Annotated in this window: 50 protein-coding genes, 1 rRNA gene and 1 pseudogene (1 of these 52 running past the window's edge); 34 read left to right on the top strand and 18 right to left on the bottom strand. The window is 44.5% G+C overall.

Features of this window, described 5'->3' with window-relative positions:
• Window positions 1-342, top strand: partial view of a 5-oxoprolinase subunit PxpA gene (gene pxpA, locus EKG38_RS21625; RefSeq protein ID WP_126523064.1) — the final stretch only. 405 nt of this gene lie to the left of the window's left edge; the window shows 342 of its 747 coding nt (coding positions 406-747); its start codon lies beyond the left edge, outside the window; the stop codon is at window positions 340-342.
• Between the two features lie 282 nt (window positions 343-624).
• On the opposite strand, the gene gyrB is transcribed toward pxpA, so the two are convergent.
• The 4 genes from gyrB to dnaA form a co-directional block, all read right to left on the bottom strand.
• Entirely contained in the window at window positions 625-3,042 is a 2,418-nt protein-coding gene (gyrB, locus tag EKG38_RS21620; RefSeq protein ID WP_126523062.1) for a DNA topoisomerase (ATP-hydrolyzing) subunit B, read from the bottom strand.
• 16 nt (window positions 3,043-3,058) lie between these two features.
• Window positions 3,059-4,141 (bottom strand): DNA replication/repair protein RecF, encoded by a 1,083-nt coding sequence (recF, locus tag EKG38_RS21615; protein WP_126523060.1) that lies wholly within the window; start codon window positions 4,139-4,141, stop codon window positions 3,059-3,061.
• Window positions 4,142-4,434: 293 nt separating this feature from the next.
• Entirely contained in the window at window positions 4,435-5,535 is a 1,101-nt protein-coding gene (gene dnaN, locus EKG38_RS21610; protein ID WP_126523058.1) for a DNA polymerase III subunit beta, read from the bottom strand.
• Between the two features lie 19 nt (window positions 5,536-5,554).
• On the bottom strand, window positions 5,555-6,943 hold the full coding sequence (dnaA, locus tag EKG38_RS21605) for a chromosomal replication initiator protein DnaA (RefSeq protein WP_126523056.1): 1,389 nt from the start codon (window positions 6,941-6,943) through the stop codon (window positions 5,555-5,557).
• Between the two features lie 444 nt (window positions 6,944-7,387).
• Between dnaA and rpmH the strand changes: the two genes are divergently transcribed.
• The 5 genes from rpmH (at window position 7,388) to mnmE (ending at window position 11,235) form a co-directional block, all read left to right on the top strand.
• Complete coding sequence (gene rpmH, locus EKG38_RS21600; RefSeq protein WP_006083827.1) at window positions 7,388-7,525, top strand: 50S ribosomal protein L34; 138 nt, start codon at window positions 7,388-7,390, stop codon at window positions 7,523-7,525.
• Between the two features lie 14 nt (window positions 7,526-7,539).
• Entirely contained in the window at window positions 7,540-7,896 is a 357-nt protein-coding gene (rnpA, locus tag EKG38_RS21595; RefSeq protein WP_086022458.1) for a ribonuclease P protein component, read from the top strand.
• On the top strand, window positions 7,863-8,120 hold the full coding sequence (yidD, locus tag EKG38_RS21590) for a membrane protein insertion efficiency factor YidD (RefSeq protein WP_126523054.1): 258 nt from the start codon (window positions 7,863-7,865) through the stop codon (window positions 8,118-8,120). Before rnpA ends, yidD begins: the two co-directional genes overlap by 34 nt.
• A 3-nt stretch (window positions 8,121-8,123) precedes the next feature.
• Window positions 8,124-9,758, top strand: a complete 1,635-nt coding sequence (yidC, locus tag EKG38_RS21585; protein WP_126523052.1) for a membrane protein insertase YidC — start codon at window positions 8,124-8,126, stop codon at window positions 9,756-9,758.
• A gap of 115 nt (window positions 9,759-9,873) precedes the next feature.
• A complete protein-coding gene (gene mnmE / locus EKG38_RS21580) occupies window positions 9,874-11,235 on the top strand; it encodes a tRNA uridine-5-carboxymethylaminomethyl(34) synthesis GTPase MnmE (protein WP_126523050.1) in 1,362 nt (453 codons plus the stop codon).
• Window positions 11,236-12,644: 1,409 nt separating this feature from the next.
• Here the strand turns inward: mnmE and EKG38_RS21575 are convergent.
• The 3 genes from EKG38_RS21575 to EKG38_RS21565 form a co-directional block, all read right to left on the bottom strand.
• A complete protein-coding gene (locus EKG38_RS21575) occupies window positions 12,645-15,275 on the bottom strand; it encodes a helicase-related protein (RefSeq protein ID WP_126523048.1) in 2,631 nt (876 codons plus the stop codon).
• A 15-nt stretch (window positions 15,276-15,290) separates the two neighbouring features.
• The gene (locus tag EKG38_RS21570) at window positions 15,291-15,974 is read right to left on the bottom strand and encodes a sulfotransferase family protein (protein WP_246033243.1); all 684 of its coding nucleotides are present in this window, start codon (window positions 15,972-15,974) and stop codon (window positions 15,291-15,293) included.
• A 512-nt stretch (window positions 15,975-16,486) separates the two neighbouring features.
• A complete protein-coding gene (locus EKG38_RS21565) occupies window positions 16,487-16,900 on the bottom strand; it encodes a hypothetical protein (protein ID WP_126523044.1) in 414 nt (137 codons plus the stop codon).
• Between the two features lie 238 nt (window positions 16,901-17,138).
• Between EKG38_RS21565 and EKG38_RS21560 the strand changes: the two genes are divergently transcribed.
• Window positions 17,139-17,894 (top strand): HNH endonuclease, encoded by a 756-nt coding sequence (locus EKG38_RS21560; protein WP_126523042.1) that lies wholly within the window; start codon window positions 17,139-17,141, stop codon window positions 17,892-17,894.
• 408 nt (window positions 17,895-18,302) lie between these two features.
• On the opposite strand, the gene EKG38_RS21555 is transcribed toward EKG38_RS21560, so the two are convergent.
• Window positions 18,303-19,232 (bottom strand): DUF1186 domain-containing protein, encoded by a 930-nt coding sequence (locus EKG38_RS21555; RefSeq protein WP_126523040.1) that lies wholly within the window; start codon window positions 19,230-19,232, stop codon window positions 18,303-18,305.
• A 195-nt stretch (window positions 19,233-19,427) separates the two neighbouring features.
• Entirely contained in the window at window positions 19,428-19,580 is a 153-nt protein-coding gene (locus EKG38_RS25010) for a hypothetical protein (protein ID WP_185826931.1), read from the bottom strand.
• A 744-nt stretch (window positions 19,581-20,324) separates the two neighbouring features.
• Here EKG38_RS25010 and EKG38_RS21550 point away from each other — a divergent pair.
• From EKG38_RS21550 to glmS, 21 genes are all read left to right on the top strand, one after another.
• Entirely contained in the window at window positions 20,325-20,969 is a 645-nt protein-coding gene (locus EKG38_RS21550) for a LysE family translocator (protein ID WP_126523038.1), read from the top strand.
• Window positions 20,970-21,639: 670 nt separating this feature from the next.
• The gene (locus EKG38_RS21545; protein WP_126523036.1) at window positions 21,640-23,043 is read left to right on the top strand and encodes a methyl-accepting chemotaxis protein; all 1,404 of its coding nucleotides are present in this window, start codon (window positions 21,640-21,642) and stop codon (window positions 23,041-23,043) included.
• Window positions 23,044-23,259: 216 nt separating this feature from the next.
• Window positions 23,260-24,057 carry a bifunctional 2-polyprenyl-6-hydroxyphenol methylase/3-demethylubiquinol 3-O-methyltransferase UbiG gene (gene ubiG, locus EKG38_RS21540; protein WP_126523034.1) on the top strand — a complete coding sequence of 266 codons (798 nt, stop codon included), beginning with the start codon at window positions 23,260-23,262 and terminating at the stop codon, window positions 24,055-24,057.
• A gap of 333 nt (window positions 24,058-24,390) precedes the next feature.
• Window positions 24,391-24,831 carry an FMN-binding protein MioC gene (gene mioC, locus EKG38_RS21535; RefSeq protein ID WP_126523032.1) on the top strand — a complete coding sequence of 147 codons (441 nt, stop codon included), beginning with the start codon at window positions 24,391-24,393 and terminating at the stop codon, window positions 24,829-24,831.
• 460 nt (window positions 24,832-25,291) lie between these two features.
• Window positions 25,292-27,190 carry a tRNA uridine-5-carboxymethylaminomethyl(34) synthesis enzyme MnmG gene (gene mnmG / locus EKG38_RS21530; protein ID WP_126523030.1) on the top strand — a complete coding sequence of 633 codons (1,899 nt, stop codon included), beginning with the start codon at window positions 25,292-25,294 and terminating at the stop codon, window positions 27,188-27,190.
• 122 nt (window positions 27,191-27,312) lie between these two features.
• Window positions 27,313-27,933, top strand: coding sequence for a 16S rRNA (guanine(527)-N(7))-methyltransferase RsmG (rsmG, locus tag EKG38_RS21525; protein WP_126523028.1), 621 nt, complete (start codon window positions 27,313-27,315; stop codon window positions 27,931-27,933).
• Window positions 27,934-28,023: 90 nt separating this feature from the next.
• Entirely contained in the window at window positions 28,024-28,812 is a 789-nt protein-coding gene (locus EKG38_RS21520) for a ParA family protein (RefSeq protein ID WP_126523026.1), read from the top strand.
• 15 nt (window positions 28,813-28,827) lie between these two features.
• Entirely contained in the window at window positions 28,828-29,712 is an 885-nt protein-coding gene (locus EKG38_RS21515; RefSeq protein ID WP_126523024.1) for a ParB/RepB/Spo0J family partition protein, read from the top strand.
• A gap of 226 nt (window positions 29,713-29,938) precedes the next feature.
• Complete coding sequence (locus EKG38_RS21510) at window positions 29,939-30,331, top strand: ATP synthase subunit I (protein ID WP_012144821.1); 393 nt, start codon at window positions 29,939-29,941, stop codon at window positions 30,329-30,331.
• Window positions 30,332-30,334: 3 nt separating this feature from the next.
• Window positions 30,335-31,129 carry a F0F1 ATP synthase subunit A gene (atpB, locus tag EKG38_RS21505; RefSeq protein WP_012144820.1) on the top strand — a complete coding sequence of 265 codons (795 nt, stop codon included), beginning with the start codon at window positions 30,335-30,337 and terminating at the stop codon, window positions 31,127-31,129.
• 66 nt (window positions 31,130-31,195) lie between these two features.
• Complete coding sequence (atpE, locus tag EKG38_RS21500) at window positions 31,196-31,447, top strand: F0F1 ATP synthase subunit C (RefSeq protein WP_011639455.1); 252 nt, start codon at window positions 31,196-31,198, stop codon at window positions 31,445-31,447.
• 37 nt (window positions 31,448-31,484) lie between these two features.
• Window positions 31,485-31,955, top strand: a complete 471-nt coding sequence (gene atpF / locus EKG38_RS21495; RefSeq protein ID WP_012144819.1) for a F0F1 ATP synthase subunit B — start codon at window positions 31,485-31,487, stop codon at window positions 31,953-31,955.
• A 16-nt stretch (window positions 31,956-31,971) separates the two neighbouring features.
• Window positions 31,972-32,505 (top strand): F0F1 ATP synthase subunit delta, encoded by a 534-nt coding sequence (gene atpH / locus EKG38_RS21490; protein WP_126523022.1) that lies wholly within the window; start codon window positions 31,972-31,974, stop codon window positions 32,503-32,505.
• A gap of 14 nt (window positions 32,506-32,519) precedes the next feature.
• A complete protein-coding gene (atpA, locus tag EKG38_RS21485; protein ID WP_126507819.1) occupies window positions 32,520-34,061 on the top strand; it encodes a F0F1 ATP synthase subunit alpha in 1,542 nt (513 codons plus the stop codon).
• A 47-nt stretch (window positions 34,062-34,108) separates the two neighbouring features.
• The gene (atpG, locus tag EKG38_RS21480) at window positions 34,109-34,969 is read left to right on the top strand and encodes a F0F1 ATP synthase subunit gamma (RefSeq protein ID WP_126523020.1); all 861 of its coding nucleotides are present in this window, start codon (window positions 34,109-34,111) and stop codon (window positions 34,967-34,969) included.
• A gap of 35 nt (window positions 34,970-35,004) precedes the next feature.
• Window positions 35,005-36,381, top strand: coding sequence for a F0F1 ATP synthase subunit beta (gene atpD / locus EKG38_RS21475; protein ID WP_126523018.1), 1,377 nt, complete (start codon window positions 35,005-35,007; stop codon window positions 36,379-36,381).
• A 46-nt stretch (window positions 36,382-36,427) separates the two neighbouring features.
• The gene (locus EKG38_RS21470) at window positions 36,428-36,856 is read left to right on the top strand and encodes a F0F1 ATP synthase subunit epsilon (RefSeq protein ID WP_126523016.1); all 429 of its coding nucleotides are present in this window, start codon (window positions 36,428-36,430) and stop codon (window positions 36,854-36,856) included.
• Window positions 36,857-37,446: 590 nt separating this feature from the next.
• Entirely contained in the window at window positions 37,447-38,814 is a 1,368-nt protein-coding gene (glmU, locus tag EKG38_RS21465) for a bifunctional UDP-N-acetylglucosamine diphosphorylase/glucosamine-1-phosphate N-acetyltransferase GlmU (protein WP_126523014.1), read from the top strand.
• A gap of 229 nt (window positions 38,815-39,043) precedes the next feature.
• The gene (locus EKG38_RS21460; protein WP_126523013.1) at window positions 39,044-41,167 is read left to right on the top strand and encodes a TonB-dependent receptor; all 2,124 of its coding nucleotides are present in this window, start codon (window positions 39,044-39,046) and stop codon (window positions 41,165-41,167) included.
• Between the two features lie 189 nt (window positions 41,168-41,356).
• On the top strand, window positions 41,357-42,127 hold the full coding sequence (locus EKG38_RS21455) for a DeoR/GlpR family DNA-binding transcription regulator (protein WP_126523011.1): 771 nt from the start codon (window positions 41,357-41,359) through the stop codon (window positions 42,125-42,127).
• Between the two features lie 74 nt (window positions 42,128-42,201).
• The gene (gene glmS / locus EKG38_RS21450) at window positions 42,202-44,031 is read left to right on the top strand and encodes a glutamine--fructose-6-phosphate transaminase (isomerizing) (RefSeq protein WP_126523009.1); all 1,830 of its coding nucleotides are present in this window, start codon (window positions 42,202-42,204) and stop codon (window positions 44,029-44,031) included.
• Between the two features lie 82 nt (window positions 44,032-44,113).
• Here the strand turns inward: glmS and EKG38_RS21445 are convergent, their stop codons facing one another.
• Complete coding sequence (locus EKG38_RS21445) at window positions 44,114-45,415, bottom strand: SLC5/6 family protein (RefSeq protein ID WP_126523007.1); 1,302 nt, start codon at window positions 45,413-45,415, stop codon at window positions 44,114-44,116.
• A gap of 258 nt (window positions 45,416-45,673) precedes the next feature.
• Here EKG38_RS21445 and EKG38_RS21440 point away from each other — a divergent pair, with 258 nt between their 5' ends.
• The 3 genes from EKG38_RS21440 (at window position 45,674) to EKG38_RS21430 (ending at window position 48,139) form a co-directional block, all read left to right on the top strand.
• Entirely contained in the window at window positions 45,674-46,060 is a 387-nt protein-coding gene (locus tag EKG38_RS21440; protein WP_126523005.1) for a Rid family detoxifying hydrolase, read from the top strand.
• A 33-nt stretch (window positions 46,061-46,093) separates the two neighbouring features.
• Complete coding sequence (locus EKG38_RS21435) at window positions 46,094-47,371, top strand: L-cysteine desulfidase family protein (RefSeq protein ID WP_126523004.1); 1,278 nt, start codon at window positions 46,094-46,096, stop codon at window positions 47,369-47,371.
• Window positions 47,372-47,470: 99 nt separating this feature from the next.
• Window positions 47,471-48,139, top strand: a complete 669-nt coding sequence (locus EKG38_RS21430; RefSeq protein WP_126523002.1) for a helix-turn-helix transcriptional regulator — start codon at window positions 47,471-47,473, stop codon at window positions 48,137-48,139.
• Between the two features lie 33 nt (window positions 48,140-48,172).
• Here the strand turns inward: EKG38_RS21430 and EKG38_RS21425 are convergent, their stop codons facing one another.
• A complete protein-coding gene (locus EKG38_RS21425; RefSeq protein WP_126523000.1) occupies window positions 48,173-49,186 on the bottom strand; it encodes a helix-turn-helix domain-containing protein in 1,014 nt (337 codons plus the stop codon).
• A 202-nt stretch (window positions 49,187-49,388) separates the two neighbouring features.
• Between EKG38_RS21425 and EKG38_RS21420 the strand changes: the two are divergent.
• A pseudogene (locus EKG38_RS21420) lies at window positions 49,389-49,583 on the top strand (helix-turn-helix domain-containing protein); the annotation flags it as partial.
• Window positions 49,584-49,652: 69 nt separating this feature from the next.
• Here the strand turns inward: EKG38_RS21420 and pstB are convergent.
• The 7 genes from pstB to EKG38_RS21385 form a co-directional block, all read right to left on the bottom strand.
• On the bottom strand, window positions 49,653-50,402 hold the full coding sequence (gene pstB, locus EKG38_RS21415; RefSeq protein WP_126522996.1) for a phosphate ABC transporter ATP-binding protein PstB: 750 nt from the start codon (window positions 50,400-50,402) through the stop codon (window positions 49,653-49,655).
• Window positions 50,403-50,417: 15 nt separating this feature from the next.
• Window positions 50,418-51,266 carry a phosphate ABC transporter permease PstA gene (gene pstA / locus EKG38_RS21410; protein WP_126522994.1) on the bottom strand — a complete coding sequence of 283 codons (849 nt, stop codon included), beginning with the start codon at window positions 51,264-51,266 and terminating at the stop codon, window positions 50,418-50,420.
• The gene (gene pstC, locus EKG38_RS21405; RefSeq protein WP_126522992.1) at window positions 51,266-52,171 is read right to left on the bottom strand and encodes a phosphate ABC transporter permease subunit PstC; all 906 of its coding nucleotides are present in this window, start codon (window positions 52,169-52,171) and stop codon (window positions 51,266-51,268) included. Before pstC ends, pstA begins: the two co-directional genes overlap by 1 nt.
• 85 nt (window positions 52,172-52,256) lie before the next feature.
• Window positions 52,257-53,069, bottom strand: coding sequence for a phosphate ABC transporter substrate-binding protein (locus tag EKG38_RS21400; protein WP_126522990.1), 813 nt, complete (start codon window positions 53,067-53,069; stop codon window positions 52,257-52,259).
• Window positions 53,070-53,550: 481 nt separating this feature from the next.
• Complete coding sequence (locus EKG38_RS21395) at window positions 53,551-53,745, bottom strand: DUF2061 domain-containing protein (RefSeq protein WP_126522988.1); 195 nt, start codon at window positions 53,743-53,745, stop codon at window positions 53,551-53,553.
• 207 nt (window positions 53,746-53,952) lie between these two features.
• Entirely contained in the window at window positions 53,953-54,858 is a 906-nt protein-coding gene (locus EKG38_RS21390; protein ID WP_126522986.1) for a 1,4-dihydroxy-2-naphthoyl-CoA synthase, read from the bottom strand.
• A gap of 123 nt (window positions 54,859-54,981) precedes the next feature.
• Window positions 54,982-55,299 carry a hypothetical protein gene (locus EKG38_RS21385; protein WP_342775869.1) on the bottom strand — a complete coding sequence of 106 codons (318 nt, stop codon included), beginning with the start codon at window positions 55,297-55,299 and terminating at the stop codon, window positions 54,982-54,984.
• Window positions 55,300-55,425: 126 nt separating this feature from the next.
• Between EKG38_RS21385 and ccoG the strand changes: the two genes are divergently transcribed.
• Window positions 55,426-56,865, top strand: a complete 1,440-nt coding sequence (gene ccoG / locus EKG38_RS21380) for a cytochrome c oxidase accessory protein CcoG (protein WP_126522982.1) — start codon at window positions 55,426-55,428, stop codon at window positions 56,863-56,865.
• A gap of 688 nt (window positions 56,866-57,553) precedes the next feature.
• Window positions 57,554-57,671 (top strand): 16S ribosomal RNA (locus EKG38_RS21375); the annotation flags it as partial.

The following is a 57,671-nucleotide window of genomic DNA, read 5'->3' as shown; positions in this document are numbered from 1 at the left end:
CGAATAGACCCCAATCTTAAGTTAATGATCTTAGCGGGGAGCCCCTTGGTTAAACAGGCCCGGCAACATGGACTCATGGTTATCGAAGAGGCGTTTGCCGATCGCACTTATCTCAGTGACGGCTCACTCGCTCCCCGCAACAGAGATGGTGCCGTGATACATGACTCTCAACTTGCATGGCAACAGGTACGACAAATTATTGGAAATAAGCCGGTGACAACCTTAGATGATACCCCTTTGATTATCCAAGCCGACACCATCTGCCTTCATGGCGATAATCAGCAGGCCCTGGCTTTCGCAAAACTGATAAGTGAAAGGCTAACCGAAGCAAGCAAGTCATAGATCCCGGCTAAATGCATGCCGGAATAACGAGACTCCAACCGTCCTGAAGACTGGGTTGTCATCATTCAGAATGACTAGGCTTACGTCATCCTGAACTTGTTTCAGGATCCAGCTTTTGCAACTCATCTTTAAATACAAACCCAGACATAAACCCCTTCATACACCATCCCTGGCGTTCAGGGATAAGTACATCCATGTACAAAAAAGCCCCGGATTTCTCCAGGGCTTCTATGTTTTTGCTCTAACCTCGCAACTCGAGACTAGAAACTCGTAGCTACTCTTCTAGACATCAAGGTTCGCTACGTTCAGCGCATTGGATTCGATAAATTCACGACGCGGCTCAACATGATCACCCATCAAACAGGTAAATAGTTGGTCCGCAGCAATTGCATCTTCAATGGTCACCACTAACATACGACGAGACTCAGGATCCATTGTAGTTTCCCACAACTGCTCAGGGTTCATCTCACCCAATCCCTTATAACGTTGAATATAAAGACCACGTTTAGAATCGTTCATTAGCCAGTTAAGCGCTTCAACGAAGGTCGTTATCTCCTTCATACGCTCACCACGCTTAACGAAACCACCCTCTTCGATGAGTCCTTCCAACGCATTGGCCAACTTAGTCATCAAATCATAATCATGAGAATGCAGGAAGTCATAAGTGAACAAGAAGTGTGTATCGATACCATGCTTACGAATCGTCACTTTAGGCAGATACACTTGACGCTCTGCATCAAGGAAAGCTTCAGCACTGTAGTGTACGCCACCTGAATCTCGTTCAGCCAGATCGGCAACATAGGCATCACACCACTGTTTTACTTTAGCTTCATCACTCAGTAATTCTTGAGTAAATGCAGGGTGATACAGCATACGCTCCGTCAGCAAGCTAGGGTAACGCTGCTCTAGACGAGCGAAGATAGCTTCAACTTCACGGTACTGATAAACCAACTTCTCTAGCGGTGCGCCAGACATAGCTGGTGCATCGGCAGATGGATGGATTTCACCACCGTCCAAAGCTAGGTTAGTTAAGTATTCGGTTAATGCAGGATCATCCTTAAGATACTGTTCTTGCCTACCTTTTTTAACTTTATATAGAGGAGGTTGAGCAATGTAAATATAACCACGTTCGATGAGCTCAGGCATTTGACGGAAGAAGAAGGTCAGTAGCAAGGTACGGATGTGCGAGCCATCGACGTCGGCATCGGTCATGATGACGATGTTATGGTAACGGGTCTTATCAGGGTCGTATTCATCACGGCCAATACCACAACCTAATGCGGTAATTAGGGTGACCACTTCCTGAGAAGACAACATCTTATCGAAACGTGCTTTCTCAACGTTTAAGATCTTACCTTTCAACGGCAGAATAGCTTGGTTCTTACGGTTACGTCCCTGCTTGGCACTACCGCCAGCAGAGTCTCCTTCCACTATGTAAATTTCAGAGTGTGCAGGATCTTTCTCTTGGCAATCGGCAAGCTTTCCAGGTAAACCACCGAGATCCAGCGCGCCTTTACGACGAGTCATCTCACGGGCTTTACGCGCCGCTTCACGAGCACGAGATGCATCGATGATCTTACCGACAATCAACTTAGCTTCGTTTGGATGTTCAATCAGGTAATCACCTAACTGCTCGCCCATTGTCTGCTCAACGGCAGTTTTCACTTCACTCGACACCAATTTGTCTTTGGTCTGTGAACTGAACTTAGGATCCGGAACCTTAACAGAGATAACAGCGGTTAAACCTTCACGGGCATCATCGCCGGTTGCACTGGTTTTACCCTTCTTGTTATAACCCTCTTTTTCCATGTAATTGTTTAGGTTACGCGTCAACGCACCACGGAAACCCGCAAGGTGAGTACCACCATCGCGCTGAGGAATATTGTTGGTAAAACAGAAGATATTTTCCTGGAAACCATCATTCCACTGCATAGCAACTTCAACGGTAATACCGTCTTCACGCTCTTGAATGAAGTGGAAAACGTCTTTGTTTACCGGAGTCTTATTAACATTCAAATAATCGACAAATGCGCTGATGCCGCCGTCATACTTGAAAAACTCATTACGATTATCGCGCTCATCGACAAGACGAACACCCACACCTGAGTTTAGGAAAGAGAGTTCACGAACACGCTTTGCCAGGATATCGAAATGGAACAAGGTGTCAGAGAAGGTATCTTCACTCGGCCAGAAGCGGATCTCTGTACCTGTGTTAGTTGCATCGCCAATCTCTTTAATGGGCTCATCTGGCACACCATGTGTGTAAAACTGCTCATAAAGCTTACCGTCACGACGGATTGTCATTTGTAGCTTGTGAGATAGCGCGTTTACAACCGAAACACCTACACCGTGAAGACCGCCAGAGACTTTATAGGAGTTATCATCGAACTTACCGCCAGCATGCAGTACCGTCATAATAACTTCAGCTGCAGATACGCCCTCTTCCGGGTGAATAGCAACAGGGATACCACGGCCATCATCTTTGACCGATACAGAACCGTCTGCATGGATAGTAATCGTAACGTCGCTACAATAGCCAGCAAGTGCTTCATCGATAGAGTTATCGACCACTTCGAATACCATGTGATGTAGACCCGTGCCATCATCGGTATCACCGATATACATACCTGGTCTCTTACGTACGGCATCAAGACCTTTTAGGACCTTGATGCTCGAAGAATCGTAACTATTCTCTGACATATTATTCTCTCGTCGGTTATTCAATTACCGTTACACGTCCCTGTTCCACATGGAACATTTTACTGGGCGGCGTGTTTAACGAATCTAGTATCGCTGCAGGCTCGATAGCGGTGACAAATACTTGTGCACCTGTGTCGATTAACTGCTGCAGCAACAACTGTCTGTGCTTTGCATCCAACTCTGCTGGAAGATCATCCACCAGATAAATACTATTCTTATCTATTTGTTGTTTTAACAACTTTCCCTGTGCAATACGCAGTGCACAGACTAACAATTTCAGTTGGCCCCGGGATAATGCATCTTGTACCGGTAAGGTACCAACACGTAATCTCAGATCGGCTTTATGGGGCCCGCTACCGGTATTTCCGCTAGCGAGATCTCTGGGATATTGCATCTCGAGTAACTGTGCGTAATCAGTTTTACTATCCCAACCTCGGGTAAAGGAAACCTTAACATCGACCTGAGGTAAAAACTCCCCAATTATACCCTTAAGTTGCTCATTTAACGAGTTTACATATCGAGTTCTGATATCGGTAACGACTTCAGAATATCGAACCAATTCTTTATCCCAAAATTGAATTTGAGAGTAACTGGTTTCATTTTTAAGTAGCTGATTTCTCTGCTTTAAAATTCGCTTAACATTGATCCAGGCCGAATGAAAACTTTTATCGCAATGAAACGCGCCCCAATCGATAAATTGACGTCTCGATTTTGGCCCTTCAAATAACAGCGCAAAACTCTCGGGAGTGATCACCTGAATGGGCAAAGACTCAGCCAAGGTCGATAGACGTTTAACTTTATCGCCATCAATTTTGACCTCAGTTTCACCACTTCGAAACCGTCTTAATCCAATTTTGCTCTCTTTATCGAGCACATTTAAATTGGCAAACAGCGTCAACTTATCATCTGAATGTTGAATCACTCGTTGTGAAAGGTGGCTACGAAAGGAGCGGCCCATACCAAGAAAATAGATCGCCTCTAAAATACTGGTTTTGCCACTGCCATTATGGCCATAAATCAGATTAATTCCCTCACCAGGACGTAGTTGAGCAGAAGCGATATTCCGAAATGTTTCAATATGAAGACGCGTCAGACTCATTAATGGCTCAGTAATCACTTATCTGGCAAGCCGACTATAAATTGCTAATCTCTAACCCGAAAGATAGAGGCAAACTAGCCAGGCGAAAAAATTAAAATAGCCAAGAAGATTAGCATATCCACAGGCCACATCAAAGCGCGATCTCACTCTGGAGCAGACCGTGAAATCATTGAAATCCTGAATCCCAAATCAACGTCTGTGATTAACCCTCTGTGGCCTTGCCGCTATAAAAGTGACATAAAAAAAGACTGTATAAACAGTCTTTTAATTTTTGTACATTTCGAATATGAGGACTAGAGCCTCATCGGCATGACCACATACATAGAATTTTCTTCTATATGGTTCTCTATCAGGGCACTCGAATTACCATCGATAAGCGTGATACGAACATCATCAGAAGGTAAGTTGTTGAGGACATCGAGCAGATAGCTGACGTTAAATCCTATCTCAAGCGGGGTGTTTTCATATTCAACATCTAAGATCTCTTCCGCTTCTTCCTGCTCTGGGTTATTGGCGGTGATCTTTATCAGATTATTTTCAAGTTGAACCCGTACACCACGGAATTTTTCATTTGAAAGAATAGATGCACGCAGCAATGCCTGTTTCAGGTGATTACGGCTCGCTATAACGATCTTATCGCCACCTTTAGGTAATACCCGACGATAATCAGGGAAGCGACCATCGACCAGCTTACTGGTGAATACAGCACTGCGAGTCGTTGCACGAATGGCATTATCGCCGATAGCGATAGTGATATCTAAATCTTCGCCTTCGAACAAGCGTTGCAGCTCGACCACACCTTTACGCGGCACAATCACCTGCTTCTCGGGCAGGGATTCTTCGATCATGCGATGACTCAATGCCAATCGGTGTCCATCGGTAGCGATAGCACGCAGCACATTAACTTCGGTCTCTAACAACAAACCGTTAAGGTAATAACGTACATCTTGATTAGCCATCGAGAACTGAGTCGCATCGATGAGTGATTTGAGTGTGCCCTGCTTTATCGTAAATTCAATATCGGCCTGGAAGGCCTCAACATTCGGATATTCTTCGGCAGGGAGTGTTGCCAGAGTAAAGCGACTACGACCAGAGCGGAGTAACAGACGATTTTCCTGTTGCTCGATTTTAAGCTCTACCTGATCGGGTAATGATTTTACAATATCGAGAAATTTTTTCGCTGGTATCGTGGTTCGTCCTTCCTGAACGTCACCTTCCAACTGAACCTGACCTACCAACTCGACTTCTAAATCGGTACCGGTCATCTTAAGTGAGTGACCACTCACTTCAACTAAGAGGTTTGCCAGTATTGGCAAGTTATGTCGTCTCTCCACCGCTCCGGTCACTAGTTGCAGCGGCTTTAATAGGGCATCCCTATCAATTGAAAATTTCATCAGTTTCAATTTCCCAGATTTATGAAGATAGCGTACGGATCAAGTTAGCATAATCTTCTTTCGTGTCATGACTTTCTTCTCTCAACTGCGCAATTTTACGACAAGCGTGCAGAACAGTTGTATGGTCTCGACCACCAAAGGCATCCCCGATTTCGGGCAAACTATGGTTAGTTAACTCTTTAGAAAGTGCCATAGCCACCTGGCGTGGTCTGGCAACACTACGCGAACGACGCTTAGAAAGCATGTCAGCCATCTTGATCTTGAAATATTCAGCGACGGTTTTCTGAATATTATCTATAGTGACCAATTTTTCCTGCAGCGCCAAGAGATCTCTTAAGGCTTCACGCACAAAGTCGATAGTAATCGGACGTCCGGTGAAGTTAGCGTTCGCAATAACACGATTCAATGCACCTTCAAGCTCTCGAACGTTAGAACGTAAACGCTTGGCAATAAAGAAGGCCACTTCATCGGGCAGATTAATGCCGCTCTCCTGAGCCTTACGCATCAAAATAGCCACTCGGGTCTCTAACTCTGGCGGCTCGATCGCAACCGTAAGGCCCCAACCGAAACGAGATTTAAGTCTGTCTTCAACGCCGTCGATCTCTTTAGGATATTTGTCCGACGTTAAGATGATCTGATGATTACCTTCCAATAGTGCATTAAAGGTATGGAAAAACTCTTCCTGGGATCTGTCTTTGTTAGCAAAGAATTGAATATCATCGATAAATAAAGCATCGACGCTACGGTAGTAACGTTTGAATTCTTCGATCGCGTTATTCTGTAATGCCTTCACCATATCTTGAACGAAGCGCTCAGAATGCATATACACGACTTTAGCATTAGGGTTGTTTTTTATAATGCCATTACCCACAGCATGTAACAGGTGGGTCTTACCTAAACCGGTACCACCATACAAGAAGAGTGGATTATAAGCGCCGCCCGGATTTTCAGCCACTTGCATCGCAGCCGCCTTACCCAGTTGGTTAGACTTACCTTCTACGAAGTTTTCAAACTGATAAGTCCGATTGATATTGCTTCTGTGATTAGCGGCCATAGCAGGCTCTGGCGTATTGACATTAAATGAAGTCTTAGCCGGCTTAGTATTTCGCTCGAACTTGGGCCTTTCTACCGCGGCAGTTGCCTGCACAGGTCGTGGCGATGCTGGGCGACTCCCGATATCGAAGCGTAATTTAGGTGCATCATTTCCCATCTGTTCAGTAAAAAACTGATTGATGATGTTGATGTACTTATCTCTTACCCAATCGAGAACGAAACGGTTTGGAGCATAGAGAACTAATGTATCTCCATCCATTTGAGCTTGTAACGGTCTAATCCACATACTGAATTGCTGAGCAGAGAGCTCATCTTGTAGTCGTCCGATACATTGCTGCCAAAGTGAAACCGCCACGTACTTATCCCCAAAAGATCACACAAAGAGAGCTATTCTATATTGAGATCACGATGATCGCTATCCTTATAATAGTTTTATCCCCAGATAGATCATCTTTCATTGTTTATATCGATCCAAAAGGATCGGCTGCGATCCAATTATTTTCAAAAAGCGGCAAATCCAGCTTTATTAAGCGATCCAGATCGATCTATAATTACTTAGTTCAGATCAGGTTTAAGATCACTGGATCCACAAGATATAGTGGTCATACACAGAGTTATCCACATTTTATGGTGCCTTTGGATAACCTGAGATAGAATTAATTGGCCAGAATTTTAGCACTTGATGCGTTTGCTTGTTGACGAGCATGGCTAAAGTGATTACAATTCGGCCTCTTTTTTGCCCTTGCCTCAATTTTCTGATGGTAAGGTTTGTTAACTAACACAAAGACGGATTGCCACAATGAGTAAACGTACTTTTCAACCAAGCAACCTAAAGCGTAAGCGTTCTCACGGATTCCGCGCTCGTATGGCTACAGTTGGAGGCCGCAAGGTCCTAGCTCGTCGTCGTGCTAAAGGTCGCGCTCGTCTTTCTGCTTAATCGTAGAAATGCAAGTGACTAGCTATACCTTTACGCGGGAGTTACGTTTGTTAACTCCCGCGCAATTCAAATCTGTATTCACAAAACCCATCAAAGCTTCTTCGGCTGAAATAACCTTACTTGCTATTCCTAACTCTGAACAACATCCTCGTTTGGGATTGACTGTTGCTAAGCGTTTTGTAAAGAAAGCCCATCAGCGAAACAGAATTAAACGTATCATCAGAGATAACTTTCGTTTGCATCAGCACGAACTGCCTCCTATCGATATAGTCGTACTCGTCAGAAATGGCGTGGTAGAGATGGAAAATACAGATCTCCATAAATTGGTAGAAAAGCTATGGCGAAAACTCAATCGCCGTTACAATGGCTAGCGACCACGTTAATTCGTGGCTACCAAATCTTCATCAGCCCCTTTTTAGGGGCTAATAAGTGCCGCTTTCATCCAACTTGTTCCACATATGCAATTGAAGCAATTCGTTTGCATGGATTTGCAAAAGGCAGTTGGCTTGCAGCAAGACGCATATTAAAATGTCACCCTTTGCATCCGGGCGGAATCGACCCCGTCCCCCAAAAAAAACACAGGTGTAATAAATAGGCTATGGAATCTCAACGCAATATATTGCTTATCGGTCTGCTTTTTGTCAGCTTTTTGCTATGGCAACAGTGGCAGGTTGATCAAGCCCCACAACCAGTAGCTACGGAATTTTCATCAACTATTCCGTCTTCGTCTACTTCAGATTCTCACAGCTCTGATGTTCCTGATGCCGACTCAGCACTTCCTGCTGCTGTTGTTGCCTCTAAAGAACTGATCACAGTTAACACAGATCAGTTAATCATTAAGATTAACCCTATCGGTGGTGATATCGTTTATTCGGCACTTGTTGAACACAAACTTGAGCAGGATAAAGACGAGCCTTTTGTTCTTTTAGAGCAAACGAAAGATATAAACTACATTGCTCAAAGTGGTCTTATCGGACGTAACGGTATCGACAGCAGCTCTAAGGGCCGCGCACACTTCGACAGTGCTTCACGTGAATACACCTTAGCCTCTGGCCAGGATATCTTAGAAGTTCCACTTACTTTCGTTGCCGACAATGGTGCGACTTACACTAAGATGTTTGTCTTCCATCGTGGTCAATTTAAAGTGGATGTCGACTATGTTATCGACAACACTACAGACCAACAGCTGCAAGTTCAGATGTACGGTCAGATTAAGCACAGCATCAAGCAAAGCGAAAGCAGCATGATGATGCCAACTTACCGTGGCGGCGCTTTCTCGACGCAAGATACTCGCTACGAGAAGTACAGCTTCGATGATATGGCTGATAAGAACCTGGACAACAAAACATTAGGTGGTTGGGCAGCAATGCTTCAACACTACTTTGTTTCTGCTTGGGTACCACCAGCCAACGATCAGAACATTATCTTCTCCAGCATCAGTGCCGGTGGACAAGCCAATATCGGTTTCCGTGGTGCAGTCTATGATGTCGCGCCAGGTGCAATTCAAACGATCAACTCTGAGTTTTATGTTGGTCCTAAGAATCAAGAAGCCCTATCGGCCATCTCTGAATCACTTAACCTGGTAGTCGATTACGGTTTCCTTTGGTGGTTAGCTGTACCTATCTACAAGTTACTGATGTTCTTCCAGTCATTAGTCACTAACTGGGGTATCGCAATTATCCTTATCACGCTAACCGTACGTGGTATGTTGTACCCGCTAACGAAAGCTCAGTACACCTCTATGGCTAAGATGCGTAATCTACAGCCTAAGCTTGCTGAGATGAAAGAGCGCTTAGGTGATGACCGTCAGAAGATGGGTCAGGCGATGATGGAGCTGTACAAGAAAGAGAAAGTAAACCCTATGGGTGGCTGTCTTCCTATCTTGCTACAGATGCCAATCTTCATCGCCCTATACTGGGTACTACTCGAAAGTGTTGAGCTACGTCACGCACCATTCATGCTTTGGATCACCGACCTTTCGGTACAAGATCCTTACTATGTGATGCCAATCCTGATGGGTATCTCGATGTTTGTGATGCAGAAGATGCAGCCAATGGCACCGACGATGGATCCAATGCAAGCTAAGATGATGCAGTGGATGCCGGTAGTATTTACCGTATTCTTCCTATGGTTCCCTGCAGGTCTGGTACTTTACTGGTTAGTCGGTAACTTAGTTGCTATTACGCAGCAGAAGATTATCTATGCCGGTCTGGCGAAGAAAGGGTTAAAATAACCCTTAGCTCCAACTAAGAAAAAGCGGTTAATACTTAGTATTGACCGCTTTTTTGTTTTATATAAGACTCAGTATTTTCGAATTTAGCTTTCCATATTCAAACTAGGACACAGTAATGACAACAGATACTATCGTGGCACAAGCAACGGCCCCCGGGCGTGGTGGTGTGGGTATCATTCGTATCTCGGGCGATCAGGCCAGCGAAGTGGCAATGGCACTCCTTGGACATATTCCAAAGACCCGCTATGCCGATTACTGTGATTTTAAAGATGGTGAAGGTGAAGTAATCGATCAGGGCATCGCCCTCTATTTTCAGGGACCTAAATCCTTTACCGGTGAAGATGTACTCGAACTTCAGGGCCATGGTGGCCAGATAGTCCTCGATATGTTGATCAAACGCGTGATGGAGGTTGAAGGGATCCGCATCGCGAAACCCGGCGAATTCAGCGAACAGGCTTTCATGAACGACAAGCTTGACCTGACTCAGGCCGAAGCCATTGCCGATCTGATCGATGCCACCAGCGAACAGGCCGCTAAAAGCGCCCTGAACTCGCTACAGGGTGAATTCTCGACTCAAGTACATGAACTTGTCGATCAGGTCACTAACCTGCGTCTATACGTCGAGGCCGCTATCGATTTCCCCGATGAAGAGGTGGACTTCCTCTCCGATGGAAAAATTGCAGGCTCGCTTTATCGCATCATCACTAAACTGGACTCTGTCCAGGCCAGTGCCAAGCAAGGTGCCATTATCCGTGAAGGGATGAAAGTGGTGATTGCCGGACGTCCTAACGCCGGTAAATCCAGCCTCCTTAACGCTCTGGCCGGTAAAGAGTCAGCAATTGTGACCGAAGTTGCGGGGACCACCCGTGATGTACTGCGTGAACATATCCATCTCGATGGCATGCCGCTGCACATCATCGATACCGCAGGGCTTCGTGATACCGCAGATACTGTTGAAAAGATTGGTATTGAACGCGCCTGGGCCGAAATTGAAACCGCCGATCAGGTTTTGTTTATGGTCGATGGCACCACCACCGATGCCGTCGATCCCCACGAAATCTGGCCAGACTTTATCGACCGTCTACCTAAGAAGTTAGGCATCACTGTTGTCCGTAACAAGGCTGATATCACAGGAGAGGCACTCACCGTCACTCAAGACCATGGCCACAATGTATTTAGAATATCGGCCAAAACGGGCTTAGGCGTCGAGGAGCTACAACAGCACCTGAAGTCTCTGATGGGCTACCAGAGCAACCTGGAAGGTGGCTTTATCGCACGACGTCGCCATTTAGAGGCCTTAGAGCTGGCCACCAGCCACCTGATGATAGGTAAAGAGCAGTTAGAGGTCTATCAAGCTGGTGAACTGCTAGCCGAAGAGCTACGTATGACTCAAATGGCGCTATCTGAGATAACCGGTAAGTTTACCTCCGATGATCTGCTTGGAAAGATCTTCAGCTCATTCTGTATTGGGAAATAATTTTAAGAAGATCCTAGATCCTAGAGCCTAGATTCTAGGTTCTGGAACCTAAGGCGACGCTTCGCTATTCGACGGACTTCGTCCTGTTAAAGCAAAGATAGCGCTGCTCTATTTAAAGATCCTAGCTTCTAGGATCTTTAATCTCCTCGAGCCTTTACTATGCTGAATTTACCCACTTAGGCCAAAAGCTGGATTCTGAAACAAGTTCAGAAAGACAACCCCTCTGTCATTCCTGAGTGCTTTTGGCCGGAACCTATTCTTTACAGGTTTCTGGGCGGCAGGCAAAAACTGGATCCTGAAACGAGTTCAGGATGACGAGAGTCCTATTATTCTGATCTTTATATCCCCGTCATTCCGCATTCCGGCGTGCATACACTGTCATTTGGGTGTACACACACTGTCATTCCGGCATGCTTTTGGCCGGAACCCATTCTTTACAAGTTTCTGGGCGGCAGATAAAAGCTGGATCCTGAAACAAGTTCAGGATGACAAAACCGTACCACTTCTCGATAACAAAAATAGGCAGCATAAATACGCCTATCCTCGTGCATAAAAAACCGCCCGCTCTCCCCTTTTTTAAAACGATCCCAATGCTGTGGCTGAAGCGAAAAATACTATGATCCGGATCAAAACAATCAACAGATATATCAACAAGCAAAACAAAGTCAGCTTAAGATCTTTATCATTGTTTGGAACCGCTCGCAACAGGTTGTTTTAACTGTGATTATTCTTGTGATCGCTTTTGAGAAACAGATAATAATATTAAATCAAATTTCAAACTGTAGATAAGTTATACGCAAAAAAATAGATGAGAATAGTTATTCGTACTGTAAAAGATCGCGGCACCTTTGATGGCATAATTTTGAGAAATAAAACTTAAGAAGAGTAAAGAGTAAATATCACCTTTTTTTATGCTGAATTAGCCTGCAGTTACAGTACAGAAACTATACAGATTATCTTTTGACAAGATAAACTTCCAAACCTTAAAAAGAGTCAGCCTTGGCCATTCAAGCTCTCTTTCTTCACATCCATTACGCAACAAGCCTTCATTCTCGTATAAAGAGGGATCTTCCAGCCTACCCAGCGTGGTAACCCTTAACCTTTTACTTTACATCAACAACACGACTGGCCTTACATTCCTGTATAGAGAGGGATCTTCCAACCTACCCAGCGTGGTAACTCCTTAATTTTTATTTCACATCCACCACACGGCCGGCCTTACATTCCTGTATAGAGAGGGATCTTCCAGCCTACCCAGCGTGGTAACCCTTAACCTTTTACTTTACATCAACAACACGACTGGCCTTACATTCATGTATAGAGAGGGATCTTCCAACCTACCCAACGTGGTAACTCCCACCGGTTTTTTTGGGTTAACTCCCCGTTTTCCTCACAAGCATTCGAGTCTCTTATTTCACATCAACAACACGACTGGCTTTACGGTACTGGATCTTCCAACCTACCCAGCGCGGTAACTCCCACCTTTTCGGTCCCGTTTTCCTCAATCCACCCGCATATACCAGCGTCACCAATTTCCGCTTTGGCAGGTACTCCACCGTCACTTTCAATTCCGCCAGAGCTAGCTTGGTAGGATACATGGCATCGAACGCCTCACGTTCCCACTCTGGGATCCCCTCGAAAAGCAGATCTTCGGCCTCAATAAGCTCAAGGTCGTCATAGCTTTCGACCCCAAGCTCGGATAGCTTATCCGAAAGATAGTTTTCGAACACCAAAGGCTCATTACCCAACGCCTTCAGCTCCGGCGTGGGCGCTTGCTCCCTGTTTTTACCTAAGGCTAACCAGATATTCCATGCGGCTATATCGCCATTAAGTCTGGCTGCAACTCCTTTAAACTGACGACCAAGCGCAATACTACGCACTATAGCCTCTAAAGCCTGTTCGCCTTCGACAGCCTTTAAACGGGAACCTATCACCCGGCCGGCATACAGTGTTTCGACCACAACCTTATGAGATGCGCCCTTCTCCCTGTTCTCGGCCAGACGCTCCTCACCTAAGCCTGCATCGAGTAACGCCTTTAGCGAAACGGGTACCATGCAGCTGGCCAGATTTAATGTCTGTTTACTGCCTTTGCCCGCAATCGAATGTTGATCGAACACCAGAGCAGCCAACGCACTCTCTTTGCCGTTGAAATCTTTGAGTTCACTACAGAAGCGGCTATCACGGCCAATTTGAACTTCGCTGTAACCATTACCTAATGCGGTCACTCTTTTCTCACGTCGAACGAATGCCAACTCAGGCAGCGCCTTAATGACAGACGATAACCAGCGCTGACGAAGTTCAGACTGTTTAGGCCCGATAGGCTGTGCCTGATTGAGCCTGGATAATTGCAGCGCCGAGCGAATTTGATTCGACAGAAAGCGCGCTTCCTTACGTCCATTGAGATCAACAAGCGCATTATCACTCATGAACTCGGCGAGAGGTTCACGAACCAGCTTGATCAAGGTAAAGGCATCGCAACCTAGTGGCTCCCACTCATTGAGATCTTTTAAAGCCTGCTCCGAGGTAGGCAATTTAAATAATCGTTGGGGCACGCTCAATGCCGCCGCCAGATCGACCATTAAACCACGGCACTCATCATCGGGCATGGCACTGATTAAATGTGCAAACAGAGTATCTATAGGGAGCGGTGATAACTTATTCCCATGTTCGGTGATCTTGCCCTGCTCATCTATGGCCCCCATAGACAGGAGTTTTTGCTCGGCAATGGCTAACGCCTTGGCCGGAATGGTATCGACAAACTGAAGTTGAGATAGCCGATAACCACAACCCGCGGCCGCTAGCATAGGTTCCACCAGTTCTTCACGTTGCAACTCCGGCGGCGTCATCGCTTCTAAAGGTGCCCCCTTACCCCACAGACGAATGCAGATCCCATCCTGAGTTCGACCCGCACGGCCCTTTCTCTGTTCACAGCTGGCTCTCGAAATTCGAGCCAATGATAAAACGGTACGGCCGTTACGCTGATGGGTGCGTCGCTCTAACCCGGAATCGATCACAGCGGTGACACCGGGAATAGTCAGCGACGTTTCGGCAACATTGGTAGAAAAGATCACTCGCTGCCCGGATGACTCGATCAATATCTGTTTCTGCTCCATTGGGGAGATCCCCCCATGTAAGGCTAAGAGCTCCAGCCTACTGTTATCACGACCACTGTTATCAATCTCACCTGTTAGCGGTTGGCAAGCCTGTAAGCAAGCTTGTATCTCTCGTTTACCCGGCAGAAACACCAGGATATCGCCATCGGTTTCAGTTAATAACTGACTCACCGCGGTTTTGACGGCCTGCTCTACTCCACGAATATCCGGCAGATGATGACTCTCCTTAGCCTGATACCTAAGTTCCACGTGGAACCTTCGTCCCTGCGCATATAAACGTTTAGCACTTAAGTCACTTGCACAGCCTTGAGCGGTATTTGGAGTATTAGTCGCAAGATAGCGAGTTAACCGCTCACCATCTATGGTAGCCGAAGTAAGCACCAGCCTTAAATCCGGTGAATCCGCAACCTTTTGCTTCAGCATAGCCAGCAAGAGGTCGGTATCCCAGCGTCGCTCGTGGAACTCATCGATAATCACAGTATCGAAACCTGCTAACCCATCTTCCTGCAACCAACGCAGCGCAATACCCGGCGTAACGAAGGCAATCTGAGTCTGTGCCGTCACAGTCGAATCGAAACGAATCGCATGCCCCACCGCTATATCCGTTTGCGAGCCTACGAAAGAGGCAAGCGCAAGACAGGCGACTCTGCGTGGTTCAACCACCAATACCCGCTTTGACTTTCCCTCAACCTTTTTGCCAGAATGATCACTGCTCTCGCTAAGACTGTAGCTAAGAGTCTCATCCGCTTCTGCACACCACAGAGGTAAGCGAGTAGACTTACCCGAACCTGTGTCTGACTCGACCACCAAATGGTTGTCTTTAATCGCCGATTTGAACTCATCATAGAGTGCATCTATCGGCAAAGAGTCGGTGGGAAGAGAAGTTTGCGATAATTGACGCTGTTCGGCTTGAGGCTGCTTTTTCATAATGGTCGCGTATGGCTAATTGTTGAAATAGAGGTTGGAAGGCTGATCGGCTAACTTATAATCGAAGTATTTGCGGTTTTCGGGGCCGGCAACGTTAGCGCTAACCTTATTGGGGTGCCTGTATTCATCCCAACTGGCGACGTTTCTGCCCTTATTCAAATGCGGAAAGCCCTGATCTAAAATATTTGAATCGATAGAGTCATTATCTGACTCTAAGAAGTTTATCAGCTTAGATAAACTTCCCGGCTCACTGATATCGATACTGAGTAGATCATCTCTCCCCTTAAAGTAATCGAAAACCTGCGAGCTATGGGTACGGTAACAATGAATAAGATGCTCAGTATCCATGGGGTTATCTAGCCTGTTCACTCCAAAGCTGTGGTTAAAGCTGCGCTTCAGGATAGGGTTAAATCGACCCGTCTTGTCATCCAGATGCACTAACATGCGACTCAATAACATCTGCATCGATGGCACCCAAGTATCGAGAGACCGATCCAGATAGACAAACTTAGCGCCGGGAAACTGCTTATCCAGCTGCCTGTAATCACTGAAACAGGGGGCATCGGATATCACATCCGCCAACTCAAACGCCTGCTTGGTAAAGGCCTGATGCGCCACCTTATATCCCTGTTCAAGCAAGGCCACACTCACACTCGTCGTCCCGGTACGGGGCAAGCCAATGATAAAGACCTTAGTCATCACTCTTCGTTCGGATTGAGAGCCTGATTGAAGGCCAACTTGAATATGAGTGGAGCTACCTGGTGGCATAGATTGGAGTGTTATTTATGACTTTGCCATATTGTACACTTGTCGTTTGCACCTTGTCTGTTCACAAGGTTGAAAGAACTTTTAGGTTTCATTTGGCTTTTGTATTCTTGGATAAAGCTATGCTTTGGCTTAGCAGAACTGTTATCTATCGCCTCCTGCGGGGTTATGTGCAGGTAAGCTCTCGGGACGCGGTGAAGCCATCCGTGGCCGCTTCGCGAAAACGTCCCTGTTTTCGAGACCCTCTTGCCTACCTGCACTTGGTTATCAATCTCTTCGATTTGGCCGCATTCATTACATATATGATTTATAGATTATTGATGACCGATTTAGGTGTTTTCAGTGATGAGTCAATTAAACAGGCTATTCGCCTCACCAAATGAGGCGATTAAACCTTTTATTTGCCTCATGCCCAATTATCTCTTCGATTAATGACTTAAATTGTTTTAAACAGGATAGAAAGGTTCAATGTGTAAACCGGACAGATATTGCGTCAACGCTTCGCTCTCTTCAGTTTCGAACAGGGTAAAACTATGCTCATCGTGATAGATTTCCGGCTCATGCAATGAACCAAGATTGGCGGCAGTCACAATAGAGTAGCGACTCGCCCTGCTATTCTCCCGCTCCTCTTTACTCGGGTAATCGACCCAGAGGACCAAGTATTCCACCAAACTGTTTTGTTTATGATCAGAGCCACCATGATCTAAACCAGAGCTAGCATGACCTAAGCCCGAGTTTAGCTTAAACATAAAGCTAGGACAGGCCTCATCTTTCCAACTCTTATCCTCCAGATGCGGGAAGTCACCAAGCTCAAACCCCAGCTCAAAACCTTCACCAAACTCTTGTTTATATTGAAGCATAGAGAAACACCCAAGCGCTTTTCGATACTTAATTATAGTTTATGAAACGAGTGCCAACTTTAGTGTTGATAGACATATTCTAATATGTGGTTTCATGAACTCTTTAACTGTTTCAGCAACGCACTCACATTACAAATTAATATGTACGCTATAAAACTCATTTAAAATAAACTAATGAAATCAATAAAATAAAATGATAACTTAAAGCTTAACAGTAAAAATATAGGAAGGGTTTGTAATGACCAAACGCCGGGCATGGACTAGAGATGAGTTATTGATAGCCTTTTATCTCTATAACCAAATGCCTTTTGGTAAAATAAGTGCTAGAAACCCAGAAATAGTTAGAGTAGCTGAACTTCTAAATCGAACCCCATCTTCCCTTTCAATGAAAATGGCAAACATTGCCAGCTGTGACCCAGTAATAACAGCATCTGGACGAAGTGGTTTAAAAGGGGCTTCCAAAGCCGATAGAGATATGTGGGAAGAGATGTCTTCTGATTGGGAAACTTTTTATGTCAAAAGTTCTGAAGCATTCTTTAAAATAGCCCCAAAAAATCAAGATATTGAATCCGAAGATTACAATTTCACCGGACAGCATAGATTAATCCAATCAAAAGCGCGTATAGGACAAAATCAATTTCGCCAAATAGTACTCAGTTCTTACAATGATAAGTGTTGTATCACAGGGCTAGATATCCCCAACCTATTGATAGCTAGCCATATAATACCTTGGAGTGTAAATCCGAGCGAACGGCTTAACCCTAGTAATGGACTGTGTTTATCAAGTATTCATGATCGAGCCTTCGATCAGGGCCTCATTACACTCAATCCATATTTTGAAGTTGTTTTATCGAGCGAGCTTCTAAATAAAAACCAGCCATTTACCGAGCTATGTTTTGAACAATATGAAGGAAAAGCTATTACACTCCCGACCAAATTCATTCCAAAAGAAGAGTTTTTAGCGCATCACCGAAAAGAGATATTTAGACACTAGTTGAAAATACCTTTTTTCAATTAGCCCCTCCTTTATATTCCTATCTAAGAAACACCCTTCTTTTAGATACCCCGTGTAGGTAGGCAAGAGGGTCTCGAAAACACGGATGTTTTCGCGAAGCGGCCATGGATGGCTTCACCGCGTCCCGAGAGCTTACCTGCACATCCCGCTCCGGAGGTAATAAACACCAATGAAGCTATGGTTACTATTAATCTAACCAGCATCAAAAATTTATGCAGTAATTAAAACAGCGATGGACAGCTTCATCGTTCAAGCAAAAAGGCCATGGTTCCCCATAGCCAATCAAATATCCACACCGTCAGACAAACTAAATAATTATTTCAACATTGTTAACCGACAAAGCCCGGATTTGTGGACCTAGAAGATGCTAATAAGATAGAAGAATATCTAATTCAAACAGCATTTCTTGAATTTCTTACCACTCCCGCAGGGACAAGGGTCATTACGGCCTGGTTGAATATCGGCGATAAAAGGCTGTTGATTATCTAGAGCCTCAAAATACCTATCGTCGAGTTCCCTCGGTGTATTCATCAAATCATCGAAGACGGCCATAAGATCTTCATCATTCATCTCAGATTCCGCGTTGAAACCTGCCCACTGGCTAAGTGAATCAATTACATCATAATCGCCGCTTATCAGGCCACTTTCCCACTCTGAATAACCGATAGACTGATTATCCCAATCGATGATGCACTGGTTCTCAGCAGGGCCTTCGTCTATCAACTTGCTCTGTACATAGCTAACAAACTGGGAATGATACTGATTAAATTGATTGGAAATTAATAGATTAACCAGTTCAAAAAGGGCTATAGAGTGATTATTTGCGACTAGGTTTTCGATAAAGCCTGGAATGCTTTGATTAAGTGTCTCTCTATCAATTTGGCCAGTATGTAATTGAGAGAACAGTGCACTCAAGGCAGCCATCTTAACCATTTCGCCCGCTTGCTCTGAGTTAACCAAGAGACAAAGTTTCTCTGGGTTCCCTTGCGCCAAAATATAGTAAGCAGTGGAAAGATCTGAAGCGATAAAGTCACCGAGTAGGATCTCTAACGGACTATTACAGTCATCCTTGTTGGTTAGATTAATCAGGGAATCAAAACAACTACACTGCTTCCGGTCGACAATAAGACAGATGCCGAAGAAGAGAAGATTGGACTCTGGATCGGTCAATGCCTCTTTAGCAATAAACTTCTGTATCAACTCCTCGATAACAGGCAGTAACTCAGACCACTGCAGCCTGGCCGCCAACAAGGCTTCAACCGGAAGTTCTGTTAAGTCGCCACGACTCAGAGTGGTAATTATCTCATCTAATTTCATATAGCTTTCAAAGGTAGGAGGTGATTTGGTATATAGAGTAACAAAAGAGGAATCTAAAGCCCTAGTAAACTTGTTATGAAAACAGACAACATCGAAGAGATGATGCTTTACCAACAGGTGTGGAGCGGCTATGACCTTCCAAAGCTAAACAAAGTTACTTGCCAACCTTGTTAACCGACAAGGTCCTAAGCTCATTCAACCTTTATCTAAATTCCAATGCGCTTGCTCAAACACGACCTCAGCCTGAACTATCTCCTGTTTTTCCTGCTCTTCTATATAGGCAGAAATATCCTGATAAGTTAACCAAGAAGCATAGGCGATAATGCCGTAAACCATAAAACGAAACATAAGAAACACTCACTACTTTTAATCTGATAGACAAAATATATATCACATTAGCAATGAATAATACTGTCAATATGGTGTCGATTTTATTGGTTTTTTTCCCATTTTGACTGTCATAAGAGACAGTCAAAAAAGCAACCCGACGTCATTTTTTTGAACGTTTTTCATACACTATGTTAAAAACTATTATTAACGCTACCACGACGTAATTGCTCATAAAGTTTACTGTGAACATTTAGTTTTGGCTTGGTCTCCCAACTCGGTTTATTAACTCTCATCAGCAATCGAATGAGTTTAAATATCGAACAGTGACAATGAATTACAAGCATGAGTGAGTTATAGCGACAGATGGTATTAATCACTACAGCTTCTGCCGTTCAGCTTATTGATGGCACGCTCAAGCCAAGGGGACTAACGAAAATACACGGCTCATAGAGGCTTAGTGGCAATAGCCCGGAACCAGCCTGAGTCAGTTTTTCATAAAACAAAAAGTTATTACATGCTTAAAAAACAATCTAAGAACATCTATGTAAAAAGAGGGGAAAATAGGAAGGTGTCAATAAAACGGTCACTATTTAAATCTGCAACTCCCCCCAAAACAGGACGGAATAGAGCGTGTAACAGGATCAAAGTAAATAGAGTTGTAAACAGACCCTGACACCCACTGCAGGATTTAAAACCGGCATCACTTTTAAATTCTGCTTATCACTGTAGAATCCCCGCCCTTCTATCTAAACCTGTGCATTAATGATGATCGATCTCGCTATACTTCCCCTGTATTTGACTACTGTCGTTGCCCTCTTGCTGATCCCCGGGCCAGATATGTTACTTATTGCCAGTTCCAGTTTAAGTTACGGACGTAAGGTCGGCATTTTCGCCAGCTTAGGGAATGCGACATCCGGGTTAATGTTGACCCTGTTGGCAGCGATGGGCGTCTCGGCGTTGATCGCCATGAATCCGATGGCTCTGCAACTGCTGCGCCTATTAGGCGGTGCCTATCTGTTAAAGATGGGTTGGGATTGCATGCGAGCCGGACCCGTCGATGCACCGGAGGTAGCACAAGAAAATAATCTGGCTAAGACTCTCTATCGCCGCGCCGTATTCAGTAATCTGCTAAATCCTAAGGCCCTGCTCTTCTTCGTGCTGTTTTTACCTCAATTTGTCTCTTCTCAATTATCGGCAAGCTCAGGCGAACAGATGCTGGCATTGGGGTTACTGCTTAATGTGATGGGATTACTGTTTAATCTGCTGCTGGTGGCCATGGTTGGAAGTCTTGGAAAACCACTATTGAAAAATGAGAAATTCAGGGCTAATCAGAATAAGTTTATGGGTGTTATCTTCTTTGCGTTAGCTATCTGGTTATTGGCCTCTCAAGTTCAAACTATGAGCTAAATAGTACGATTGAGAAACCGGCACAGCAGCTGTGTAAACTTTGAAAATGATGACTGCGGAAGCGAATCTCCCGTAGTAGACGCCCTTTTTAAGCCGTTATTCCCCTCAGATACAACTCACACAAAGGCAAAACCTTAAAATTCTCCCTAAAGTTTCACGTGAAACTATTTTTTTTATTCTCGAACATGCCCTCATTTTTTGTCGATTTTGGTCGATATAGAACACACGGTGGGTGCTTCTCTTATCTCACTAATCCCCCAGCCTTAATGTTATCGAAAGAGATAAAAGAGATGAGAGGCAAATACATTCAAAACATCTTAATAAGTTGTATTAAAAAAAGTTATTTGTTAATGCTTTGTTGGGTTGAGTCTCTGTTCCCCCTTAAATAAAGCAGAAGTTCGTACGTTTGCCATCATTAAGATGGTTATTTAGCGTTCTACTTTTAGTCTATTTTCTTGTGTTCTGTCACGTGAAAAATGAAGAAAAACCAGATATTAGATCAAGTTAGCCTTAACACTCTTACCTGGGTTTTCTTCAAAAACAGCATCTATTGAAGTAAGATGTTTTCAAGCTGTAACAACAAATGGACTAAGTACTGTTTACTGTTAAAGCAATATAATTTGAGCCAGGATGGCCAGCCAACTATCACGCCAAATTTAGGATGATCATCATGAAAGAAGTCGCTTTCCGTTGGATAGACAAGTTTCTGGTAAATATAAAACTGCAGGAAAATTTCTTAATCCTGTTCTTCTCTTCGCTGCTGGCAATACTTATCGTTAGCCTAACCTTAATCAGTGGCGGACAAGATCAGCAAAATAAGCAGTTAAAGCAAGAAGTTCACTTGGTATCGAATCTGATATCCAAAACAGATTTAAGTCAAAGTGAGCTGTCCGGCATTCTCGCTAACAGCAACCTCCAGATTGGAAGTCAGGGGCAATTCGCCACAACCGTTCCCAATACGAACGTGACTCTAAGTGCCAAAGCGCTACCGGGATTTTTCTCTACCTTAGGCCTGGTCCATTACGCCATTATCCTGTTCTGTATCGGCCTCATCATCATGAGCTCCTATTACATTAAGACATTTATGGGTGGTGCACTCTTTAATATGTACGATGCTCTTAAGCGTCTGGCCGATGGCGATCTCGCATCCCGGATTGCATATGCGCCGGCGCGTAATGAATTCAACCTTATTGCTCAAACGATCGATAGAGTTTCGGAGCGTGAACATGTGTTGGTGAAAACCACTCAGGAAGCGATCGCCCTTATTCAACAGATCAGTTCTCAGTTACGTCAACGCAGTAATGAAAACGCCAAATTAACCAGTCAACAGCAAGAACGTATCGATTCACTGGCCAGTGCAACCGAACAGATGGCCTCCTCTATCCGTGAGGTGGCGAGTCATGCCCATGATTCTTCGACTCAAACCAGTGAGGCTACGCAAACCGCAACATTGGGACTATCTCAGGTAGAGTCGACTCAGGGAGCGATTAAAAAGCTGACCTCAGAAATTAATGCGGCATCCGGTGCCGTGGCAGATTTGGACTCGAGTGCCTCACAGATCGATGATGTGGTTTCCACTATTAACGCCATCTCTCAACAGACAAACTTACTCGCCCTCAATGCCGCTATCGAAGCCGCCCGAGCCGGTGAACAGGGACGAGGTTTTGCCGTTGTCGCAGATGAAGTACGTACCCTAGCCGGTCGAACACAAACGGCCACAGTAGAAATTCAGAAGATGATCGAAGCGCTGCAGAGTAACAGTCAGGGCCTTATTACTGTGATTGAGCAGACGGTCTCGGAGGCCGAAACCAGTGAGAAACTCATGGAGTCGGTGAGTAAGAACATCAGCGACATATCGAGTCAGAACCAATATATCGCCGATCGCAGTGTTGAAATTGCCGCCGCAGCCGAAGAGCAAGGCGCCGTGGCAGACAATATCGCCTCCGATGTGGATCTGGTGCGAGCAGGTTCTGAAAGTGTTGCCGTAATGGTTACTCAGACAGCCAGCGAGATCGAATCCTTAAACAGCCAAGCCGATGTGCTGGAAAATCTGATGAAAGATCTTAAGGTCTGATACCTATTTCTGATAACGATTAACGCTGTCGATCTCATTCGTGACTCGACAGCTTTTTATTAAAATCAATGTTATTACTTTCAATATCAGCGATGAAAGACAAGATACCTCCCCCCCGAAGATCACACTCATCCCCCCTTCCAATTGCCAGACTAAACCACACACTCCCCCTGTTGCGTATATAATAGAACAAGCATTCACACCACGATTAGCTTCATGTTAGATAAAAGCCGCCTAAGCCCAAGCCTGAACAGTGAAAAAAAATCAGCGCTGGATACAGAAAGAGAGATAGCTAAATTCGACGCATTAGCCAATGAGTGGCGCGATCCTAAAGGGAGATTTAAGCATGTCTTAGCCTTTAACCAGACAAGGTTGATCGCGATAGAGGATGCCATCGCCTACCATTTCGAAAGAGATCTTAATCAAGATGTCCCCTTTAGCGATCTATCACTGCTCGATATCGGTTGTGGTGCGGGCCTGCTTTGCGAACCATTAGCCTGGCAAGGTGCCAGAGTGAGTGGTATAGATGCCAGTAGCCACAATATAGCCCTTGCACGTCAGCATGCTAACAGTAACTTGGTGACCGTAGACTATCGGCATTGTTTAGCCGAATCACTATTAACCGCTGAAGATAAACAAATAAATGATATTGATCAGTATGATGTAGTACTCAATACTGAAGTAATCGAACATGTAGACGATCAAGAAGCCTTGATTCAAACCTGTTGCCAACTACTCAAACCGGGTGGATTACTGATCATGGCGACACTGAACCGCACAATAAAATCCTACCTGATAGGTATTATCGGCGCCGAATATTTGATGCGTTACCTGCCCATAGGGACTCACGATTGGCGTTTTTTCGTTACACCGAAAGAGATAGATGACATGATCACGCCTCACGGTTTACGTACCGTCAAAGCTGAAGGAATGAGTTTTAACCCTTTGACTAAGAAGTGGAAAGTGACCAATAGCACTGACGTAAACTACCTGCTATATGCGATAAAGAGCTAATACGTTCACGCTATTAATCTAATAGTTAGCACTTATAAGTATAGGTTTTCGTTTAAGTGCTTTGATTCTATTCAAAGCCAATCCAGTCCTTGCCTCACTCAGCCCATGCACTTTTCACAGGCCAAATTAATGGTTCTCACCTTAGTGAACTAACAATGCCTTGCCCCCATTTACACATCTTAAACAGCAATCCGCTTAGTAAAAATCGGCTTTTACCTTATGATTAGCGCAAACATAACGCAGATCGTAACGACATATTAGATAGATTAGTGTCGATAAGACGCTTTATATAAGTATTAAATCGCTCAGTTGAAGATGAGATCAGGAACATATATGGCAAAAATAGAACTTTTAGTGGGCACTACCTTAGGTGGAGCCGAATATGTAGCAGATGAATTGGCGGCTCAGTTGACCCATTTGGGACATGAGAATCAGATCCATTTGACCCCAAAACTCACCGATTTGGACCCTGAATCTTTGTGGTTGATCGTATCAGCGACACACGGAGCGGGCGATCTACCAGACAATATTATGCCCTTTTACGATGAGATCGCAGTTCAAAAACCCGATCTTAGCCAGACAAAATTTGCCATTTGTGCCATCGGCGATTCAAGTTACGACACTTTTTGTATGGGACCTGAAAAACTGTCAAAAGTGCTGGAGGAATGCGGTGCACAAGTCTATGTGGATAAGATCCAGATCGATATTCAATACGATCATATTCCAGAAGACCCCGCACTGGCTTGGTTAACTCAATGGCAAGATCAACTTTAAGATCGCCAGCCAATAATAACTATAGGATCAATGCACAGATTAGATCTACTTTATCCACATATTACGATCTCAAATGATAAATATGTGGATAACCTATTATTTTGATCTGATCAACTCCTGTATTAATCAACACCCGATCGGGTCAATGATCCACCTTGTGGATAAGTAGGCGATCTATCCCCAAGCTTAATTTGGTTTGATCGCTAATAGAGCACAGGATCTGATCGTTTTTAAGTATTGATTATAAAAAGGAAAAAACGCTTACCCACAGAAAAGTGCTCCCTTAATAGTAAGAATAATAAAGGATCTATATAAAGATCTTAAGATCTATTAAGCAGATCCTTACTCGATCTGAGCAGTGAAATTGATCTTTCACCTGACACGGATCAAATGCTAAAATACGCAGCTCAAAATCACAGTTTGTTCGTTACCGACTAAAGTTTAAATTTAAGGTTTACTAATGCATTTTCATGAACGGTTCGATGTAATTATTATCGGTGGTGGTCATGCCGGTACTGAAGCTGCGTTAGCTGCAGCCAGAATGGGATCTAAAACCCTACTGCTGACGCATAACATCGATACCTTAGGACAAATGTCTTGTAATCCAGCCATTGGTGGGATCGGTAAAGGACATTTGGTAAAAGAGATTGATGCCTTAGGCGGAGCAATGGCAATTGCCACTGACTATGCAGGTATTCAGTTTAGAACACTTAATTCCAGCAAAGGCCCGGCAGTACGAGCAACACGTGCTCAAGCAGACCGAGCTTTGTACCGAGCTAAGATCCAGGAAATACTTCAAAACCAACCAAATTTAAGACTATTCCAACAAGCTGTAGACGATCTTATTGTTGAAAATGGCAAGGTTACTGGTGTGGTCACCCAGATGGGACTGGCCTTCGAAGCGCCGGCTGTCGTGTTGACTGCAGGGACTTTCCTTAGTGGTAAAATTCACATAGGGATGCAAAATTACAGCGGTGGTCGAGCAGGAGATCCACCATCGATCGCTTTGGCAGATCGATTGCGTGAACTACCGATCCGGATCGGACGCTTAAAAACGGGTACACCACCAAGAATTGACGCTAATACCATTAATTTTGATTTGATGGCTGAACAGAAAGGCGATACCCCATTGCCTGTCATGTCGTTTATTGGTGATGTGAGTCATCATCCGCGTCAGATCTCCTGTTTTGTTACCCATACTAACGAGCGAACTCACGATATTATTCGTGGTGGATTAGATCGAAGCCCCATGTACTCGGGGATTATTGAAGGTGTCGGGCCACGTTACTGCCCTTCTATCGAAGATAAGATCAATCGTTTTGCTGACAAGAGTTCACATCAGATCTTTATTGAGCCGGAAGGCTTAAATACTAATGAGATCTACCCTAACGGTATCTCTACAAGCTTACCTTTTGATGTTCAATTAAATTTAGTACGTTCAATCAAAGGCATGGAGAATGCAGAGATCATTCGACCTGGTTATGCCATCGAATACGATTATTTTGATCCCCGGGATCTGAAAAACTCTTTAGAGACTAAATCTATTCAAGGTCTGTTCTTTGCCGGACAGATCAACGGCACGACCGGTTATGAAGAAGCTGGTGCCCAGGGATTATTGGCAGGCATGAACGCTTCACTGCAGGTTCAGGGCAAAGAGAGCTGGTGTCCTCGTCGTGATGAAGCCTATCTTGGTGTCTTAGTCGATGACCTATCGACGCTGGGTACTAAAGAACCTTACCGTATGTTCACCAGCCGCGCGGAGTATCGTTTATTACTGCGTGAAGACAATGCCGATCTGCGTCTGACCGAGAAGGGTCATGAACTTGGATTGGTCGATGAAGATCGCTGGACTAAATTTAACGAGAAGCGAGAGTCTATAGAACTGGAACTTCAACGTTTAAGAAGCCAGTGGGTTCATCCTAACTCGGCATTGCTCGATGTATTAAACCCTGAGCTGAATACCCCTATCTCTCGTGAAGCAACATTTGAAGATCTACTTCGCCGTCCAGAGATGGATTATCCGAAGTTGATGAGCTTAGAGGGATTCGGTCCGGCACTCGAAGATCAACGTGCTGCAGAGCAAGTTCAGATACAAGTTAAATATTCGGGTTATATACAGCGCCAGCAAGATGAGATCGATAAAGCGATAAAACATGAAACGACAGGTTTGCCGTTAGATCTTGATTATCAGGAAGTTCCAGGTCTTTCAAACGAAGTAATCGCTAAGCTTAACGATCATAAGCCTGAAACAATAGGTCAGGCCTCGAGAATTTCGGGAATGACGCCTGCTGCGATCTCTATTTTACTGGTCCATCTGAAGCGACGCGGTCTATTACGTAAAAACCCTTCTAAAAGCTAATTTATTTGCCTGTAAGGGAAGCCAAAGCCCATTTATATTGGCTTTTAGCGCTTCCCTTAGTGTTTTCTGGGCTTCATAATGTCAACAGTTTCGATTTTCGTACGTTATTAAGGATTAATCCTGTGTTATCTGCCCAATTAGATGAGTATCTGGCTGAAATGAATCTGTCTGCAACCGAGCAGCAGAAAAAACAGCTTATTGGTTTTGTTGAGATGCTCAACAAGTGGAATAAGGCCTACAATCTGACGTCGATTCGTGATCCGCAGCAGATGCTGATCAGACATATCATGGATAGCTTAGCCGTTTCACCACATCTTGTGGGTGAACGTTTTATCGATGTCGGAACGGGACCGGGTTTACCAGGTATTCCTCTGGCCATTATGAATCCGGATAAAACCTTCGTCCTGTTAGACAGTTTAGGTAAGCGGATCCGCTTCCAAAAGCAGGTTCAGCATGAGTTAGGCATTAAGAATATCAGTTCGGTAGAGAGCCGGGTCGAGGCTTACCAGCCCGAGACAAAATTTGATGGTGTCTTGAGTCGTGCTTTTGCATCGATTGAAGATATGCTGCATTGGTGTCATCACCTTCCGACTAACAATGGATGTTATTACGCCTTGAAAGGTCAGCTTGCAGAAGATGAAATGGAAAAACTTCCTGAAGAATTTGAAGTTACCGATGTGATTGAGCTCAAGGTACCTTGCCTGGACGAGCAGCGACACCTATTGAGAGTTATCAAAAAATAGCGATAAAGTTGCATTTTTTAAGTGGTTCAAGCAGTTTGGTATGGGTTTCAATAGTGTCGATTATACGAACGAGACATACGGGGTGGTATTGTGGGTAAAGTGATTGCCGTGGCTAACCAAAAAGGTGGCGTCGGAAAAACAACAACTTGTGTGAATCTTGCGGCATCTCTGGCCGCCACTAAGCGCAAAGTGCTGCTGATCGATCTCGATCCCCAAGGTAATGCGACCATGGGAAGTGGTATCGATAAATATAGTGTCGAAAATACGGCATACGAATTATTGGTCGATGAGAAATCTTTTGACGAAGTTGTGTATAAAGATACCTCTGGAAAGTATGATCTTATTGCCGGTAACGGTGACGTTACCGCCGCTGAGATCAAACTTATGGAGTTCTTTGCTCGAGAAATCAGGTTAAGAAATGCATTAGCCCCGATAAAAGACGATTATGATTTTATTTTTATCGATTGCCCGCCTTCATTGAACATGCTGACAGTCAATGCTATGTCTGCTGCAGACTCTGTTCTGGTGCCTATGCAGTGTGAATATTATGCTCTGGAAGGCCTGACGGCGCTGATGGATACCATAAGTAAGATTGGTGCCATGGTGAATCCTGGTCTGCATATAGAGGGGATCTTACGCACCATGTACGATCCACGTAATCGATTATCTAACGATGTATCGGACCAGCTTAAGCAGCATTTTGGCGAAAAGGTTTACCGAACCGTTATTCCCAGAAATGTCAGGTTAGCCGAAGCACCAAGTTTTGGGGCTCCGGCAATGTATTACGATAAATCCAGCGCAGGAGCTAAGGCTTATCTTGCTCTGGCTGGAGAGATTATTCGTCGTGCCGAACAGCACGAACAGGTTGAGCAAGTTTAAACAAAGGCAATGGAAATGACAGTAAAAAAACGCGGTTTGGGCAAAGGTTTAGATGCATTACTCAGCACTAGCCACGCGGCAAATAGTAAGCTAACAGCAAGTGAAGTTACTGATAAGTCAGTTAAAAATGATGACTTATTGATACTTGACGTTGACCTTATGCAGCCTGGAAAGTACCAACCTCGTAAAGATATGTCTCCAGAGGCACTCGAAGAGCTTTCTGAGTCAATAAAAGCCCAGGGAATTATCCAGCCAATTGTTGTTCGTAAGATATCTCCCGAGATGTTTGAGATCATTGCCGGAGAACGTCGTTGGCGCGCGGCTCAGTTAGCTAAGCTTGATAAGGTTCCTTGTATTGTAAAACAGGTACCCGATGAATCGGCTGTAGCCATTGCGCTGATTGAGAATATTCAACGTGAAGACCTCAATGCGATGGAGGAAGCAATAGCGCTTCAACGCTTAATGGAAGAGTTTAATTTAACCCATCAACAGATCGCCGGAGCCGTGGGTAAGTCCCGTGCTACTGTCTCTAATCTACTACGTCTGAATGGTCTTAATGAGCCTGTAAAGCGTATGCTGGAATATGGTGATATCGATATGGGCCATGCCCGCGCCTTGCTTGCTATTGAAGGTGACGAACAGACAACTATCGCAAGATTAGTGGCCGCGAAAGAATTAACTGTTCGTGAAACTGAACGATTAGTGACTAAAACACTAAATCCGCCTAAAACTGTAGATAAACCTGCAAAAGATCACGATGTTGCCCGCCTCGAAAGTCAATTAGTCGAACGTCTAGGTGCGAAAGTTTCCATTACCCACAATAAAAAAGGTAAAGGAAAATTGGTAATAAACTATCAAGATCTCGCTGAATTAGACGGTATTATCGACAAAATCCGCTAAAAAACTGACGTTAACGTCATATTATGTAATTTTGTGACATGTGTTAAATTCACGGTTTTGCATATTTGGCGCTAGATCACGCTAAAAGACTCGATTTTCCTCAGCTTAAACTTGCTTTGAAGGCCTGAAAAGGTATACTTTCGCAAGCTTTTTTGTCGCTATAGATGATCCGGATATTTGTCATCCGGTCATCGAAACAATAAAGCGTAAATGCGGAGAAGGTAAATTGAGTAAGGTTTTAGCACGTCGTGGCCGGTGGTCTGCCTATAAATTGGTTTTGATGCAGGCGGCGGTGGCTGGGGGTGCTTCAGTTTTCTTTTTCGCCATGTGGGGGGTTCAGTCTGGTCTGTCTGCCTTGGCAGGTGGCGCTATCGCTGTACTTCCTAATTTTGTATTCGCAACCCTCGCTTTTTCCCATACGGGAGCAAGTTCAGCAGGAAAGGTCATGAAGACTTTTTACTGGGGGGAAGCGGTAAAGTTGCTGTTAACCATAGCTATGTTCTCGCTAGTGTTTATCAATTTTAAGATTGGCTTTATGCCTCTTTTTGTTTGTTACACCTTAGCGTTAATTGTGCATTGGACGGCTCCTTTATTTTTCAAGCAAAGTAAAGTGGGATGAATCATGGCTGCAACTGGTGAAGCGTTAACACCGCAGGGCTATATCCAGCACCACCTTACCAACTTAAGTGTTGGTGAAGGCTTCTGGACATGGCATATTGATTCGTTGCTCTTTTCGGTTGGGCTTGGTGTTCTGTTCTTATGGCTATTCCGTAGCGTTGGAAAGAAGGCAACTACAGGTGTTCCCGGCAAACTTCAGTGTTTTGTCGAGATGATCATTGAATTTGTCGACTCTAGCGTGAAAGAAACCTTCCATGGCCGCAATCCTGTTATTGCTCCGTTGGCATTAACTATTTTTGTTTGGGTATTCATGATGAACTTCATGGATATGGTTCCAGTTGACTGGATCCCATCACTGGCAGCTGCTGCTGGTATCCCTTACATGAAAGTTGTACCAACGACCGACTTAAACATTACCTTTAGCATGGCTATCGGTGTGTTCTTGCTGATTATTTACTACAGCATTAAAGTCAAAGGCATTTCAGGCTTTGTTAAAGAGCTGACTATGCAGCCTTTTAACCATTGGGCAATGATACCCGTCAACTTCTTGCTAGAAACCGTAACTCTGATTGCTAAGCCAATTTCATTGGCATTGCGTCTGTTCGGTAACTTATATGCAGGTGAGTTGATCTTCATTCTTATTGCGTTGATGTATGGTGCTAACATGGCGTTATCTGCCCTAGGTGTAACATTACAACTAGGTTGGTTAATTTTCCATATTTTGGTTATTACTCTACAAGCGTTTATTTTCATGATGCTGACAATTGTTTATTTAAGCATGGCGCATGAAGATCATTAAGAATTGCTGAAGAAATTTTTTAGCTAAATCAAAAACTAACTAGATTTAGAATATTTGGAGATAGAGATGGAAACTGTTCTAGGCATGACAGCTATTGCTGTTGCTCTGCTAATTGGTATGGGTGCACTAGGTACCGCTATCGGTTTTGGCCTGCTAGGTGGTAAGTTCTTGGAAGGCGCTGCGCGTCAACCAGAAATGGCTCCTATGCTACAAGTTAAAATGTTCATCGTTGCTGGTCTTCTTGATGCGGTAACTATGATCGGTGTTGGTATTGCATTATTCATGCTTTTCACCAATCCACTAGGTGCAATGCTGTAATAAACGCTTCTGTCTTTAATTTAAATAGGAGGCTGTTGTGAATATCAACGCTACCCTACTCGGTCAGACGGTTGCCTTTATTATCTTCGTGTGGTTCTGCATGAAGTTTGTTTGGCCCCCTTTGATGAATGCCATCGAAGAGCGTCAAAAAAGGATTGCCGACGGTCTAGCTGACGCTGACCGTGCCGTAAAAGACCTGGAGTTGGCTCAGTCGAAAGCAACTGACCAACTAAAAGACGCCAAAGCTACTGCTAACGAGATCATTGAGCAAGCGAACAAACGCAAAGCTCAGATCGTCGATGAAGCAAAAGCCGAAGCAGATGCTGAGCGCGCTAAAATTATCGCTCAGGGTCAAGCAGAAATTGAAGCTGAACGTAATCGCGTTAAAGAAGACTTGCGTAAGCAAGTTGCTACTCTTGCCATTTATGGTGCTGAGAAGATTCTTGAGCGTTCGATTGATGAAGCCGCCCACAGTGACATAGTTAATAAACTTGTTGCTGAACTTTAAATAAGGAGTTTGAGTTATGGCTGAAATAACCACCATCGCTCGTCCTTACGCAAAGGCAGCGTTTGATTTTGCTATTGAAAACAATGCAGTTGATAGTTGGGCAGAGATGCTGAACTTCGCGGCTATGGTAAGTGAAAACGAAACCATTAAGCCACTGCTTGCCGGCGGATTAGCCAGCAATAAGCTTGCCGAACTCTTTATTGGAGTTTGTGGTGAGCAGGTCAATGAGCAAGGTCAAAATCTGTTAAAGGTAATGGCTGAAAACGGTCGTTTAGAAGTACTACCTGCTGTGTCTCAACAATTTGTTGAGCTATGCAATGAGTGGGCAAAAGAGATTGAAGCTAATGTAGTTTCAGCTGTTGAGCTTACTTCAGAGCAGCAACAGGAAATTAGTGTTTCTTTAGAGAAACGTCTCGCACGCAAAGTTAAGCTGAATTGCAGCATAGATGCCAGCCTGATAGCTGGTTTAATTATCACGGCAGGTGACTTAGTCATAGATGGCTCGGTCCGCGGAAAAATTTCGCGTCTGTCTGATACTCTGCAATCGTAATTGGGAGTTTGAGCATGCAACTGAATTCCACTGAAATCAGCGATCTGATTAAACAGCGGATCGAGCAGTTCGAAGTCGTTAGTGAAACTCGCAACGAAGGTACTATCGTTGCAGTTAGTGACGGCATCATCCGCATCCACGGCCTAGCCGATGTGATGCAAGGTGAAATGATCGAGCTGCCTGGTAACCGTTTTGCAATCGCGTTGAACTTAGAACGTGATTCTGTCGGTGCCGTAGTAATGGGCCCTTATGCCACTTTGGCAGAAGGCGACAAAGTAAAAACAACAGGCCGTATTTTGGAAGTCCCTGTTGGTAACGGTCTATTAGGACGTGTTGTCAACACATTGGGTGAACCAATTGATGGTAAAGGACCTATCGAACACGATGGTTTCTCACCTGTTGAAGTAATCGCACCAGGCGTTATTGAGCGTAAGTCAGTAGATCAACCAGTGCAAACTGGTTATAAAGCTGTTGACTCTATGATCCCTATCGGTCGTGGACAGCGCGAATTGATCATTGGTGACCGTCAAATCGGTAAGACCGCTTTGGCGATCGATGCAATTATCAATCAAAAAGATTCAGGCATTAAATGTGTATACGTAGCTGTAGGGCAAAAAGCTTCTACAATCGCTAACGTGGTACGTAAGCTTGATGAGCACGGCGCTTTGGCGAACACCATTGTTGTTGTTGCTACAGCTTCTGAAGCTGCTGCACTACAATACTTGGCTCCATACTCTGGCTGTTCAATGGGTGAGTACTTCCGCGACCGCGGTGAAGATTCACTTATTGTCTATGATGATCTGTCTAAGCAAGCAGTTGCTTACCGTCAGATTTCATTGTTGCTAAAACGTCCACCAGGACGTGAAGCATACCCAGGTGATGTATTCTATCTTCACTCTCGTCTGTTAGAACGTGCTTCACGTGTTAACGCTGAGTATGTTGAGAAGTTCACTAAAGGTGAAGTTAAAGGCCGAACTGGTTCTTTGACTGCTCTACCGATTATTGAAACTCAAGCGGGTGATGTTTCTGCTTTCGTACCGACTAACGTAATTTCGATTACCGATGGTCAGATCTTCCTTGAAACTGACCTATTTAACTCTGGACTACGTCCTGCTGTTAACCCTGGTATTTCTGTTTCTCGTGTTGGTGGTGCAGCGCAGACTAAGATCATCAAGAAACTGTCTGGTGGTATTCGTACCGCACTAGCACAGTATCGAGAGCTTGCAGCGTTCTCACAGTTTGCATCTGACTTAGATGATGCAACTCGTGCTCAGCTTGAGCATGGTGAGCGTGTTACCGAACTAATGAAGCAAAAGCAATATGCTCCTATGAGTATTGCCGATCAGTCTGTGTCTCTTTTTGCAGCTGAAAAAGGTTACTTAAAAAGTATTGAGCTAGCTAAAATCGGTGATTTCGAAGCGTCTCTGCTCTCTTTCATGAACAGCGAGCATGCTGAGCTTATGAAGACCATCAACGATACTGGTAGCTACAATGCCGATATCGAAGGTGAGTTGAAGGCCAGTCTCGATAAGTTCGTTGAAACTCAAACCTGGTAAAAACAGAGGTGTCGTAAGGCGCCTCAGGTCCAGATTGGAGAGTTAAGATGGCCAACGCTAAAGAGATTAAAACCAAGATCGCGAGTGTTAAAAACACTCAGAAGATCACGTCTGCTATGGAAATGGTTGCCGCGAGTAAAATGCGTAAAGCACAAGATCGCATGGCAGCTAGTCGTCCATATGCAGAAAATATGCGTAAGGTGATCGGTCACGTGGCGCAAGGTTCTCTCGAGTATAAGCACCCCTATTTAGAGGTGAGAGAGGCCAAGCGGGTTGGTTACATTGTTGTATCAACCGACCGTGGTCTTTGTGGTGGTCTGAACGTCAACCTTTTCAAAAAGGTTGTCGCAGACGTGAAGAGCCAGCGAGAGCAAGGCGTAGAAGTTGAATTCTGCCCCATTGGTGCTCGCAGTGTACAGTTCTTCAATAGCTTCGGCGGACAGGTATCTGCATACGCTTCAGGTTTAGGTGATGCTCCAAAGCTCGCTGACTTGATCGGAACAGTACGGGTCATGCTACAAGCATACAACGAAGGTAAATTGGATCGTCTGTATGTAGTATTCAACAGATTTGTGAATACTATGAGTCAGACTCCAGTGATCGAACAGCTGCTACCGTTGCCTAAGTCTGAGGTTGATGAGGTTTCTCATCACTGGGACTACCTATACGAGCCAGATCCAAAAGAACTTTTGGAAACTTTACTGGTACGTTATGTGGAGTCGCAGGTTTACCAAGGTGTTGTTGAGAATCTTGCATCTGAGCAAGCCGCCCGTATGGTTGCTATGAAATCTGCAACTGACAACGCTGGTGATCTTATTAATGACTTGCAGTTAGTTTATAACAAGGCCCGTCAGGCTGCGATTACGCAGGAACTTTCGGAAATTGTTGCAGGCGCTGCAGCGGTTTAGGTTAGGTAACGAATACAAGTTTTAGAGGATTAATCATGAGCACAGGTACTGTTGTCCAAGTAATTGGCGCGGTTGTGGACGTTGAGTTTCCACATGATGCCGTACCTCAGGTATATGACGCTCTAGAGATCAAAAGTGAAGGCTTGGTGCTGGAAGTTCAGCAGCAACTAGGTGGTGGTGTAGTTCGTACCATCGCTATGGGTTCTTCAGATGGTCTGCGTCGTGGCCTTGAGGTTGTTAACTCTGGATCACCAATTACTGTTCCGGTTGGGGAAAAAACCCTTGGCCGTATTATGAACGTATTGGGTGAGCCAGTGGATGAAGCGGGTCCTATCGGTGAAGAAGATCGCTATGTGATCCACCGTGAAGCTCCTTCATATGAAGATCAGTCAAGCTCCACTGAACTTTTAGAGACTGGTATCAAGGTTATTGACCTTGTATGTCCATTCGCTAAGGGTGGTAAAGTTGGTCTGTTTGGTGGTGCTGGTGTTGGTAAGACCGTCAACATGATGGAACTTATTAACAACATCGCAAAAGCACACTCTGGTTTATCAGTTTTTGCCGGTGTAGGTGAGCGTACTCGTGAGGGTAACGATTTCTACTACGAGATGGAAGATTCTGGCGTTCTCGATAAAGTGGCCATGGTATATGGTCAGATGAACGAGCCTCCAGGAAACCGTCTACGTGTGGCACTGACTGGTCTGACTATGGCCGAGAAGTTCCGTGACGAAGGTAAAGATGTTCTTTTCTTCGTTGATAACATCTATCGTTACACCTTGGCGGGTACTGAAGTATCTGCACTGCTAGGCCGTATGCCATCAGCAGTAGGTTACCAGCCAACATTGGCTGAAGAGATGGGTGTACTTCAGGAGCGTATTACATCGACTAAGACAGGGTCTATTACCTCTGTTCAAGCCGTATACGTACCTGCGGATGACTTAACGGATCCGTCACCAGCAACAACCTTCGCTCACTTAGATGCGACTGTTGTATTGTCACGTAACATTGCTTCTCTGGGTATCTACCCAGCGGTTGACCCATTGGATTCGACTTCACGTCAGCTGGATCCACAGGTTGTTGGCCAAGAGCATTATGATGTTGCTACAGGTGTACAGACTCAGCTACAACGCTATAAAGAGCTTAAAGATATTATTGCGATACTTGGTATGGATGAATTATCTGATGAAGATAAGACAACTGTATTCCGTGCTCGTAAGATTGAAAAATATCTTTCACAGCCTTTCTTCGTTGCAGAAGTATTCACCGGTTCTCCAGGTAAGTACGTTTCTCTTAAAGACACCATTCGTGGCTTTAAGGGTATTCTAGATGGTGAGTTCGATCACCTTCCAGAGCAAGCGTTCTACATGGTTGGTTCTATCGACGAAGCCGTTGAGAAAGCTAACAAAAAATAACTAAGTATTCTGCAGTTATGTAGAGTAATAGTTTAAAGGAGAACGGATGGCAGCCATGACAGTACAACTTGATATAGTAAGTGCAGAAAGTCGCATATATTCAGGCCTTGTAGCACACCTACAAGTAACCGGTTCAGAAGGTGATCTAGGTGTTATGCCTGGTCACGCGCCACTACTGACACATATCAAACCTGGCATGGCACGCATCGTCAAGCAAGATGGAAGTGAAGAGGTGTTTTATCTTTCGGGTGGTATCCTGGAAGTTCAACCTTTTTCTGTTTCAGTATTGGCTGACGTCGTATTGCGTGCCGATGAGATTGACGAGCAAGCAGCTGTAGAAGCTAAACGTCGTGCAGAATCTGCCTTGGCAGATGCGGGCGCTGACTTTAACTACGCAGCAGCAGCAATTGAGTTAGCTCAAGCTATCGCTCAATTACGCGTTGTCGAAACCATCAAGAAAAACATTGCCAGATAAGGTTATTGTTTGATGAAAAAAGGCGAGCATCGAAAGATGGTCGCCTTTTTTGTGTCTGGCCAAAAATGTTCCAGACATTTATGGGCATTCCCTCCGTCCTTGGAGGTCAGAACACTTATGTACTTCTGTATAACGGAAAGGCCATGGATGGGTAGAAATTTACGTTGTTTTTTAAAGAAGGACGCTTGCTGCGCAAGCTGTAGGGACGGGCTTTGCCCTGTAAGACGCTTCGCTATAAGGATGTTCGCTTCGCTCACTGTAAGTAAAAAGCCATTAGCCAACTTGTTGGTGTCCACCAGCTTGCTTGCAAGCGTCAATCAGGCGTAGCCGTCGTCTTTGCCTTCTATCTTCTATTAGCCAACTCGTTGGCGTCTACCAGCTTGCTTGCAAGCGTCGATAAGGCGCAGCCGTCATCTTTGCACTCTATCTTCTATTAGCCAACTCGTTGGCGTCCATCAGCTTGCTTGCAAGCGCCAATCAGGCGTAGCCGTCGTCTTTGCCTTCTATCTTCTTCGCTTTTCCGTTAAAATCAGCGCACAAATTAGACCTCTTCATCGAATTTCATCAGCTTTTAGCTCAAGGATAACTCCATGGCATTGAACGTAGTGATTTTGGCCGCAGGCAAGGGAACCCGCATGCGCTCAGATCTACCTAAAGTTTTACACCCTATCGCACATAAGAGCATGGTTCAGCATGTTATCGATACTGCCCACTGTGTTGGGAGTGATGCGATTCAGTTGGTGTATGGTTATGGGGCTGAGAAGCTGCAGAGTGTGTTAGGTGAGCAGCAACTAAATTGGGTGCTGCAGGCCGAACAGTTGGGTACGGGTCACGCGGTGGCTCAGGCTAATTCAAATATTGCTGATGACGATACTGTGCTTATTCTTTACGGTGACGTTCCGCTTATCCAGGCATCTACACTCGATGCACTTCTTGCTGCCCGTGAAGGTAATGGTCTGGCTATTCTTACGGTTAACCTGCCTAACCCAACGGGTTATGGGCGCATAGAGCGTGAGGCAGGTAAAGTTGTTGGTATCGTCGAGCAGAAAGATGCCAGTGCAGAACAGTTGGCTATCAATGAGATCAACACAGGCATAATGGCCGCACCAGGTAAGCAGCTTAAAGCCTGGCTTGGTCAGTTATCGTCAGATAATGCTCAAGGTGAATATTACCTTACCGATATCGTTGCCATGGCCCATAAAGATGGTATTGAGATCACTACGGCTCAACCTGAGTCGGCTATTGAAGTTGAGGGGGCTAACAACCGGGTTCAGTTGGCTCAACTAGAACGTGCTTATCAGGCTCGCGCCGCAGAAAAACTTATGCTCGAAGGCGCCAATCTCAGAGATCCTGCAAGGTTGGATATTCGCGGTGATGTCACCGTTGGCATGGATGTGATGATAGATGTAAACGTCATCATTCAGGGTAAGGTCACAATAGGAAATAACGTGACTATTGGTGCAGGTGCTATCCTTATGGATTGTGAGATCGGTGATAATGCTGAGATTAAGCCTTACTCTATCGTTGAGAATGCCAAGGTCGGTATCGAGGCAAGCGCAGGCCCATTTGCACGTCTTCGTCCGGGGGCGGAACTAAAGCGTGATGCTCACATAGGTAACTTCGTCGAGATGAAGAAAGCCGTGTTAGGTGAGGGTTCAAAGGCGGGCCATCTTGCCTATATTGGCGATGCGCAGATAGGTTCCGGAGTGAATATTGGTGCGGGTACTATTACTTGTAACTATGATGGTGCTAATAAACACTTGACTGTGATTGAAGATAATGTATTTGTCGGCAGCGATACTCAACTTGTGGCTCCTGTGACTATCGGTAAGGGGGCGACACTCGGTGCCGGTTCTACCATCACAAGTAATGTAGCTGAAGGTGAGCTGGTTATCACCCGGGTTAAACAGCGTCACCTGAGTGGCTGGGCCAGACCGGTTAAGAAACCTAAAAGTTAAGCCCTGACAGATTAAGCGAAGCGACCCGAATGGGTCGCTTTTTTGTTTTAAATACGCAGAAAACCCTGCCAGAAGTATTGTCATCAGATCTCGATTTTCAGTTAATAATTTCGTTAAGTTAGTACTCGATCACCTACCTTTGTAAATTTCCGTAAAGAAACTTAAATAAAAACGATTCTCATTTATATTGCAGCCAACATTTGTTTGGTATCCATTTTTGAGGTTGACCATGTCGTTCAAGAGATCATTTAAGTTTTCATCTATCAGTGTCGCAGTTCTGTCTGCACTTGCCACTATTCCGGCTATTGCCGAGCAGCAAACTGGCGAGCCGGGTATCGCTAATATTGAGCGCATTAGTATCACTGGTAGTAACTTCAATGATTACAAGGTCGGTAGTGCTTCGGGAGCGATGCGCGGCGATATCAGCCTTATGGATACCCCACAATCAGTGACAGTCATTCCCGATTTTGTCACCGATGAGCAGCTTGCAACAAACCTTTCTGAAGTCTTAGTGAACGACTCCAGTGTCACCGGTGGTAGTGAGAAGTGGAACCGTCAGGTGTTTAACATTCGTGGTTTCGAACTGTCTTCAGGTTCCGGTTATCTGATTAATGGTCAGCAGCAGTGGTCTCACTATGTGCAGCCGATTGAAACACTGCAACAGGTGGAAGTACTCAAAGGTCCATCGAGTATGTTGTATGGTCAATCCGGCCCCGGTGGTTTGATCAACATGGTCACTAAGAAACCGACTTATGACACTATGTTTGAACTTGGTTTCGATACCGATGAGCATGGCTCGACTCGTTATCAGTTGGATGCCGGTGGCAGCCTGAATGAAGATCAGACAATCCGTTACCGTACTGTGCTGGTTAAGCAGGATACACAATACTGGAGAGAGTATCAGGATGGCTCTAATCAGGAACGCGATCGCTGGTTAGGTTACCTGAATCTTGAATTTGATATCACCGACGACCTGCTACTGTCGCTTAAGTATGACCATACCCAAGACAAAACCGGCATAGATACTGGCGGTTGGTTAGACAGCAGCGGTGACTTGATCGGTGGTAGCGATATTATCTGGGATATGCCTTGGGCCTTTACCGACAATACTATCAGCAATATGGGCGCTGATATTGTTTACCATATCAGTGATGACTGGAAGGTGAAGGCGGGCTATAACGATCAGCAGTTTAACCGTCAACGTTTAGATTCATCGCCTCAATATGCAGAAGATCCATTTACAAATGGTTATACGGTAAAGCCTTTCGACCGTTATGACGATTGGCAACATAAGACTAGTTATGTCGACTTTGTAGGTAACTTCTCGACCGGAGGGTTAGATCATCAGTTCCTGCTTGGTGCAAATATGTTGGATTATTTTTATCAGCAAACAAAGGTGAAGGGGGATTCAATCACGGTTATCCCTGGTCAGCCCATTGATAATCCCGGTCTCGATTACCACCAAGGAACACCTGGGACGCCGTCAGAATATAAGCATTATGGCTTCTACATTCAGGATTTAATATCTATCAATGATGAGTGGCAGGTGCTTGCCGGCGTTCGTTACGACGAGCAGAAGAAAGAGGGGGCGGGTAATAATAGCTATGCCGTCTCGCCTAAGTTTGGTGTTATCTACTCGCCGGCATCAAACGGTAGCATCTACGTTAACTACTCTAAGAGCTTCACACCTCAGGGAATCGTTAATGACGAAGATGACGTTAACAATGGTACAAACCTGGATCCTGAGTATGGTGAGCAGTATGAGATTGGTACTAAGTGGGAGTTATTCGACGGCAGCCTACTGTTAACCGGTGCAGTTTTCGATATTACGGTGTCAAATGTCACGGTTACTGAAGACCTTATTACACCGAATCCCAATGGCAAAACCAGCATTACTACTCAATCCGGTGAGCAGCGTCATAAAGGTTTCGAGATGGGCGCACAGGGTCAGGTGAGCGATAAGTGGTTCCTGACGGGTTCTATGATGTATCTGGATGCCGAATACCAGAGACCAGAGAGTAATAGCTTGAATGGTAAGACACCAGTTGACGCACCCGAGTGGTCGGCTAACGTCTGGACTCGTTATGAGATGACCGATGACTTAGCACTAAACTTCGGTGCCATCTATGTGGGTGAGCGTTTCGCTAATACCGACAATACTATCTCGAAAGATGGCTACGTGCGTTTCGATATGGGCGCAGCCTATAGCATGGATGTGATGGGCAGTGATGTGAGTGTTCGCCTGAATATCAAGAACCTGTTTGATGTCGACTATCTGGCCGGTGGTACACATAAAGATGTCACCGTAGGTGAAGGACGTCACTTCGGCCTGGCATTGGAAGCTAAGTTTTAAGCCTGAAGCTAAGGTTTAAAGAAGCTCTAAAAATGGTTAAAAGAGAATAGCGAAAGCCTCTATCTTAGATAGGGGCTTTTTTTTGCCTGATTTTCATACTTAATTTAACAATCTAGGGCTTTAAACTAGCAAAAAAGTTTCGTTTCACTATAATGCACCTTTCGAAACGAAACTTAATTGAAAGGTTTTATGAACAAACGTAATACTCAACAGCGTCGCCATAGCATTATCAGCCTGCTTAATGAGCAGGGGAAAGTGAGTGTTGACGAGTTATCCTTACGTTTCGAAACTTCTGAAGTCACTATTCGAAAAGATCTGGCCGTATTAGAGAAAACCGGGCTGCTGTTACGTCGGTATGGCGGCGCGGTGGCGATACCCGATGAGGTCACGCAGCAATTTACGGCTAAGATAGCACCCAATAAGTTATCTATTGCTCAGGCTGCAGCTAAGCTGATTAACGATCATAATCGAATCATCATAGATAGCGGCAGTACCACATCGGGATTAATCCGGGAGCTTAATGATAAGAATGGCTTGGTAGTGATGACCAATTCATTGCTACTGGCCAATGCTATTCATGAGCTTGAGAATGAGCCGACATTATTGATGACTGGTGGCACCTGGGATCCTCATTCGGAGTCATTTCAGGGGCAAATAGCCGAGCAGGTACTGCGCTCCTATAACTTTGACCAACTCTTTATTGGCGCTGATGGTATAGACCTTGATCGCGGCACAACCACCTTCAATGAACTTACCGGACTGAGTAAGGTGATGGCTGAGGTTTCCCGCGAGGTCGTAGTCATGCTCGAGTCAGAAAAACTGGGTAGACGTATTCCGAATTTAGAGTTGGCCTGGAGCAATATCAGCGTGTTGGTAACAGATGAAAACTTACCAGCCGAGGCTGTTGAAACAATTTCAAACCATGGGGTGCGGGTGATCCTGGCACCTCATGTGAGATAACAAAGATTATCCATTTTCAAATTCAATTTTAACTCTCATTTTAACTCTTTTTTAAAAGAGGTTAGGTAACTAATATGTGTGGAATCGTTGGCGCTGTTGCGCAAAGAGATGTAGCTGAAATCTTAGTCGAAGGACTTAAGCGCCTCGAATACCGAGGGTATGACTCGGCCGGTGTTGCTGTTATTCAAGATGGTACGCTTAGCAGTACAAGACGTGTCGGTAAGGTACAGGAACTTTCAACTGCTTTAGATGCAGCGCCGTTATCCGGTGGTACAGGTATTGCTCATACCCGTTGGGCCACCCACGGTGAGCCGAGTGAGCGAAATGCTCATCCACACCTTTCGGAAGGGGATATTGCCGTCGTACATAACGGTATTATCGAAAATCACAATAAGCTACGGGAAATGCTTAAGGGTTTAGGTTATACCTTTGCATCAGATACCGATACCGAGGTTATCTGTCACTTAGTACACCATGAGCTTAAGACTAACGATACCTTGCTTGCAGCGGTTCAAGCGACGGTTAAGCAGTTAGAAGGTGCCTATGGCACCGTGGTTATCGATCGCCGTGATAGCGAGCGTATGATCGTCGCCCGCAGCGGTAGTCCTCTCGTTATCGGTTATGGCTTGGGTGAAAACTTTGTCGCTTCCGATCAGCTTGCTCTTCTGCCTGTAACTCGCTCTTTTGCTTTCCTGGAAGAGGGAGACGTAGCCGAGGTGATGCGCCGTGAAGTTAATATCTTCGATGTTGACGGTAATGCGGTCGAGCGTGAAATCAAAGAGTCAGAAGTGACTCATGATGCGGGTGATAAAGGTGAATACCGTCACTATATGCTTAAAGAGATCTATGAGCAGCCACGCGCTATAGCACACACGCTGGAAGGTCGTATTGCCAGTGGTGCAGTATTAGATTCTGCCTTTGGTGAAAATGCCGCTGAGTTCCTGAAAGATATTAAGCATGTACAGATCATCGCCTGTGGTACCAGTTACCACGCGGGTATGGCTGCACGTTACTGGTTAGAAGATTGGGCCGGTGTCTCTTGTAATGTTGAGATAGCGTCTGAATTCCGTTACCGCAAGTCGCACATGTTCCCTAATAGTTTGCTTGTGACTATCTCTCAGTCTGGTGAAACTGCCGATACCTTAGCGGCACTTCGTCTGGCCAAAGAGATGGGCTATAAGGCCACTATGACCATCTGTAACTCACCGGGTTCATCTTTGGTGCGTGAGTCAGATATGGCTTATATGATGAAAGCTGGAGCTGAGATCGGTGTTGCTTCGACTAAAGCGTTCACCGTACAGCTTGCTGGCCTGTTGATGTTAACTGCCGTTGTGGGTCGCCATAATGGCATGTCTGCCGATATGCAGGCTAAGATCACTCAGAGCCTACAGTCTATGCCTGCTAAAGTTGAGCAGGCACTAGGGTTAGATGAGGCTATTGCCGAGTTAGCCGAAGATTTTGCCAATAAGCATCACGCACTATTTTTAGGCCGTGGGGATCAGTATCCTATCGCGATGGAGGGGGCGCTGAAGCTTAAAGAGATCTCTTACATTCATGCCGAAGCCTATGCATCCGGTGAGCTTAAGCATGGACCACTCGCGTTAATCGATGCCGATATGCCTGTGATCGTGGTTGCGCCAAACAATGAGCTGTTAGAGAAGCTAAAATCCAACGTAGAAGAGGTACGTGCCCGTGGTGGCTTGATGTATGTCTTTGCCGATGTTGATGCTGAGTTCGAATCTGATGACACAATGAAGGTGATCCAAGTGCCACATTGCGATGAGTTTATGGCGGCGCTTATCTACACGATCCCAATGCAGTTATTGTCATACCATGTGGCCTTAATTAAGGGCACCGATGTGGATCAGCCACGTAATCTGGCTAAGTCTGTAACGGTAGAGTAAGTCTTAATCGTTAAGCAAAAACAGTAAAGCTCCTGTTAGAGTCAATCTAACAGGAGCTTTTATTTATCCGGGAATATTGGTTTTAACTAAATGCGATAAAGGGTGAGATACAAAGCAGGAGGCCTGTGCCAATGATGATATAGAGCGAGACACCTTTATACTTATGCAGTGCAGGTACCTGATAGACTAAGTAAGCTGGGATCAGGCAACCGACCAAGCCGAATATCGGACTACAGATTGAGGTGAAGCTCAGTACGGGAGCATTCAATACAATCGCACCCCATGACAATAATATTGTAAAAATAATAATGCCACGACCGACAAGCGTAGAATTGATATTCTCCTCTTTCATATAACGACGTAATACGTTCATCGCGAGGCCTTGGCAAGCCTCACGGAAGCCTAAGTACACGCCAAAGAAGGCTGTCATCACGGCAAAAATATTGAGAGTTAAACTGAGCAGCTTGAGTGTTTGCCCCGGCATATTTTGAGCTACCATGGCTAAGGCTGAAACATTTTCATGGGAAGCTTTTACAGCTTGTTCATGACCCATGGCTAAGGTGAAAGAGACGGCATAGAAGAATACGACAACAAACAATATCCCGAAGGCAATGTTCATGGCTCGCATGGCTTTAAAGCGTGCGACCTTCAGTGATTTTTCTCTGGAGCGATATGAGATAACCATTGGGCTTAGAGATTGAATAAACAGGATGGAGGTTAAGGTGAATGGCAACATGATTATCGCATCTTTTAGCCAGTCTCCGGTGGCCGGAATGGTGCCTATATTGTTGATGTCCCACTTGTCTACCATCATCAATCCTAATATGGCGACAACACTGAGTTTGGTTAATACCATAAAGCTGGAGATCTTAAATAGTAGATTTTCACCGCGCGAAGCGATTGCCACTAAGATACAGATCAGTGCTAATCCATAGAATGGGTTCTCCGAGAGTAGCTCTTTAGTTACACCGAAGCTTTGCAGAAAGGATGCACTGTCATTTGTTATTGCTGTTGAGTAGACGAAAACCCAGATAACCAACATGATGAAGTAGAGTGTACCGAGTAACATCCCCCAGTTTTTACCCAGATAGCCAGTGATCACGCTTGGATAGTCCTGACATTTAGGGGACTCGGCTAAAGTATTAATAAACAATCTTTGAAACATGTACATAGCCGGATAGCCAATGACGGCTGATAATAAAAATACCCATAGCCCCATCAAGCCAACCTGAACGGGAAGGAAGACGATCCCTGCGCCGATGGCCATACCTATACTCATTATTATCCAGCCCCAATCGGTACTGTCGAATCGGGTTGCCTCTTTCCATTCAGCGCTCGATATATCTTCTTCAGATACACCCGCAGTTGTAATACTCGCAGTCATACATCATCCTAAGTTATTTTTATTTAAGCCACTTTTGTGCAAATATATTTGAACATTCTGTTCGCTACAATCAAAATCACTCAACTTCTTTTGAATGCGCGAACAAAGTCAATAATGCCTGTTTAATGGGATCTCGGTCGTCTAAAGTTCTGTTTTATTCATTGAAAAAATAAAATTAAGTTGCAATTTATCTGAAAATGAAAATAATGTTGCATCATGGTGGTTAGTTAAAATTAAAAAATATTTGAAAGAGGCTATATGAAAACACTGATCAATGCAGAACAAGCGCCAGCGGCTATAGGTCCATACTCCCATGGCACTACATATGGTGATCTTATCTTTACCTCTGGTCAGCTGCCAGTGTGCAAGGTGAAGGGCGGAGTGGTTGAAGGTGGCGTTGCTGAACAATCTAAGCAATCACTGGAAAACCTGAATCACGTGTTAGTTGCCGGTGGTGCTAGTTTAGATACGGTATTGAAAACGACCTGTTACCTTGCCGATATCAATGACTTTGCAGTATTCAATGAAGTGTATAAGCAGTACTTTAAAACCGATTGTCCAGCCCGTAGTTGCTTTGCGGTTAAAGATCTTCCCTTAGGTGTAAAGGTAGAAATCGAAGCTATCGCACACATCAAATCTAAGTAATTACTTTAAGCACTTTATAAGGCTGTACCCCCTATGAAACCAGAATGGCAAAAGTATATTGAGATCATTAACCAAGTGGTTAAACCGGCGCTTGGGTGCACAGAGCCTATTGCGGCGGCTTATGGTGCAGCGGTTGCCGTTCAAGCGTTAGGTTGTAGTGTTCCCGATTCAGTAGAGGTATTAGTTTCTGATAACCTTTATAAAAACTCCATGGGTGTTTTTGTTCCTGGTACCGGGAAGATTGGATTGGCTATTGCTGCGGCCGCGGGGGCTATTGGTGGTAATGCCGATGCTGGTCTTGAAGTGTTAGCGACTATCTCACCTGAGCAAGTTTTATTGGCGCAAGAGATGATAGATGCAGGTAAGGTCTCAGTTAAGCGTACTGTGACTGATGAGTTTATCTATTGCTGTGTGGTCGCTAAATTTGAAGGTCAGGAGTCATTGGTCAAGATCAGTGGCGGACACACCTTAATTGTTGAGAAGCAACTCAACGGTAACACTAATTTCATCGCTGATGAATCGAGTGCAACTTCTACCGGATCAATCTGTGAAGGTGTAGATATTAATATCGCCTCTATCTATGAGTTTGCGACTCAGATTGAGCTTGAGCAGATAGCGTTTATTCTGCAGGCTGCCGATCTAAATATTAATTTGTCCAATGAAGGTATGATTAACTCCTATGGTCTTGAAGTGGGCCGTATGATGAAGAAGAGTATCGACGATGGGATTTTATCGAACGATCTATTGAATAAAATTGTGATGGAAACCGCGGCAGCATCCGATGCCAGAATGGGCGGGGCGACTCTGCCAGCGATGAGCAATTTAGGCAGTGGTAACCAAGGTATTGCCGCGACTATTCCGGTTGTGATCACTGCTAAACATTACAAAAGTAGTGATGAACAGCTCGCCAGAGCCCTGATTTTAAGTCACCTTGGTGCCATCTATATTAAGTCTCATTACCCGCCTTTATCGGCATTTTGTGGTAACACGGTGACGAGTGCTGCGGCTTCAATGGCTATGGTATACTTGGCTGGTGGAAGTTTTGAGCAGTCCTGTTTTGCCATTCAAAATGTGATCAGTGATAGTTCTGGCATGATATGCGACGGTGCTAAAGCTTCTTGTGCAATGAAGGTCAGTACTTCATCTTGTGCAGCCGTTAGGGCATTTTTAATGGCGATGAATAGCCGCTCTGTTTCCGGACAAGGTATTATCGCTAAGGATGTTGAGCAAACGATTATCAACATAGGCCAGATGATCAGTCACGGTATGCCTTCAACCGATACCACTATCATTAATATCATGTCCGCTTGATATCCTGCTGGGCTCAGCCTGTCATGCAGTGATATGGGGATTGATTGTTTTGGAATACACCTTCAACTATAAGGCTGGAGGGCAATTTAAGGGATAGATGTGAAACTGCAAGAGCTGACACAAAGTGATTTTGATATTTTGAAGTCCATGGAGAATGTAGTCGATGGCATAGCGGCTATGTATGGTGAACATACTGAAGTGGTATTACACAGCCTCGATGCTCGTGAACCATCGGTTATCAAAATTGCTAATGGTCATATCACAGGCAGAAAACTCGGTGCCCCAATCACTAATCTCGCGCTGTTAAAGCTAAAAACGGGTCAGGATATCTCTAACTCTTACCTGACCAAATGTGCAACGGGTAAGACATTGCGGTCTATTACTACCATCATTCGCAATAGTCACAACAGAGCCATTGGCTTATTGTGTATAAACAGTGATATGGATGCCCCACTACAGTCAGTATTACGCTCTATGATGCCTGACAGTATGATTAATGCAGACTTTACCAGCTCTCCTGAAGTCTTTGCCCGAAATATCGATGAGGCACTCCACAGCAGTATCGACTCTGTGAATAGTGAAGTGAGGCAAAATAGTGCAATTGCTCCCTCGAAAAAGAGTAGAGAAATAGTCACTCAACTTTATGAATTAGGCATTTTTGAACTTAAAGACAGTGCTCAAGTTGCTGCGACACGACTCGATATTTCAGTACACACCATCTATCGTTACCTGCGGGAAATTAAAGCTAACCAAGTATCGGCTAGCTAGTTGACCTAATAGCTAAGTTATTTAATGACTGGGCTATTTAATAAGATGTTTGCTGAGTTGTAAAACTTCAATTGCAGTTTTACCTAAGGTATACCTACCAGAAATTGCATATTGATGATTATATCTTTCTAACCAGATTCGCAAACTTTCATTAAATGTATCGAGTGAAGTGATTTTGTTCTTTTTCAAGAACGGCTCATAAAACTCGTTATAAGCCAGGTGCTGGAACTGTGAAGCCATACCGTTTACGACGGGGCCGTTATAGGCTCTCATCTGGATATGGTTTATGTCGAGTTCAGTAATTACTTCCTGAAAGGGAACACTATTCTTCCCGGAGAATTCAGCGCCCCTGTCGGTCAAAATACTATTGATGTGAATATTGTTCTCTTTGTACCAAGGAATAACGGTCTCTAGTAAAAAGCCTGCCGCGACTCTGGAGTCATTGGTTGTGGAAATAATGGCATGTGCGAATTGGCTGTAAGCATCGATAAAAGTGTGTTGGTAAATCGGACCAAGATCGTTAATTTCTGCAATTTTAAATGTATCCTGAACACAGACATCACCAGGGAACTTGCAGTCTAATGTTGATTCATTCTGTTCTAATTGATAGAGCTGTTCCATGTCATGTTGAGCTTTGAAACTCAAATGGTTTTGCTGTCTCAATCGACTATTTAGCGCGAGTAATCTGTTTTTCTTGGTTTCTAAGTTATGTCTTAGCCAGATTGTCCTAACCCCACTGGCTGAGATGATACAACCTCTGGCCGTTAGAATTTCTGCGGCTTTTGCTTGGCCATAATTAGGGTAATCGAGCGCAATTTCGATAACTTGATCTTCCACTTCCTGAGACACTCGATTCTTTAATGCCGGTTTTTTTCTCGATAAATTGATTAATCCCCGTTCACCGGCTTCTTCATATTGTTTTTTAAAGCGGTAATAACTGTCGCGACTATATCCCATAATATCGCAAGCTTTGCTGATGCTATTGAGTTCTTTAGCAAGTTGAAGCAGTGCAAGTTTACTGCGGATTTCGTTACTGTTCTGGGTCATAACTTCTCTATTCCATCGAAAAATATGTGCAGCTTAGATTATTCTATCAAAAAAGATGATTCGGGGGGTAGCTAGCTATCTGACCAAAGTCTCGTCTCAGCAGAATACTTGTTCTTTGGAGGGATCGATTAAGCCCCTTAACCTGCGTAGAGGGTCATACTTTCTCATGGGAATGTTAAACCACGGTATTTACGGCGGGTTCGATGAGGCGTTACATGACACTATCGACGGTGTTAATCGTGATGTGCGAAATAATACCAGCATAACCCCCTCTAAAAAGAGTCGTGAGATAGTGACACTGCTTTATTACTTAGGTATATATCAACTGAAAGGCAGTGCTCAGATCACCGCGACGCGTCTCGATATTTCAGTGCATTCAATCTATCGCTATCCCTGAGAGATTAAAGCCAACCAAACTGCGATAGTTTAGTTGGCTTAAGTGTCTATGCTATGGAAACGGCTTTCGTTAACCGAACTCCCCACTCACATAACCTTGTGTTCGAAGATCTTTAGGCTGGTTGAATATCTGGCTAGTCTCTCCATGTTCGACTAATTCCCCCATCCAAAAGAAGGCGGTCTTATCTGAGATACGCTTAGCCTGGTTCATCGAGTGAGTCACAATCACGATAGTGAATTTCTTTCTCAGTTCATCCATTAACTCTTCAATTTTATGGGTCGCGATGGGATCCAGAGCACTCGTTGGCTCATCCATTAAGATAACTTCTGGCTGCATTGCGATAGCGCGAGCAATACATAACCTCTGTTGTTGACCACCCGATAGACCGAAAGCTGGCGTATTGAGTTGCTCCTTTACTTCATCCCAAAGCGCGGCACCGCGCAGCGACTCTTCGACAATTGAATCTAGCTGTTTCTTATCTTTCATGCCCTGAGCTTTTAGACCGAAAGCAACGTTCTCATAGATGCTCATCGGGAATGGATTCGGCTTTTGGAAGACCATACCAACTCGCATTCTTAGTTGTTTTACATCGACATCTGAGTAGATATCTTCTCCCTCAAACTTCACGTCACCGGAGATTGTTACGCCGGAAACCAGATCGTTCATTCGATTTAAGGTTCTAAGTAAAGTGGATTTACCGCATCCTGAGGGACCAATAAGGGCGGTTACCTGACGTGCAGGGATCTCCAATGAGATATCTTTAAGCGCATGGTTATCGCCATAGAATAGATTCAGGTTGTTAACTTCAAGCTTGTTCATGATATCTGGCCTTGTTTAAGATGCTTTATTAAAGCGGTTGGCAATTAATTTAGTTGCCAGATTTAAGATGAGTACCAGGACAATAAGCACTGTGGCTGTTGCGTAGGCCTGATCCCTCTCATGTTGGGTAAATAGCTCTTGGGTTAATTTGTACAGGTGAACGGTTAAGGTGCGGCCCGACTCCAAGACTGATTCAGGTATTTGAGTCACCATACCGGCGGTGAGAAATACCGGGGCTGACTCGCCAATAATCCGGCCAATGCTTAAGATCACTGAAGTGACGATACCCGGAAGAGCACTTGGAAGTATCAAGCGCCAGATGGTGTATACCTTACTACTTCCTAGAGCATAGCCACCCTCACGGTAACTCATCGGTACGGCGAGCAGGGCTTCTTCGGTTGTGCGAATAAGCACAGGTAGAATTAACATTGAGAGGGTTAATGATCCGGCTAAGATAGAAAAGCCTAGGCCTAAGGTTGTGACAAAGAAAGTCATACCAAACAGGCCATAAACGATAGAGGGAATACCAGCTAAAGATTCGATGCAAAAGCGAATCATCTGCACCACTTTACTGCCGGGCTTAGCGTACTCCGTTAAGTAAATTGCGGTCATAATGCCGATAGGCGCGGCGATGCCCAGCGAAAGTCCAACCATATAAACCGTCGAGATTATCATGGACCAGATACCCGAGGCTTCGCCAATGCGGGTGTAAGCGCCGGTAATGAATTCCCAACTCACATGGGAAAAGCCATTGCTGAGAATATGCCATACGACCCAAAGCAGGAACAGGATTGTGATGGCCGCCGAGCTCCATATCGCACCTAAGAGTAGGTTATCTTGTGTGTCTCTTTTGAGTTGAAGCATCAGAAGCTCCTCTTACGGTTTACATAGAGTAGGCTTGCATTGAGTAAAACGATAAAGACCAATAAAACGATGCCGGTCGAATATAGCGCGCTTGCATGAACCCCAGTGGCATACGACATCTCCATGGCGATGTTTGCCGTCAGCGTTCGAGCGGGTTCTAAAATTGAACCTGGCATGGCCGGAGCATTACCCATGACCATGATAATCGCCATAGTCTCTCCTATAGCCCGAGCCACACCCAGCGCGACTCCTGTCAAAATACCGCTACGTGCAGCAGGAACTAACACTTTAAATATGCTGTATATATGGGATGCGCCTAATGCGAGAGCTCCCTCTTTATAGACAGATGGTAATGCTCTTAGAGAGGTCTCTGAAATGGTGATAACCGTAGGCAATATCATGATTGCTAGTACAATTATCCCCGCCAAAATGGTATTTCCAGCCGGAATGTTAAATAGGGTTTCTATGGCGGGGACTATGATAACCAGTCCGAAAAAACCATAGACAACAGATGGGATGCCAGCGAGCAGTTCTACTGCCGGTCTGACTATATCCGCAAGCCATTTAGGCGCCAGTTCAGCCAGAAAAACAGCCGTTAAAATGGCGATAGGTATACCGATAATCACAGCACCCGCTGTAGAGATAAGCGATGCTACTATCATGGGGAATATGCCGAACAGTGCTGGTGGAAGCCACTCTCTCCCCAAGATTAATTCACTGACGCCGGCTTCTTGAAAGGCGGGTAAGCCTTCATGAAACAGGAACCAAGCAATCGTCGCGACAGAGATAACGCCAACCATGGCACTACATAGAAATAGTAGGTGGAATCCCTTTTCAACCCAATCATAAGTTTGTTTTTGAGCTAGTTGCAGCTCAGATGTGCGGATTTTATTTACCGTATCCATCACTTTGCCTCAAGGTCATGCGATTTAATCTGCTTGATGTAAGAGTTAAAGAGGAGCCTAGGCTCCCCAGTTATCAAATGTTGCATTAGTTAATACGGATATAACCTTGTTCTGTAATGATGTTTTGACCATCATTCGATAGGATGTAGTCGATAAAGTCTCGAGCTTCTTGGGCCACGTTGTTTTTAACGAGTACGACAAATGGACGAGCGATGGTGTATTCTCCGGCGGCAATGTTCTCATCTGTTGCTGCGATACCGTCGACTTTCAACGCTTGTAGAGAGTTATCGACTGAACCCAGAGATATGTAGCCGATAGCAAAAGTGTTATTTGCAACTATGGTTTTGACCATGCCGTTACCATTACCAACTTGAGCGGTTGGTGTGATGGCGGATACCTTCATGCCTTTTACTTTACGCTTTAGCTTCATTATGTCTTCGAATGCGCCGCGGGTTCCTGATGCGGCATCTCGAGTCACCACTACAATAGGTTTGTTCTCTCCGCCCACTTGGTTCCAGTTTTTAACCTCACCGCGATAAATTTTAGCTATTTGATCTTTACTTAGGTTTTGTACTGGGTTGGCATTGTTGACTGTGACCGCAATACCGTCACGAGCAATAACCACTTTTTCTGTGTCTGCGGTCATTTCACTGCTTTTAACATCACGAGACGACATGCCTATCATGCTGGTGCCATCTTTAGCGGCGCGGATACCTGCTGATGAGCCGGTACCTTGTACTTCTACACTTTTACCCGCTGATTGCTGATAGGTTTCTGCCAATACTTCCATGACATTAGTGACAGAGGTTGAACCTGAAACCGTAACTGTTGCGCTTGCCTGAGCAAGTGGTGCTGTTATTAAGCTAACAGCGGCTAATAAACCAATAACTTTTTTCATCACAAGTTCCACTCTATTAAGTCGAAATACACATTGAATTAGGGCTTCTCTTTGGAAGCAGGGGCATTAAGACAGATAAATATGACAGCTAAGTTACAGTCAGTACTTTCGGATTAGGCTGGTAGGTTTGTTGCGACGTGTTTTGTTTGTATTGTGTTGGTTTATTGTTTTTTTCGGCTGTGTAGGGATGTTGACACTGCCACCGATAAGATGAGGTGAGCTGAAACTGCTAACTACCTAAAAGCTAAGCGAGATAGGGCTTCTACACCTGAGAGGATTTCTGCTTTAAGCGGATGAACTCAAAGTTACGAGTAAGCTAAGCAATATGAATATGTTAATAAAACAGTTTTTAACTGCCGAGATAAATTTTTTATGAAGCTTTTGTGACAGCTAACTTTTTAAGGGATATATATTCTCGCCTGCAGACAAAGCACTTTAGTCGATTTAATTTCCAATCGAGACTGTTGATGGTGTTTCTTCTTTATGCCGAGATAGTATCGTTTGAATGCCGTTCTAGTTTACGCCATACCTTTTCGTGGAAGTAAAAAACCACGGTATTTATGGCGGGTTCGATGAGAGCGACAGTGCCACCGATGACGACGCTACCAGTCAATAGGTAAGTCACAGAGAATGCGACGCTAAAGTGTAGTATTGCAAATGTGATTGTTTTATTCATGATGAGTCTCGTTATCGAATGCTTTTAAATGATAACCGTTCTCATTTGGCTTTGGTAGTGAGGTAATTAGATTTGTTTAATCGGTTTGTTCAATTGAAAGCTGCTTTTAGTTATAAAGCCGTCAGCTTTAATGTCTAGTAATAAAATACTAACGGCTTTATTCAAGTCAACTATTCTGGATAGGTTCCAGTTTGGTTAGACGTTGGATTAATAGTGCCAAGGGAATTTAGAGAAATCTTGATCTCGCTTCTCTAAGAATGCATCGCGGCCCTCTTGAGCTTCAGCTGTACCATAAGCTAATCGCGTTGCTTCACCGGCAAACAGTTGCTGACCCACTAAGCCATCATCGGCCATATTGAAGCCATATTTAAGCATGCGCATAGCCGTCGGAGACTTAGAGTTAATCTCTCTGGCCCAGTTTAGTGCTTCGGTTTCGAGTTCAGCATGTGGGATAGAGCGGTTGACCATACCCATGTCGAAGGCTTCATCGGCGCTGTAATTAAAGCCAAGGAAGAAGATCTCACGAGCGCGTTTCTGGCCTATCATCTTGGCGAGGTATGCACTGCCATAACCAGAATCGAAGCTACCTACATCGGGATCGGTCTGCTTAAAGATTGCATGTTCTTTAGATGCTAAAGTGAGGTCACATACAACATGCAGGCTGTGTCCACCACCAACGGCCCAACCTGGAACAACGGCGATAACGACTTTCGGCATAAAACGAATTAAGCGTTGTACTTCGAGTATATGAAGACGTCCCATACGGGCTAGGTCAGGTGTACCCTGTTCGGCGCCTTCATATTTATAACCATCTTTGCCACGAATGCGTTGATCGCCGCCAGCGCAGAATGCCCAGCCACCATCTTTTGCCGATGGACCATTACCGGTTAGCAGTACACAACCTACATCTGACCACTGTCTTGCATGGTTTAATGCCGTGTATAACTCATCAACAGTCTTGGGGCGGAAAGAGTTTCTACACTCTGGGCGGTTTATTGCGATACGTACAGTGCCCTGATCTTTGGCTCTGTGGTAGGTGATATCTTCAAAATCAAACCCGGAAACTTGATCCCATAGTGTGGGATCAAAAATGTCTGAAACCTGCTGACTCATGATATTTAGCCTTTAATACCCAAATTTAGATTGAGCAAAGGCTAGGCCGAAACTTAACTCAGGTCAATCGTCAGTTTCCATTAATGCCTGGCTATATGTCTAGAATATTAAGTTATTTGAAAACTACTTTAGCCTGTCACAAATAAAAAAGAGGTTATCTTTATTGAAACTATCATGCTGTTTCGTTTTGCCACTACAGTAGTCATCTTTGAACTCTTGCAGGGTATACTCAGATGCAAGTACATCGTCCAGAGCTTTTAGTTCTCGTTCAGACATGCGTTGGCCAATCTCTTTTTTCAGATGGGCTAGCCTGTTATCTACCCTAATGATTTTAGTACCCGTTAACGAGTCTAATTTCCGCTCGATTTTTTGTAATAGCTCATCTGATTTCGCAATCGGCTCATCGAGCTTATTGGTCTCAGTTGCTACGTAATATAGCAACCCAGCTCCTAATCCTAATATGATCCAGCCTCTCATATTTTTAACCCAACTTTGATGAATAAAATGTAATATAACAGGTATAATAAGCTAATTTTCGTGCAATATTAAAGCGGTAAGGTTACAAAGATGAGCACAGAGTCTGAAAAAAAGGATTATTCGAAGGCTAAACGAATCAAGATCCATCAACCAGATGCAAATAAGGCTGATCGATTTAACCCACGTAATCGAATATATGTTCGAGCCGTCGATGGACTCTGGAGTCAGCTCCGAAGACGATTAGGTTGGGTCGCCATGCTCTTTTTCCTTATCTTACCTTGGATCCCTTGGGGTGACCGTCAAGCTGTTTGGTTTAATCTGGGCGAGCAGAAGTTTCATATTTTCGGTTTGACCATTTGGCCTCAGGATTTAACTCTATTAGCTGCGCTTTTAATGATAGCCGCCTTTGGCTTATTCTTTGTTACGACTTACCTTGGTAGGGTGTGGTGTGGTTACACTTGTCCTCAAACGGTTTGGACGTTTATTTTTATCTGGTTTGAAGAGAAGCTTGAAGGGGCCCGCAATAAGCGGATTAAATTGGATCAGATGCCCTGGAGTTTCAATAAACTTTGGCGAAAAACGGCAAAGCATGCATCCTGGCTATTCATTTCATTATTAACGGGAATGACGTTTGTCTCCTACTTTGTGCCTACCAGTGAAGTATATCGTGATGTATTTACTTTAAGCGCGAGCGGGGGGATCTACTTTTGGGTCGTACTCTTTACTCTCGCTACTTATGGTAATGCGGGCTGGATGAGGGAGATCATGTGTATTCATATGTGTCCCTATGCGCGGTTCCAGGCTGCGATGTTCGATAAAAATACCTTTATTGTTGGTTATGATAATAAACGAGGTGAAACACGAGGCCCAAGATCACGTAAAGCCGATCATAAAGAGATGGGGCTGGGTGATTGTATTGATTGCGACCTTTGTGTGCAGGTATGTCCTACCGGTATAGATATTCGAAATGGCTTACAGTATGAATGTATTAACTGTGGTGCCTGTATCGATGCCTGCGATACGACCATGGATCGTATGGGGTACGATAAAGGACTCATCGCTTACACCACTGAAAATAAACTCGATGGAATAAAACAGAAAGTGCTTAGACCAAAGCTAGTTGGTTATGGTGTAGTTCTGACTGTTATGATCGTGATATTTGTCTATGCAAGCGCAACCATAGCACCTGTACGCATTGATGTTATTCGGGATAGAAACCAGTTATTCAGAGAGAATAATGAGGGTTTGATTGAAAATACTTTCACATTGAAGATTCTCAATAAGACTGAATCTGCTCATGACTATAAACTGGCTGTAGAAGGTTTACCTGAGTCTCTATGGTATGGGTTACAACGAGTTCATATCGCGGGGGGGGAGGTGTTAACTCTACCTATTAGTATTGCGGTTGATCCGGTAGAGCTTTCAAGATCGATGACTAACATTAATTTCAGGGTGACAGCAGTTAATGCTGATACAAACAATGGTGATGTGATCGAGGCAAAACAGGAGTCACGATTCTTTAGTCAGTAGCCATGGTTAGTTTTGAATAGATAAGAGTATAAAAAGGGGCGTTTAGCCCCTTTTCGGTATCCTAAGCACATATTTCGTATCTTAAGTCGCCGTATCGATTGATAAAGCTGCACTCAAGGCTCTTAATGTGGTTTTCTTTCAAAAAGCCCTTGTGCTCCAAGCTCACATCCCTATAATGCGCATCCACTGACACGGCACAGCAGGCCAACGAGTTAGCGTTAAGCTAAGGAGTACGGGACTTGCAGCGTGTTAGATTGTTTGAATCCTTCGGAAATTGAACTTAGGTGAAAAGCGGTTTAAGTGGTTCATTGATGTGCTCTGTATAAGAAAGCATCGCTTGGAAAACTTCTTAAAATAAGCGCTTGACGCCAATCACGGGAAGTGTAGAATACACCTCCTCAAGCCAACGACCTAGCGTCTAACGGCAGCATCTGAAAGATTGATGCTAACGCTCTTTAACAAATTGAAACAAGAAATCTGTGTGGACACTCACAGGTGTTGAGTTATTCGAAATTGCTTCTTAGGAAGCAATCAAAAATTTAACTCGATGAACCACTGAGTGACCATAGCAATATGTAAACTTCATTACCCATTCTTTTATAAGAGTGGATTGATGAAAAACAGTATAATTCATTGAGCCGTTTTGCTCACGCTCTTAGTTGAGTTAGTGAGTAAAACAAAAAAACTTTAATTGAAGAGTTTGATCATGGCTCAGATTGAACGCTGGCGGCAGGCCTAACACATGCAAGTCGAGCGGAAACGGAGATAGCTTGCTATCAGACGTCGAGCGGCGGACGGGTGAGTAA

The sequence above is a fragment of the Shewanella canadensis genome, from assembly GCF_003966225.1.
Taxonomy (GTDB): domain Bacteria; phylum Pseudomonadota; class Gammaproteobacteria; order Enterobacterales; family Shewanellaceae; genus Shewanella; species Shewanella canadensis.
Note: the sequence above shows the minus strand (reverse complement) of the source record. Positions and strands in the feature narration are given on the sequence as shown.

Bases quoted from the DNA above. Each gene is read 5' to 3' on its own strand.
- EKG38_RS21555 (WP_126523040.1), bottom strand. From the start codon at position 19,232: ATGAAATTAGATGAGATAATTACCACTCTGAGTCGTGGCGACTTAACA.
- dnaN (WP_126523058.1), bottom strand. From the start codon at position 5,535: ATGAAATTTTCAATTGATAGGGATGCCCTATTAAAGCCGCTGCAACTA.
- recF (WP_126523060.1), bottom strand. From the start codon at position 4,141: ATGAGTCTGACGCGTCTTCATATTGAAACATTTCGGAATATCGCTTCT.
- EKG38_RS21460 (WP_126523013.1), top strand. From the start codon at position 39,044: ATGTCGTTCAAGAGATCATTTAAGTTTTCATCTATCAGTGTCGCAGTT.
- atpH (WP_126523022.1), top strand. From the start codon at position 31,972: ATGGCTGAAATAACCACCATCGCTCGTCCTTACGCAAAGGCAGCGTTT.
- EKG38_RS21390 (WP_126522986.1), bottom strand. From the start codon at position 54,858: ATGAGTCAGCAGGTTTCAGACATTTTTGATCCCACACTATGGGATCAA.
- EKG38_RS21425 (WP_126523000.1), bottom strand. From the start codon at position 49,186: ATGACCCAGAACAGTAACGAAATCCGCAGTAAACTTGCACTGCTTCAA.
- atpG (WP_126523020.1), top strand. From the start codon at position 34,109: ATGGCCAACGCTAAAGAGATTAAAACCAAGATCGCGAGTGTTAAAAAC.
- mnmE (WP_126523050.1), top strand. From the start codon at position 9,874: ATGACAACAGATACTATCGTGGCACAAGCAACGGCCCCCGGGCGTGGT.
- EKG38_RS21440 (WP_126523005.1), top strand. From the start codon at position 45,674: ATGAAAACACTGATCAATGCAGAACAAGCGCCAGCGGCTATAGGTCCA.
- EKG38_RS21575 (WP_126523048.1), bottom strand. From the start codon at position 15,275: ATGAAAAAGCAGCCTCAAGCCGAACAGCGTCAATTATCGCAAACTTCT.
- EKG38_RS21400 (WP_126522990.1), bottom strand. From the start codon at position 53,069: ATGAAAAAAGTTATTGGTTTATTAGCCGCTGTTAGCTTAATAACAGCA.
- ubiG (WP_126523034.1), top strand. From the start codon at position 23,260: ATGTTAGATAAAAGCCGCCTAAGCCCAAGCCTGAACAGTGAAAAAAAA.
- pstA (WP_126522994.1), bottom strand. From the start codon at position 51,266: ATGCTTCAACTCAAAAGAGACACACAAGATAACCTACTCTTAGGTGCG.
- rpmH (WP_006083827.1), top strand. From the start codon at position 7,388: ATGAGTAAACGTACTTTTCAACCAAGCAACCTAAAGCGTAAGCGTTCT.
- EKG38_RS21565 (WP_126523044.1), bottom strand. From the start codon at position 16,900: ATGCTTCAATATAAACAAGAGTTTGGTGAAGGTTTTGAGCTGGGGTTT.
- pstB (WP_126522996.1), bottom strand. From the start codon at position 50,402: ATGAACAAGCTTGAAGTTAACAACCTGAATCTATTCTATGGCGATAAC.
- EKG38_RS21395 (WP_126522988.1), bottom strand. From the start codon at position 53,745: ATGAATAAAACAATCACATTTGCAATACTACACTTTAGCGTCGCATTC.
- glmU (WP_126523014.1), top strand. From the start codon at position 37,447: ATGGCATTGAACGTAGTGATTTTGGCCGCAGGCAAGGGAACCCGCATG.
- EKG38_RS21545 (WP_126523036.1), top strand. From the start codon at position 21,640: ATGAAAGAAGTCGCTTTCCGTTGGATAGACAAGTTTCTGGTAAATATA.
- EKG38_RS21560 (WP_126523042.1), top strand. From the start codon at position 17,139: ATGACCAAACGCCGGGCATGGACTAGAGATGAGTTATTGATAGCCTTT.
- atpB (WP_012144820.1), top strand. From the start codon at position 30,335: ATGGCTGCAACTGGTGAAGCGTTAACACCGCAGGGCTATATCCAGCAC.
- yidD (WP_126523054.1), top strand. From the start codon at position 7,863: ATGGCGAAAACTCAATCGCCGTTACAATGGCTAGCGACCACGTTAATT.
- mnmG (WP_126523030.1), top strand. From the start codon at position 25,292: ATGCATTTTCATGAACGGTTCGATGTAATTATTATCGGTGGTGGTCAT.
- ccoG (WP_126522982.1), top strand. From the start codon at position 55,426: ATGAGCACAGAGTCTGAAAAAAAGGATTATTCGAAGGCTAAACGAATC.
- yidC (WP_126523052.1), top strand. From the start codon at position 8,124: ATGGAATCTCAACGCAATATATTGCTTATCGGTCTGCTTTTTGTCAGC.
- mioC (WP_126523032.1), top strand. From the start codon at position 24,391: ATGGCAAAAATAGAACTTTTAGTGGGCACTACCTTAGGTGGAGCCGAA.
- EKG38_RS21515 (WP_126523024.1), top strand. From the start codon at position 28,828: ATGACAGTAAAAAAACGCGGTTTGGGCAAAGGTTTAGATGCATTACTC.
- atpD (WP_126523018.1), top strand. From the start codon at position 35,005: ATGAGCACAGGTACTGTTGTCCAAGTAATTGGCGCGGTTGTGGACGTT.
- EKG38_RS21470 (WP_126523016.1), top strand. From the start codon at position 36,428: ATGGCAGCCATGACAGTACAACTTGATATAGTAAGTGCAGAAAGTCGC.
- EKG38_RS21455 (WP_126523011.1), top strand. From the start codon at position 41,357: ATGAACAAACGTAATACTCAACAGCGTCGCCATAGCATTATCAGCCTG.
- EKG38_RS21550 (WP_126523038.1), top strand. From the start codon at position 20,325: ATGATGATCGATCTCGCTATACTTCCCCTGTATTTGACTACTGTCGTT.
- glmS (WP_126523009.1), top strand. From the start codon at position 42,202: ATGTGTGGAATCGTTGGCGCTGTTGCGCAAAGAGATGTAGCTGAAATC.
- EKG38_RS21435 (WP_126523004.1), top strand. From the start codon at position 46,094: ATGAAACCAGAATGGCAAAAGTATATTGAGATCATTAACCAAGTGGTT.
- EKG38_RS25010 (WP_185826931.1), bottom strand. From the start codon at position 19,580: ATGTTTCGTTTTATGGTTTACGGCATTATCGCCTATGCTTCTTGGTTA.
- EKG38_RS21445 (WP_126523007.1), bottom strand. From the start codon at position 45,415: ATGACTGCGAGTATTACAACTGCGGGTGTATCTGAAGAAGATATATCG.
- gyrB (WP_126523062.1), bottom strand. From the start codon at position 3,042: ATGTCAGAGAATAGTTACGATTCTTCGAGCATCAAGGTCCTAAAAGGT.
- atpA (WP_126507819.1), top strand. From the start codon at position 32,520: ATGCAACTGAATTCCACTGAAATCAGCGATCTGATTAAACAGCGGATC.
- pstC (WP_126522992.1), bottom strand. From the start codon at position 52,171: ATGGATACGGTAAATAAAATCCGCACATCTGAGCTGCAACTAGCTCAA.
- atpE (WP_011639455.1), top strand. From the start codon at position 31,196: ATGGAAACTGTTCTAGGCATGACAGCTATTGCTGTTGCTCTGCTAATT.
- EKG38_RS21570 (WP_246033243.1), bottom strand. From the start codon at position 15,974: ATGACTAAGGTCTTTATCATTGGCTTGCCCCGTACCGGGACGACGAGT.